Raw genomic sequence first — 56,521 nt, 5'->3', positions numbered from 1 at the left:
GTCAAGTGTAAGTTCATACTGATGAATTTACACTTGATTGTCTAGGTGGCAACAGAGAGAGGGAAACGCCTGGCCCCATTCCGAACCCAGAAGCTAAGCCTCTCATCGCTGATAATACTTGTCCTTTCAGGATTGGGAATGTAGGTCGCCGCCTAGTTGATCAGTTTCTTTTTTTACAATCTAATCTTAACTTTTTACTTAATCAATTTTTTTATTGAAGCTTCTTTATTTATCAAATATTTGTGATAAAATATCTTTTATAGAAGGATAATTATGTCAATAGTAAACCCAAAAATACCACAAAGCTGGATAAATGTACTACATAATGAATTTGATAAAGAATATTTTTATAATTTAAAGCTTTTTTTAAAAGATGAACAATCAAAATACACTATATATCCTAAAAATTCAAATATCTTCAATGCTTACAATTCTACAGAGTTTTCAGAAGTTAAAGTAGTAATACTAGGTCAAGATCCATACCATGGTCCCAAACAAGCTCATGGTTTATCGTTCTCAGTTCAAGATGGAGTAGCTTTACCACCATCACTTAAAAATATTTTTTCGGAACTTGTAGATGATCTAGGATGTTCATATCCAACAAGCGGAAATCTTCAATCTTGGGCGAATCAAGGTGTAGTACTATTAAATGCAGTTTTATCTGTTAGAGCAAGCCAAGCTAATTCTCATCAAGGAATGGGTTGGGAGTATTTTACTGATGCCACTATAAAAGCTATTAATGATAATTTAGAAAATGTTGTATTTATATTATGGGGTAGACCGGCACAGATGAAAGAAAAGCTAATAGATGCTAATAAGCATCTAATTTTAAAAGCACCACACCCATCTCCACTCTCATCATATCGTGGTTTTTTTGGATCAAAGCCTTTCTCTCAGTCTAATAACTATCTATTAGCTCATAATAAATCACCAATAGAGTGGTGTCTTAATTAAGAACAAATGTAGCTACAACAGGTAAGTGATCAGAATATCCTTTTCCTTTATGTTTAGGAACTCTTGCTGTTGATATTTTCCATCTATATGGGTATTTCCCCTTATATATCATATAATCTTTTGATATGTTTTGTATAGTTCCTATTTTATAGTCCATATCTTTATTGTCTAATAGTGATTGAGACACTATTATATTATCAAGAGCTTCTTTTTTTCCTCTAAATACGTAACTATACCTTTTCTCTGTTTCTGTATCATACCAAAGGTTATAAAAAGAATTTTCAACGTATTTATTCTTATTAGCTTTTTCTTTTTGATATATTGTTCTAAGTATATCGTTTATACCAGTTTTTCCATTTGTATCATTATGATTTCTATTTCTTAAAAATATTATATTCTCTTCATAATGTGAATTAAAATCACCGACTAGAATGATGTTTTTTTCATATCCTATCTCTTTTAGTCTATCTCTTAGTTTTTTAGCAGAAAACATGCGCATACTTTCAGGTCCGCTCTTTGATTTCCAGTGGTTATTAAAAATATAGAATTCTTTATTATTGATTTTAAATTTTACTTCTTGAATGTTTCTGTATTTAAATGAATTTCCGACTACTACCTCTTTAGAATATATAAATGGTACTTTGCTTAAGAGCGCAACTTTTATAGTTGAATCTTTTTTATCTGCTATTCTATAGTATTTGTAGTATAAACCGATTTGTTTAAGTTTTAGTCTTAAGTCTTTAAGTGCATGAATGGAATGTATTTCTTGCAGAGCTATGATATCTGCATCGATATCTTTTATCACTTTAGATATATTTGTAAGTTTTATATTGTAGTTTTTTTTATTCCAAAGAGACTTTCCATAAGGTTTATACTCTTTATATTTATAACCTTGTTTTTCTAAGTCAAATAACGATTCAACATTGTATGTAGCTATTCTCAATTCAGTTTCTCCAAATAAAGTGGACAACAGAAAAAATAATAAAGATATGATCTTCATTATTTTATTCCATTAAGCCTTAATAAACTATCTGTATCTGCATCTCTTCCCATAAGTTCATTAAAGTATTCACTCAGACTTTTAGCACCACCGCCATCTAATACAATGTCAAGATAATTTTTAGCAGTTGAAGAGTCAAATATTCCTTCATCAACAACTCTAAAGAATGCATCTGCACTTAATACTTCAGCCCACTTATAACTGTAATATCCAGCTGCATATCCTCCTGCGAATATATGTGAAAACCCATTTTGAAATTTATTATATGATGGAGTTTTAATAAGGGTCGTCTCTTTTCTAATACTATCTAGTAACTCTTGAACTTCCTCACCTTTATATACCTTAGTATGCAATTTAAAATCAAATATAGAAAATTCTAATTGTCTAAGCATCCCCGAAGCTGACATGAAATTTTTAGAATCTACCAATTTTTGAATCATTTCATCCGGTATAACTTCTCCATTTTTATAATGTTTAGCAAACATTTTTAAAACTTTAGGCTCATATGCAAAGTTTTCTAAAAACTGTGATGGGAACTCAACTGCATCCCATTCAACACCGTTTACACCACTAACTTCACTTTCATTAACGTTTGATAAAACATGATGAATCGCATGTCCCATCTCATGAAATAGCGTAACTACATCGTCATGTCTAAGAAGTGATGGAGATTCATTTGAAGAAGCTGGAAAGTTACATACTACAAAAGCTGATGCCAGTTTTCTCTCACCATTTTCATCAGTAGAATGAGTTTGATAATTATGCATCCAAGCACCGCCACGTTTTGATTTTCTAGCTTCTAAGTCAAAATATAGACGTGAGCGAAGTTTATCATTAAGATAAATGTCGTATGCAGTAGCTTTATCGTCCCATAGTTTTTCATCTACTTTTTGAAACTGTATACCAAATAGTATGTACAAGAAATCAAACATTCCGTTCAAAACACTGTTTTGCTCAAAATATGGACGAAATTCATCTTCATCAATATCGTATTTTTCTTTTTTCAGTATTTCACTATAAAATGCACTGTCAAAACTCTCTAGTTTTTTTTCACTTAATGCTTGTACTTCTTTTAGTTCTTTTTCTGCTTGAGCTTTTGAGTTTTTTTGTAGTTTATATAAGAAGTTTAAAACACTATCTGTTGAGTCGGCCATTTTAGATGCTAAAGAATATTCAGAGTAGTTATTAAAACCAAGTAGATTACTCATTTCATGACGAAGTTCTAAAAGTTCATCTATTATTTTTGCATTTTCAGGTGCACGAGATACATAAGCCTTATAAATCTCTTCTCTAATCTCTCTGTTAGGACCATAAGTCATATATGCTATGTATGATGGCATTTGAAGTGTAAAACGGTATTTAGTAACACCGTCTTCTTCAAATTTTGCACTCTCTAAATCGCTAGCAGGTATACCACTTACATCTTTTTCGTCAGTTATTATTTTCTCATATGCATTAGTTGCATTTAGGAGGTTCTGTGAAAAATCATTTTGAAGTTCACTCTTTCTAAGGTTGATCTCTGCAAGTCTTTTTTTTGTTTCATTATCTAAGTGAGCACCACTTAGTTCAAAGCCCTGAATATTAAGCTCTAATACTCTTTTTTGTTCGTGGTTTAGAGTTTCTTTTTCATTTTCGTAAATCTCTTTATATGAGTTATATATATCAATATTTTGAGAAATATTAGTAGAATATTCTGTTATTATTGGCAGTGAATCACTATATGTTTTTTGAGTCTCTTCAGAGTTGTTTACAGAATTTAGATGTGATAATGGTGTAAAGAAAAGTTCTAATTCCTCATCCATTATCTGCATAGGTTTTACGAATGATGCATAAGTTTTATTTGTTTGCTTTAAAAGTTCATCTATTTTTTTATTATTTAGATCTAGTAGTTTGTTTAAATCATCTATAAAAGTGTCTAAATTACATTGAAATTTTACAAAGTCTGACATGTGTTAATATCCTTTTAGAAAAGGATATTATATAAAAAGTTTCTAATTACAAGCTTTCTTCTTAGTAAAATAGATAAATGAACCAACAGCAACAATAAGTATAGATACACCGCCTATTAGATGAAATGCATGAATCATATGTTCATAGTTGTCTATTGCAATTTTAAATACAACCATAAGTGATTCAATAAGTAAGGCTATGATAATTGTTATTGAGAACTTTATTAAGACCCTATACTCTTCGTATGAACTTTTGGAATAACTTTTAAATACAACCTCTTGAGAAAAAACTGTTTTTGCCAAATCAAAAATCGCAAGTCCAAGAGTTAGAGCAATCACTGGTTTAAAGATAGCTTCAATAGATATATCTCCTTGGATCATAAGTGAATGTGCGAAAGAATAAATTGAGTATCCTATAGTAAACAAAGCTAAGATCATCATGATAGTTGCCGTCATAAAGTAAAAGCTTTTGTTTACAAAATTAAAACCGCTATGAATTTCTACCAGGCCTAGTCTTTGAAGAAGCATCACTATGTTAAAGTCTAAAAAATATATGTTTCCATTCTCTTTTTTTGCTACCGTTATACATGTGTCACCAGTAGCGCTGCTAATGTATGGTTTTGTAATTGCTAGTTCAGTTCCATTAAATTCTACGTTATTTAAAAGATATTCTCTTTTCCTTCCTATAGGAGCTTTTGTCGTTTTATGCCTATATACATTTTCAGATGTTTGAATCATTGTTTCTGCATTACATGTATATACTAGTTCTAGTGATGGAAATACTTTAAAAACTTTTTTAAAGTTTGTGCCTTCCCACTCTTTTAGATCACCAAGATTAAATATTGTTTCTCTTAAAAAGTTTTCAATATCTTTTACATTATCTTTATACGTTGTCATAATTTCCTGCATAATAAATCCTACTTTAGATTTTATATACATTATTATAAATCAAATCGGATAGATTTTATCTGATTTAATGATTAATTTATAATCAGCAGTATGTTTAGATTAGTCGTGAAGCATTCTAATAAAAGTATTTAAAATTGATTGATCAAAGTGTGAACTCATGTGTGTTTTCATAAGCATTAAAGCATCAAATGAATGCATTGCATTTTTATAAGAACGTCTAGTCGTTAAGGCATCAAATACATCACAAACACAAATTATTCTAGGAAATAATCCTAGGCTATTATTAGATAAATTCTCAGGATAACCTTGTCCATCTACCTTTTCGTGATGATGTTTTATTCCATCTAGTATATCTTTATCATTAATATTATATTTTAATGCTATTTCATAACCCATACCTGGATGACTCTTCATAGTTTCAAACTCTTCATCGGTCAGAAATCCTTGTTTATTAACAATGTTAGGATCAATTTCACTTTTTCCTATATCGTGTAATAAAGCTGATTTTCCAAGCGCTGTTAGCCTTTCTTTATCTAGTTTTAGTTCAGCTCCCAAACATAGAGAGTATACACTTACATTTAGTGAATGTGTGTGGGTATAGTAATCATATTCTATTATTTTCATATATGATGAAATAGTATCTTCATTGTATAAAATAGTTTCCAAAATCGGTCTTACAATATTTTCGGTCAGGTGTGAGTTTTTTAGTGCATCAGGGTTAGAATATAATTCTTTTGTTAAGTCTGTCGTCGCTTCATAAATTATGTCTGTTTTTTCATCTAAAGTAAGAGTGTCATCTCTTACAATGTCTTGTATGTGCGACTCTAAAAAGTTATTATATTTATCTTTCTCCGATTCTAATGTATACACTTGTTCAACATGTTGGAGTTTCTGCTTTTTGTCTTCATCTATTACAGAATGAGCTTGCAGAAAGAGTGACATATGGGTTTTTTCGTGTATTGAAAAAAGTTTAAAATCTAGTTTAAGACCTATATTTAGTATTCTTTTGTCAACAGGGACAAGTTTCATGGCATCATTATCTATAAGAATATAAGCATGTTCCTTCTCCTTTCTAGGAGCTTTTGATAGAGTATTGATACCAGATTGTCTTACTGTTTTATGTTCCAAAACTAACCCTAGTTGTTTTAAATTTAGTATATCATAAGCTATTTCAGCTTAAAAAAAAGATAATACCAAAGCAATATTAAAGTCATTTTTATATATAATTCGCGAAATTAATAAAGGTTTTTCATGGCTCATAAACGTGTTTTAGTTAAGTTTTCAGGTGAAGCTCTTGCTGGTGAAGCAGGTCATGGTATAGATACTAAGATATTAAATTATATTTCTGGTGAAATAAAGTCTCTTGTAGATGCAGGAATAGAAGTTGGTATCGTAATTGGTGGTGGTAATATTATTCGTGGTGTTACTGCAGCTCAAGATGGAATAATCAAAAGAACTAGTGGTGATTACATGGGTATGCTGGCTACTGTTATCAATGGTGTAGCTATGCAAGAAGCATGTGAACATGCAGGTCTTGAGGTTAGAATGCAAACGGCTATAAAAATGGAGCAGATCGCTGAACCTTATATAAACCGTAAAGCTACTAGACACCTTGAAAAAGGTCGTGTAGTTATTTTTGCAGCCGGAACAGGAAACCCTTTCTTTACAACAGATACTGCTGCTACACTTCGTGCAGTTGAAATTGGTGCTGAAGTTATTGTAAAAGCTACGAAAGTTGACGGTGTATACGATAAAGATCCTGAAAAGTTTGAAGATGCTGTTAAACTTGAGGAGATCACGTATGATCAAGCTTTAAGCGATCATATTAAAGTTATGGATGATACTTCTATAGCACTTGCAAAAGATAATAAACTTCCTATTATCGTGTGCGATATGTTCAAAAAAGGAAATCTTTTAGAGATTTTAAAAAATGACGGTAAAAACTGTTCAATAGTGAAATAGTTATCAATATTAGATAAAATATTATTATAAAACAAAGGACTTATAAATGAAAGTAGAAGAATTAACTGCGAAAGTTTTAGAAAACAACCCTAGCATGGATCGTTACCAATTAGCACTTGCTGTTTCAAAAAGAAGTGATGAACTTTTAAACGGAGCTACTAGCAAACTAAACATTAACCCAAAAAGTGTAAAAGCTGCAGATTTAGCACTTATGGAAATTGCTGAAGGCCTTGTAACTGTAAAAGGCTTTGTTGATTCAGAGGCATAAGTTTGGCATTGAATCAAGTAGATATTGAGAAGGTTAAACACCTTCATACAATTGATTCAGCCGCACAATATTTATACTCACATTTTGAAGAGACCTCAAAATTAGAAAATGTCCTTGTGTATGCAATCCAAGCACATGAAGGGCAGTTTAGAAAAAGTGGTGAACCATATATAATTCACCCAATTTTAGTAGCAGCAATCGTAGCTTCGATTACAAATGATATTTCAATGGCGATGGCTGCTCTTTTACACGATGTTGTTGAAGATACAGATATTACTATTGAAGAGATAGAAAGTAAATTTGGCAGTGATGTAGCTCATCTTGTAGGTGGACTTACAAAAATCGACGCAATACGTGACGATGAACTTATACCCTCATATTCAGATGAAAAACTCATAGTATCAGCACTATCTTTTAGAAAAATGTTACTTGCATCGATCACAGATGTAAGGATATTAGTTGTCAAGTTATGTGACAGATTACACAACATTTTAACATTAGATGCTCTGCCTACACATAAGCAAGAACGTATAGCTGAAGAAACATTAGTCGTTTATGCCCCTATCGCACACCGCTTGGGTATCAGTTTTTTAAAAAATATACTTGAAGATGTCAGCTTTTCTTATCTTTTTAAAGAGGAAAAACATCATATTGATAACTATCTAGATACAAATTTCCATGAAATTGAAATGAAACTGGACGAGTTTAAAAATACAGTATCTAAACTTCTAATTAAGCATGGTTTTTGTGAAGATGACTTTGAAATATTATCACGTGTAAAGCACCGCTACTCAATATACTTAAAGATGCAGAGAAAAGGTATTGGTATTGATGAAGTGTTAGATCTTTTAGCACTTAGAATTTTAACAAAAGATGAAGTGAAGTGTTATACGATCTTAGGTTTAATTCATCTACACTTTCAGCCTCTGTCTTCAAGGTTTAAAGACTATATAGCAGTTCCAAAAGATAACGGTTACCAGACTATTCATACATCTGTTTTTTATGAAGCTGCAATTTTTGAGATTCAGATTCGTACATACGAGATGCACCAAACAGCTGAGCTTGGAGTGGCAGCACATTGGAAATATAAAAGTGGAGCAGATACTATAAAACTAGATTGGTTAAACAATTTAGGTTATCAAAATGAATCAGTAGAGGATTTTTACGAGCTTATCAAAAACGATCTTTACTCTGAAGATATATCAGTTTTCTCACCAACAGGTGAAGCTTTTACACTGCCTCGAGGTGCCGTGGCACTCGACTTTGCATATGCTGTGCATACAGAGATCGGTAACAAGGCACAAAATGCACTGGTAAATAAAGAAAGAGCATCTCTTTTACATGAGCTTCAAAACGGAGATATTGTAAAAATTGAACTCTCTGATGAGATCATAACAAGATGTTCATGGTATGATGCGGTAAAAACTTCTAAAGCACGAACTAATATTAAGCATAACTGTAACTCAAGGTTAAAAGATATTGATACAAAATCTGCTGTTAATATCATTGCAACCATTATGAATCTAAATTATTCGCGCGTTGAGGATTGGTTTGAAAATGTAAATTGTGATAAAAAATGCTCAATTGCACTTGACCTGGATCATTTAAAAGAGGTTATACAAAAATATATTTTGTATATAAGCTCAAATAACAGGTTTAAAAGATTTCTCTCACGTCACAGATTTAAATTGAGACAATACTCTCATAGGGGAGTTTCTGTATACTCAAATAATAATATTAATGATGTAGTATTTGATTATTGTTGTCACCCAAAAACAGGTGATGGAATAATGGCTTTTTTAGAAAAAGGTAAAGCCCATGTCCATCATAAGATGTGTCAAAATGCAAACTCCAAATTGCTTGATGGTGAAAATATGGTTTTTGTAAAATGGGATAAGGAAAATATCTTTAATTACAACATGATCATATCTTTACATAGTGGTAAAGGTACACTTGCCGAGTTTTTAAACTATTTGGCAAAACTAGGTATTGATATTAATACTTTGGAACTTGGAAAAAATAATGGTGAATCAACTCGTTATTGTGAGATAGGATTTGAGACAAAAGATGGAGATATTAATAAACTTCGTGTTAAAATTGAGCAAAAAGTTAAGGTCGTTCATTTAGTTAGAACTGATGATGCATATCAATAAATTTATATAGGAAAAAAATGTTAGAAAAAGCGTTAAAAGAGATACATAGAGGCACAGCTGAAATAATAGATGATGAAAGAATTGAAAAACTATTAAAAGCTTATTTTGAAGAGGGAAAAACTTATACCGTAAAAGCCGGTTTTGATCCGACTGCACCTGATCTGCACTTAGGGCATACTGTATTACTTCAAAAACTGGCAACTTTTCAAAAGTATGGTGCTCGTGTACAGTTCTTAATAGGTGATTTTACAGCTACAATTGGTGATCCGACAGGTAAAAGTGCGACAAGAAAAGTGCTTAGCAGAAATGAGATAAGACAAAACATCACAAGTTACACTACACAAGCTTTTAAAATACTTGATGAAAGTATGACAGATATTTACTATAATAATGATTGGCTTGAAAAATTAGGAGCTAGCGGTATATTGGAACTTTCATCTACATTAACTGTAGCACGTATGTTAGAGCGTGATGATTTTTCAAAAAGATTTGCTTCAAACACACCGATAGCTGTTAGTGAGTTTATGTATCCATTACTTCAAGGTTATGATTCTGTACATCTAAAGAGCGATATAGAGATAGGTGGTACTGATCAGAAATTCAACCTTTTAATGGGTAGACAGCTTCAAAAAGTGTATGCTGTAAAAAAACAACAAGCTGTACTTATGATGCCTATTTTAGAAGGACTTGACGGCGTACAGAAGATGAGTAAGTCATTAAATAACTACATCGGTGTTACGGATGAACCAAATGATATGTTCGGTAAAGTGTTGAGTATATCTGATGAGTTAATGTGGAGATATTATGAATTTTTAAGTACAAAGAGCTTAGACGAGATCGCGTCACTTAAAAAAGGTGTAGAGGATGGTTCACTTCACCCTAAAAAAGTTAAAGAGGAACTAGCTTTAGAGATTACTGCTAGATATCATTCTGATGATGAAGCACAAAATGCTAAGCACGAGTTTGAAAAAGTTCACGCAAAAAGCCAAATTCCAACAGATATTCCTGAGTTTTCATGCGATGGTGAAGTTTGGATTGCAAAAGCATTGGTAGATTGTAACATTGAGCCATCAACTTCACAAGCTAGAAGAGATATTAAGCAAGGTGCTGTTAAAATAGATCAAGAAAAAATATCTGATGAACAACTGCAACTAGGCGTAGGAGAATATATTCTTCAAGTCGGGAAAAGAAAATTCGCTAAACTAAAGGTAAATTAATGAGTTTTAAACCACTAAAAATTGGAAAATACGAGATAGAAAAACCTATAGTTCAAGGTGGAATGGGCGTTGGTATTAGTTGGGATCAACTAGCAGGAAATGTATCAAAAGAGGGTGGATTAGGTGTAATATCAGCCGTTGGTACAGGTTATTATGAAAATAAAAAATATGCTAAAAAACTAGTAGCTGATAGACCGTTAAGCGAAGAAAGTTTTTATTCTAAAGAGGGTTTTGAGGCTATTATTAAAAATGCTAGAAAAATCTGTGGAGACAAACCTCTTGCAGCAAATATTTTATATGCTATAAATGACTATGGTCGTGTAGTTCGTGACGCATGTGAAGCTGGTATTGATATTATCATCACTGGTGCAGGTCTACCTACAAATATGCCTGAGTTTACAGAGGGCTACCCTGATGTGGCACTGGTACCTATCGTATCTTCACCAAAAGCTCTTAAGATCATTTGTAAAAGATGGCAAAAACGTTATAACCGCCTTCCTGATGCAGTTGTAGTTGAAGGGCCAAAAAGCGGTGGTCATCAAGGTTTTACATATGAACAATGTAAATTAGAAGAGAATCAACTGGAAAATATTGTTGGACCTGTTGTTGAAGAAGCTGCAACTTGGGGTGATATCCCAGTAATTGCCGCAGGTGGTATCTGGGATAAAAACGACATTGAAGAAATGTTTTCATTAGGTGCACGCGGTGTGCAAATGGGTACACGCTTTATAGGTACACATGAGTGTGATGCACATGATAATCTTAAACAAGTATTGATAAATGCAAAAAAAGAAGATATTGAACTTATGAAATCACCTGTTGGTTATCCTGCTCAAGGTGTTAGAACAAACTTAACAAATATAGTTGAAAAAAGAGAAGGTCCTGCCATTAAATGTATATCTAACTGTGTAGCTCCTTGTAACCGTGGTGAAGAAGCTAAAGCAGTAGGCTTTTGTATAGCAGACAGATTAAGTGATGCATATTTAGGTGATTTAGAGAATGGTTTATTTTTCTCTGGAACAAATGGTTATAAACTAGATAAATTAATATCTGTAAAAGAACTAATGGACAAACTAACACAAGGCGAATAATTAAAATATGATTCGTTTTTTAGTTTTAATAGTTTTTCTATCTATATCACTATATGCAAAAAGTGATATAGAGATTTTAAAAAGAGCCGACAGTTACATGAAAACTGGTTCTAAATCAGACCAGTTCCGTGCATATAACGACTACAAAAACCTCTACCTTAGAGCTCTAATGGATTCAGATGATGATCTAAGATACAGTTCACTTGTCGGTATTGTAAGAAGCGGAAAAAAACTTCATATAGATATATCTAAATATGAAGATGAACTCGATGGTTTAAAAAAGACAAAAAAAAGATCCTCTAAAACTACTGTAAAGAAACGAGTTAAAAAATCTAAAGAGATTAAGATACAATCAACTCATAAACTAAAAAATATTTCATGGAAAGACTCAAGTCGTTTAGTTTTACGTTTTGATAAGAACTTACGTCAAAATCAGATTAATTATTTTACTTTGTATGATTCTAAAAATAAAAGATACCGTTACGTATTTGACATACATGCCTCTATGCTTACAAAAAGCCAAACTCTCAGAAAAGATGGAATAAATAGGATTAAAATAGCGCAATACGATCCAAATACACTCCGTTTAGTGATCGAAAACAATACAAAAGTAAAAGTAAATTTTTCAAGAGTATCGTCTGAACTAACTATAAAAATGGTACCAACAGATAAGGGTGCTAAAAAGTATATACCAAATATTTCAAATAAGCCATATACTCCAAAAAGGGCAGATAGAGATAAGGTGATCGTAATAGATCCTGGTCATGGCGGTAAAGATCCTGGAGCAGTAGGTTATAAACGTTATAGAGAAAAGATCGTAGTTTATAAAATAGCTAAACATTTAAAAAACATTTTGAAAAAACGCGGTTACAAAGTACATATGACACGTGATAAAGACAAGTTTATAAAACTTAGTCGCCGTACAGCATATGCAAATAAAAAAGATGCCGATCTTTTTATAAGTATACATGCAAATGCCGTAAGTAAAAAATACGCAAATCAGACAAAAGGGATAGAGTGTTATTTCCTTTCACCGTCTCGTTCAAGCAGAGCTGAGAGAATAGCTGCAAAAGAAAATAGTGCAGATATATCTGATATGGATAGATATGCAAAACAGAGTTTTTTAAAGTTTTTAAATCATGCAAAAACCATAGCAAGCCATAAACTTGCAATAGATCTTCAACGTGGTATGCTAGGTTCACTTAACAAGCACTATAAAGGTGTAAAAGACGGTGGTGTAAGAGAAGGACCGTTTTGGGTACTTGTTGGAGCTCAGATGCCGGCAGTACTTGTGGAAGTAGGTTTTATTACACATCCTACAGAAGCAAAACGTTTAGTAAATGATACTTATAGAAAAAGAATGGCTACAGGTTTAGCTGATGGAATAGAGAGATATTTCGCGAATAACTAGACATTATCTTTTCTAATTTATTTGAATAATTTACAATTTATGTTGATTTATAATATATTTTTATTATATATATAATGTAAAATAAAGAAACTATAAAGTATTTTTTAGTAATATTTGTTTAAATACATAAACTAAAGGGGATGGAAAATATGAAAAAAATTATTTTTATATTTACGGGGTTGTTTATTTTTGGAAATTGCATATTTGCTAGTGAAGATATCAATTCATCTAAAAATGATAAAATGTTGAAATTATACGCATCATTAGGTATAACTAATTTGGACAGACGCAATAACAATCCAAATTTTGATTATAAAGTTGAAACTCTGTATGAAGTAGAGGCTAGTGTGTCGTTCTTACCAGATAGTTATAACCTTACGGTCGGATATAAAACTTCAATAAATAATGATTCTACAAAAGGTATAGCGACAAATACAGACTCTAAAGCAAAAACAATTTTTGTTGGTGTTGAGCTATTAGAAAGTACAAAGTATGGTTACTTAGACTTTGAGTATAATCATATTACACTTGATGCTGCTATAAAAAATACAAGTACATCAAGAATGTATGTAACTGATGTTCTTGATACAAATAACATAGCGCCGGGTCAACCATATAATAATATGGCTTATATCCCACCAAACGAAGTAGCAGCTACAAAAGAGATGACAAACTCTTATATGTTTACTTATAGATTAGCTTCTTTTCCAAATTTTGGTGTAACTTTTGGAAGTTTTTATAGACATATTCCAGTAGCAATTCAAGATACAACTTTTACAAATGTTTTATTATCTAGAGATACAGATGCTGAGGGATATATTTATGGACTAGGATACTTTGATGACTTTAAAAATGCACCAAAAAATAAACTAGTAATTAAAAGAGTTGCTTATACTATGGGAACTTTAGATACTGAAACATTAAATGTTAATAATCGAATGATAGTTACAGGTGAAGCAAGTACAGATACTTTATTTATTGATCTTGGATATAAGTTTTATAACTTCGAATTGTTGGTTAATGGAAGATATATGAAGTCAAACACAGATAACTTCAGTGTTTATACTGTATCAGGAATCAAGCAAGAAGAAATTGCTACCACTGTTTCACTCGCTATGAGATACTAAGGTTAATGGAAAAAATTATTTAATTAATTTTTTCCTTCTTGTTTATACTCTAACTTTCCTGCTACAGACTCTTTTTCATCAATAATTCTTTGAAGTTGAGGTTTTACTTTATCGTATCTATACTGCTCTTTAAATCCTATGATTCTTCCGCCTGATGCATTAGGGTGTCCACCGCCATCAGCCCACTCTTTAGCTATTTGAGACACATCTACTTTATTGTTTGCACGTAAACTCATAGTACCACGGTAACTTACATCTACAATAAAGTCATATTCAGGGTACTTTAGTAAAAAACCGTTACCTATGATCGATGTATTACCAAGTCCGTAACTTAAAAAACCTTTGTAGCCTTTGTAGTATATAGTATGAGTATTTTTTAGCTCACCTAGAAGTTTTACAATATATTTAGTAGCTAGATTATCAAGTGTACCATCAGCATCTATTTTGAAGAAACCTTTTTTAAGTTTATGAATCTCTTCATCTAAAATAATTGGTGCATTTTCATGATCAATGAACTTTGCAGCATCATGAAGTAAAGAGATTTTATAGTTGTTGTCATGATCTGCAAACATTACACGGTTTAACTCTCTCGTCTCAGTTACAAGACGCATACAAACTTTACCCATCTCAAAGTTTTCTTCCTCTTCCATTATCCACAGATCAACGGCATTTACAACATCTACGTATTTTTTCATCCAAGACGGTTCATCTATTTCGTAATTTTCTCTTGCAAAATCGTAAGTTATTTTCGTAGCACATCTTTTAGTATCTAAGTAGTACCAGTCATATTTTTGTGAGCTTGCTTCACCAGTTCCATGATGATCTAAAAGTTGAAGAGTTACACCCTTATTTTCTTCATTGAGCTTACTTACTTGATTATCCAACCATTTTGACTCATCTACAGTTAGGTTAAGGTCAGTTATAAGAATATAAGCTTCTGAATTACTCTCTTTTATAGCTTCAAGTATCATCTCCAGTTTTTGCTTAACTTCTGCACCATAATTTGCATTGTAGTTTTTAATTTCATACGGAGTGTACTTCATAATCAGCTGACAAGAGTAGCCATCCAAATCTATATGCGATAAATGATAAAATATTTTTTTATTCAAATCTTTCCTTATTGTTCAGGTTGTTGTATTATTGAAATAGAACCAAGTACTTCAAATGTAGCATTTGAATCAATTTCAGCATGTGATAGTGTAATGATATCTAAAGAAAATCTCTCAAAAATCTCAGATATACCTTTTCTTAATGCAGGATCAACTATGATGATCACAGGAGATATGCCGTTTTGTAAAAGCTCAGTAGCTTTTGCACTGGTAGCTTGAATAAGTGCATTTATCTCACCAACATTTAACATTAGGTTTCTAACACCGTCTTGTTCATGAGATTTTTCAAGCATCATCTGCTCACTTGATGTGTCAAATGTGAGTAGTCTTATAACTCCATCATCTCCAGAATACATTTGTGTAATAGTACGAGATAGACGTGAGCGAACTTGTTCAGTTATAAACTCTACATTTTTAGTATATTCCGATACATCGGCAATAGTTTCTAAAATACCAAGCATATCTTTAAGCGGTATTTTCTCATGTAATAATGATTTTAGAATACGTTGAATTAAACCAATTGGTGCAACTTTTAGAACATCATCAACAATAACAGGGAAGTCATTTTTGATCTTGTCAATAAGTGTTTGAACCTCTTGACGAGTAAGAAGATCTTCTGCATTTTTCTTAACAAGTTCACTCATATGAGTAGATATTACTGTTGATGGATCAACAACAGTATAACCGTTTATAATTGCATCTTCTTTATCTTTAGGATCAATCCATAAAGCATCTAGACCAAAAGCAGGCTCTTTTGTAGGATCACCTTGAATTTCACCTGTAGCCATACCACTATCCATAGCTAAGAATTTATCTGGTTGAATAGTTCCATCACCTATTGAAACCCCTTTTAGCAGTATTTGGTACTCTTGAGGTTGAAGGTGCAAGTTATCACGTATACGAACTTGCGGCATTAAAAAGCCAAAGTCAGATGCAATTTTTCGTCTCATTGAACGGATACGTTCTAGAAGATCGCCACCTTGATTAGAATCTGCAAGACGAATAAGCTGATAGCCAAGGGTGAGTTCGAGCATCTCAACTTTTAAGATGTCTTCAAGAGCATTTTCTTCCTCTTTTGCAATCTCTTCGGCAGTTTTCTTAGGTTTAAGAGCGTCTTGCTCTTTTTGCTGCATCTCTTTTGAACCTTTACCAATAGACTTCTCAACGTCAAGTATACTAAGTTCACCTCTTTCATATTTGTAAATTGCCCAGCCTAAAAGTGCAAATAGTATACCTACAAGTCCCATAGATGCAGTTGGAAGTCCAGGTACAAGTGCAAATAAAATCATGATCAGACCAACGATCATAAGTATTTTTGCATTTCCGATCATTTGGTTGATCGTCCCCTCTGCAAAATTATCGCCATCACTAGAACTTCTTGTGATCATAATACCTGTAGCAGTTGAAACTATAAGTGCCGGGATCTGACCAACTAAACCATCACCGATAGTTAAAAGTGTAAAAGTAGATGCAGAATCACTAACAGTCATGTCATGTTGGAAAACACCTATTAGGAATCCACCGATAATATTGATAAGAGTAATGATAATACCAGCAACCGCGTCACCTTTTACGAATTTACTAGACCCATCCATAGCCCCGTAAAAGTTAGCATCTTGAAGAATTTCGGCACGACGTTTTTTTGCTTCTGCATCATCGATTAGTCCGGCATTTAAGTCGGCATCAACCGCCATTTGTTTACCCGGCATTGAATCAAGTACGAATCTTGCAGCAACCTCTGCAACCCTTGTTGAACCTTTTGTAATAACCATAAAGTTAATAAGCACTAGGATTGAGAAAACTATAATACCGATAACGAAATTTCCACCGACAACAAAGTTACCAAAACTTGTAATGATACTACTCACCTGTTCAGGACCTTCGTGACCATGACTTAAAATCATCCTTGTTGTTGCAATATTTAGTGCGAGTCTAAAGAGTGTAACTATAAGTATTAGTGTCGGAAACGTGGTTAGATCTGTAGGTTTGTCTATATATAAAGAGATAAGTATGATCAAAACAGCTATAGACATTGATACTGTCAGGAAAAAATCGAGTGCCGCAGATGGAAGCGGAACAATAATAATAGCTAAAATAGCCATTACAAAAAGTACGACACTTAAATCTTTTTGACCAAGTAAAAAGTTTAAAGTAGTACCGATCTGTTGTCTGGTAGTTAGTTTCTTTGCCAAATGCTTACTCTAAAATATCTTCTAATGTCAGTTCAGATAAAAAACTATCTATCTTACCTTGAAGCTTATTTAAAAAAGGCCATATAGAACACACATTGGCTTTATCAGAAGGGCAGCTACTTTGTGAAGGCGCACAGTCAAATACTGCAGGAGATTTACTCTCTACTGCATTCATAATACTTAACATATCTATTTCACTTGTTTTTTTAGCTAGTGCAAAACCACCGTTTGCACCACGGTATGAAACCAAAATGCCTTCTTTTGCTAAAGATTGAAGAATCTTTGCTAAAAAACTTTTAGGGATACTAAGCTCACGAGAGAGAGTTTCACTATCTTGAGGTGTATCTTGTTTTGACAGTACTATAAGTGATAGAATTGCGTATTCACTAGCTTTTGTAATTAACATCTTATATCTTTTTAAAGTATATTTTTGTAAATTATATCTAAAGAAGTTGAAATTACTATCAATATACAAAAATTTTAGCTATAATTTCGCTTCAACTTTTGTATATATGCAAATAGTTAAAAATTTATTACCATTCAGGAGGCTATTATGGCTTTAGATTCGGCGAAAAAACAAGAGATTATCGCAAAGTATGGTCGTTCAGAGAACGATACAGGTTCAAGTGAAGTTCAAATTGCACTTTTAACAACAAGAATTGCAGAATTAACTGAACACTTAAAAACATTCAAAAAAGATCACTCATCAAGACTTGGTTTACTAAAATTAGTTGGTCAACGTCGTCGTTTAATGAAATATTTCAAGAAAACGGATAAAGAAGCTTATACTAAATTAGTTGAGAGCTTAAAAATTAGAGATAATATATAATTTATTTTCTAAAAATAAAAGCCTGATTTTCAGGCTTTTTATCCTCGTAGACCCCTCGATAAACTAAAATCATGAATCAGCATTTCTCTATTGACAACTTTGAAAAAATTAAAGAGTTTATTTATAGAAAAACAGGTATCTCTATAGATTATAAAACATCTTATAAAAAATTAAATGATCATATTAAAGATTTTAAAGATTATTTTTTTAAACTCCGTTTTGATGATGAAAATGGAATTGAGTTTCAAAAACTAATCAATTTAATTACAAATAATGATACATACTTTTACCGTGAAAAAGAGCAGTTTGAAATTTTAGTTAAATATATATTGCCAGAACTAGATAAGATAGTTCCAAAATCAAAACCTATTCGAATACTCTCAGCACCATGTTCAAGTGGTGAAGAGGTTTATTCAATACTTATATATATACTTGAAAAATCTGATATTCTAAAAGATAGAAAAATTGAAATTATCGGTGCTGATATAAATTCAGATATAATCCAAAAAGCTTATAACGGAGTGTATAACGATAAGTCTATGGAACTTTTGCCTGCAGATGTGCGTACGAGTTATTTTACAAAAATTACAGATGGGTATAAAGTAGATGAAAATCTAAAAAAATATGTAGATTTTAAAACACTTAATCTGTTTGATAAAGATGAGATAGTTGAACTTGGAAAATTTGACCTTATTCTCTCAAGGAATATGTTAGTACATTTTGATGAGATCTCTAGAAAAGCTATGGCTATGAACTTTTATGAAATCCTCAATGATAATGGATTTATTTTATTAGGGGATGCTGAGCATATGAGTAGAATTGTACCTATTTTTAATACCACTAAAATAGACGGTGTATTTGTACATAAAAAATAGAGATATTATAAAAATATCTCTATTGCACGTTCAAGGTCCTCTTCAGTATCAATTCCAAATCCTGTAGAAGCAACTTTTACCATAGATATTTTTTTACCGTGGTAAATAGCACGAAGCTGCTCAAGTTTTTCTATATCTTCTATAGGTGCATCGCTTAGATTACAAAAGTCGTGTAAACTTTTTTTACTAAAACCGTATATACCGATATGTCCAAAATATGTAGCTCCGCCACCGCGGTTATATGGTATAAGTGAACGTGAAAAATAGATAGCATTATCAGCATCGTCAAGTACAACTTTTACAAGGTTTGGATCTTCTGCAGCTTCAGCATTTATGGCATTGTAACAACTTCCCATTACAAAATCTTCTTTGTTTTTTTGAAGAGATTTTAGCCTTGTAATTAAAGATTCTACAACTTCAGGTTCTATAAAAGGTTCATCTGCTTGAACATTAATGATGAGTTCATCGTCTGCTACACCTGCTATATTTGCACACTCATTTATACGATCAGTACCGCTTTTATGAGTAGTTGATGTTAGTTTTGCTTCAATCCCGTATTCTTTACAAACAGCGATTATTTTCTCATCATCAGCTGCTACTACGACACGGTCTAAATGCTCGACTCTTTTTGCTGTACGAACCACCATTGGAAGTCCTCCGATATCTGCTAAAACCTTTTGTGGAAATCTTGTAGATGCAAGACGTGCAGGAATAATTATCATTTTTAATAGCCTTTGGATATAATTGCACAATTATATCAAAGAGGAGATTAAATGGTTCTATATCAGCCTGAATCAGGATACTGTTTTAACAGCGATTCTGTATTTTTGTATGATTTTATAGATTCGTTTAACCCCAAGGGTGATATGCTTGATGTAGGTGCTGGTAGCGGGATAGTTGGATTGTTATGTGCAAAAGATAATAATAAGATAAAATTAGAAGCTATAGAGAAACAAGAAGAGTTCTTAAAGTATGCAAAAAAAAATGCACTGGAGAACAATATAGACTATAAACTTTACCATGGTGATTTTGTTGAGTACAAATTTGAGAAAAAATATGATTATATAATTTCCAATCCACCATTTTATCATCATAAAAGTACAAAGAGTGATAACGAAATGTTATTTAATGCTCGCTATAATATCAATCTACCTTTAGATAAGTTTTTTAAAAAGGTATCACAAGTTCTAAAACCAAAGTCACATTTCATATTTTGTTATGATGCTTTGCATTTTGGTGAGATATGTGCAGAGCTTGCAAAAGTTAAAATGAGAGTAGTAGACGTACAGTTTGTACACCCAAAAATAGACAGGGCTGCATCTATTGTTCTAGTGCATGCAAGAAATGGCTCAAACGCTCTCATGAAGGTTCATGAACCTTTTATAAGTTTTGAGGGTGACGAGTTTTCAGACAAAGCAAAAGAGATATATAAAAAAGCGGGTACAGAAAGTTTAAAATGTCAGTTATAAAAAAAGAGGGATTCAATTTTACTTTTAACCCAAACGCTTGCAGTGAGTGTAAAGCTAGATGCTGTAGAGGCGAGAGCGGTTATATTTATGTAACTAAAACAGAAGCTACTGCAATATGTGAGTATTTAGATATTGATATGAGAGAACTTGTAGAGACATATCTTTTTAAAAAAGGTTATAAATACTCTATAAAAGAGAGAGTTGTAGGTGAAGAGCATGAGTGTATTTTTTATGATTCTGAGATAAACGGCTGCGGTATTTACGAAGCAAGACCTACACAGTGCAGAACTTTTCCGTTTTGGGATTATTTTAAAAACAGAGTTGATGAATTAAAAGATGAATGTCCGGGTATATCAGATGTATAAAGTTTTATTCTCTTTAGTAATGTTAATTTTCTTTAGTGGATGTTTTGGTGTATCTCCACAGGTCATAAATCCGAGTGAAAAGGTTTTTGAAGAGGAAGATATACTTATAATGATGGCACTTAGGGCTGAGCAGGTAAAAAGCTATGAAGCAGCATCCAGTGCTTTTAACGAGCTTTATGAACATTCATCAAAAAAAGAGTACCTTTACAGATCGCTTCAAAACGATCTACATCAGAAAAAATTTGAAAGAGTTATTAAAAGAGTTGATGAGGAACTTGATGAAAGTTTTGATGATTTTTATTTAGTCCGTATAAAAATTCTGGCTTTAATAAATATGTCTAAATTGGAAGAGGCTAAAGAGATAGCCCTTATACTGGTAGATAAGTCACAAAATATAAACGACTATATACTTGTAAGCGATATATATGTAAAACTATCAAAATACGATACTGCACTGAAATATTTAGAAGGTGCATACGCTAAAGATTATAATGAGAAAATTTTAGATAAAATTGCGATTATTCTTTATGTAAATCTAGAGCGAAAAAAAGATGCTATTGCGCATCTTGAAACTCATGCCAAAGTTCACGGTTGTTCTAAAATTATTTGTACTAGACTTATTAGCATTTATAGTAATGAAAACGATATAGATGCTTTGCTAAGAGTATATTTGAAGCTGTATGAGATAGATAAAAGTGAACAGGTCGCACAAAAAATAGTTCAGATATATGGTTATACAAAAGATTACATAAATTTAATAGCTTTTTTAGAAGAGAATCAAAATGATGATAGACTTCTTTTGCAGATGTATACGCAGGTTAAAAACTATGCTAAAGCCGCACCTTTAGCACAAAAGCTTTACGATAAAACTGCGGAAATTTCTTATCTTGGTCAAAGTGCCATATTTGAGTATGAGGCATCTAAAGATAAAGAAGACAAAAATATGCACAAAAGTGTAATAGAGAAGCTGAAACAAGTTGTGCAAATTGAACCAAAAGCACTCTATTTTAACTATTTGGGATATCTTTTGATAGATCATTCAATAGATGTTAAAGCAGGACTAGGCTATATTGAAAAAGCCTTGCAGGAACAACCGGATTCAGTTTTTTATCTTGATTCCAAAGCATGGGGTTTTTATAAACTCGGTGAATGTAAAAAAGCTTTTAAAATTATGAAAAGAATTGTAAAAATGGATGGCGGGGACGAAAAAGAGGTTCAAGACCATTATAAAACTATAAAGAGATGTTTAAAAACTAAGAAAGGTAAAAATTGATTTTAGACGATATTATTAAAAAGACAAAAGAGGATTTAGAAAAAAGAGAAAAAGAGTTCTCTCTTGATTGGTTAGGTCGATCTTTAGCATTTAACGCAAGACAACCTCGTGATGTAATCCCTTATTTAAAAGCAACAGAAGAAGATCCATATAGAATCATTTCAGAAGTAAAAAAAGCTTCCCCTTCAAAAGGTGTTATTCGTGAAGATTTTGATCCTTTAGCTATAGCACAAAATTATGAAAAAGGTGGAGCAAGCGCAATATCCGTTTTAACTGAACCACACTTTTTTCAAGGTGATCTGGAATATTTAGCAGGGATTAGAAGATATGTAAGTATCCCTCTTTTAAGAAAAGACTTTATAGTATCAAAATATCAGATTTTAGAAGCTTTAGTTTACGGTGCTGATTTTATTTTATTAATAGCTGCAGCACTTAGCAAGGGAGAGTTAAAAGAGCTTTTAAACTATGCAAGACACTTGGGTATGGAGGCTTTAGTTGAGGTTCATGATAAAACAGACTTGGTCAAAGCTATATATGCAGGAAGTGATATTATAGGAATAAACCATAGAAATCTTCAAACTTTTGAGATGAATATGAATTTAAGCTATGAACTAATTCCACTTATTCCTAATGGTAAAATTATTGTAGCTGAGAGTGGTATTTATGAACATGGTCAGCTTGAAGATTTATCAAAAGCAGGAGTTGATGCTTTCTTGGTTGGTGAGTCTTTAATGCGTCAAGAAAATGAAGAGGAAGCTTTAAGAAAGTTAAAGTTTGGTTAGCCTAAGCTAACAAACTTTTAACGCACTCGTTAATACGTTTACCATCAGCCTTTCCGGCTAATTCTTTTGAAGCAGTTCCCATCACTTTACCCATATCTTTCATACTTTGGGCTCCGACATTTGCAATGATAGTTTTTAATGCACCCTCTAACTCTTCATCACTAAGTTGTTTTGGAAGATAAATTTCATATACATCTATTTCACTTTGCTCTTTATCTACCAGATCTTGGCGATCAGCTTTTTGATATTGTTCTATAGAGTCATTTCTGCTTTTTACCTGTTTTTGTATAATTTTTATTACATCATCATCAGTTAATTCTTTTCTTTCATCTACTTCTATTTGTTTAAATGCTGATGTTAGAAGACGTAGAGCATCTCTTTTTTTTACATCTTTTGCTTTCATGGCCTCTTTTAAATCTTGGTTGATTTTTTCTCTTAAACTCATTGAAATCCTTTGGAACTAAAGTTGCTAGGAATTATATCTAAATAATAAGACAGGTAAAGAAAAAATATGATCAGACAATTTTTAACGATTTTGATACCAATTTATGCTATACTTTTTTTGAACGGATGTACAGCTGATTTAATGAAACCAGAGATAGATTTTGAACCACCAAAATACGTAGAACAAATGCCTCCAAAAGAGGACAAACAGGACTTTATATCTACAGGCAGTATTTTTGGTCAAGGTGATAACCCTTTGTTTTCAGATCATAAGGCTATGCATGTGAACGATATAGTAACAGTGGAAATATCTGAAGCAGCTGCGGCTTCTAGCAGTGGTTCTAAAGATTTAAGTAAAAATGACAGTACAGGCTTAGGTGGTGGTCTTTTTGCAACAAACACCAGTACAAGCGGAAAAGTTAATAAATACATAGGAAAAATGAACAACTTGGCCGATGTCGGTTTTACATCTACATCTGAGAATGCTTTTCAAGGTAGCGGTAGTGCTACAAAAGATGCGTCTTTTAACACTACAATATCTGCGAGAATAGTAAAAGTTATGAAAAACGGAAACTATTTTATATCTGGAAAAAGAGAGATACTTGTAGATGATCAGAAGCAGATTATTCAAATCAGCGGAGTTATTCGTCCATATGATATTGACCAATATAACAACATTAATTCTTCACAGATTAGTGATGCAAAAATATTATATAAAACAGAGGGGGATATAGATCGTGCAACAGAACAAGGATGGGGTACACAAATTATTCAAGCAGTTTGGCCTTTTTAGTTTAACACTAGCACTAAGTTCATCACTTTTAAGTGCTGGTTCATTTGAGGACTTTAAACGTTCTCAAGCTGAAAGTTTTAAAAAATATAAAGATGAAAGAGACGTAGCTTTTAACAAGTTTTTAAAAGCACAATGGAAAGCATATAACGCTCATAAAGGTGTAAAGGTTTATGAAGAACCAAAGCCTGAAAAAATTCCCGCTGCAAAACCAAAAGAGATTGAAAAAGTCGGTCCTCTTGTTCATATTAAAGTTCCTAAGGTTGTAAAAAAAGTTCAACCAATGCCTATGCCAAAAGTTGAACCAAAACCTGTAATTCAACCAAAACCTAAGGTTGTTGAAAAAACTATTGAGCAGCCAAAAGAAAAAATCATTGAAAAGGTTATTGTAATTCCGACTCCTGAAGTTGAAAAGCCTGTAGAAGTTGTAAAAAAAGATATTAACTTTGATTTTTTTGGTACATCTGTAGGTTTTAATATTTCACAAGGTTTAAAAGATGCGAACTTTTATCCTACAAATCAAACAGGTATTGCAAACTATTTTGATAAAGTAGCTTCTAGTGAGTACAAAGGCTTAATTGAAGATGTACAAGAACTTCAAAAAGAGTTGAGTTTAAATGACTGGGGGGTATATCTATTAGTAAATGAGTTATCAAAAAAAGTTTATTCAGATAACGATAATTCAAAGCTACTTGCATGGTTTATATTTAATAAATTAGGTTATGCAGTTAAGGTAGGTTTAGCTAATAAACATGTTGTTCTTCTGCATTTTGCAGACAAAATAATATACTCGACTCCAAACTATAGTTTTGGTAAAAACAAATTCTATGTAGTATCAAACTATGCTAAAGGGAGTGTAGGTAGATTATATTCTTATGAACAAAATTATCCTGGAAGTGATAAACCTCTAGACTTATCACTAGACAAACTTCCAAGTTTGGCAGAAAATTTAAAGTCAAAAGAGTTAGGCTTTAAAGGTTTAGGAGATGAATTTAAAGTCTCAATAAACTACAATAAAAATTTGATTGATTTTATGGGTACTTATCCTCAAGCTGATTATGAAACTTTTTTCAATGCACCTTTAGAAGATGCTACGTTTGCTCAGTTAGCTGAAGCTATCAAAAAACATGTTGATGGAAAGAAGATGAGTGAAGCTTTAAATTTTGTGCTTCATTTTGTGCAAAAATCGTTTAAGTACGAAATGGATAATCAACAATTTGGACGTGAAAAAGTTATGTTCGCACAGGAAACACTTTATTATGATAAGTCTGACTGTGAAGATAGAGCGGTGCTTTTCTCAAAACTTGTTAAAAAACTTTTTGGAGTAAACGTAGTTGGTGTAAAATATAAAGACCATATGGCAACTGCACTTTATATCCCAATGGATGGTGATTATGTAAAAGCAGGTTCTAAAAAATTTGTATTAGCTGATCCAACTTATATAAACTCTAGTATAGGTCAGAGCATGCCAAAATATAAACCTAAAAAGCCGGAATCATTTATCGTGGTTAAAAAATAGTCACTTTTTGTGATATTTTTATCACAATTTTAGGCATAATATTATCTTATAAAGATTCGATTAAGATGTTAGAAGGTACTATTGATGAATTTAATTTCAAATGGTACTTCAGACTAATGGATTAATAAGGGGATAAGATATGGCAGAATATGTACTTAAAAGTGACGATTTTTTAGTATCTCAAACAGATGCTAGAGGAAAGATAATATTTGCAAATGATGATTTTTGCAAAATAGCAGACTACACTATAAGTGAATTGATAGGAAAACCTCATAGTATTGTAAGACACCCCGATATGCCAAAAGATGCATTTAAAAGTCTTTGGGATGTGGTTAATCAGGGCAAAGTGTGGACAGGTTACGTAAAAAACAAAACTAAAAGTGGTGATTTTTACTGGGTGTTTGCAACCGTATATCCTATGAAAGATCCGCATACAGGTGAAACAACTTATATGTCATGCAGAAGGAAGCCTTCAAAAGAAGAGATTGAAGATGCAGAATCACTGTATAAGACAATGAGTTAGAAAGCCGATGAGTAACTTTCAAAAAAATATAATAATCACTTTATTATTTACCATTACTCTTGTTTCCATGTTTTTAATGGAATCAAACATAGTACCTGCAGTTTTACTTATTATGACTTTTATATTAGTTGTAGTTTTATATAACCAAAGTGGAAGTGATTCATTGGCTTATATTGATCAAAAAAGAATCGAGTTAATCGAATTAATGGAGTTTAAGAGAAATAAAATTTCGTTAAATAAAGAAACGACAAATGAATCTGAAAAAAACTTCAATAAAATAGTGATGACTTATCAAGAAGCAGTTTTATCAGATACTCGTGTTGCAGGTGAAATGACTCTTCTTGCAGATAAGGTTTCAAAAGGTCATATGAGTTGTAGAGTTGTTGCAGACAGTAAGACTCCTTATGTACATGCTCTAAGAAATTCCATGAATAACTTAATGGACTCTGCAGAGGGAAATTTAGATAATGCAATAGCTACACTAAAAAGGTTTGCTGAAGGTGATTTTGGCGCTAGAAGTGAAGTGAAAGTTGAAGCTAAAATGGCTGAACTTTTAAGTAATATTAACTCATTAGGTGAAGCTCTGCAAAATATGGAACAGCAAAATGAACAAAGTAAAAATCATATACTTGAGACTTCAAATGAGTTAAATGCAACTATTGATGAGATTACAAATACTACTATTATAGAGTTAAAAGATATGGTTAATCATACGGTTGATAGGGTATATGGTGTGTCTGATAGTGAAAATGAACTGGTTGATAATCTTCAAACATTAGTTAGTAATGCAAATGAAACTAAAGAGATATTAGCTACTATAGGTGATATAGCAGACCAAACAAACTTACTTGCATTAAATGCTGCTATTGAAGCTGCACGTGCCGGTGAACACGGTCGTGGATTTGCGGTAGTTGCCGATGAAGTTAGAAAGCTTGCTGAACGTACACAAAAATCTCTTGCTGAGACTTCAGCTACAACAAACGTATTGATTCAGTCTATCTCCGATAGTTCTATGGCATTAAATGCTAATGCAAAAGAGATTAATGATGTTTCTGATGAGATAAATAATGTTAGTGATAAAATGGATGAGATTATTGCTACGTTAAATGGTTTAGCAAATAAATAAAAAATATCTTTCTTTTTGGTAGCCGAATGGCTACCTTTTTTCTAAAATTATCTTAATAGTTATAAGCAACTTTGTAAGTTGGATCGTCTACTTCGTATGAACAGTGTGGGCCCGCTTGTTTTAAAATAGCTTTACAGTCTTTACTTAGATGACGAAGTAGTAGGTTTTTACCTGCATCTTGGTATTTTTTGGTTAGAGCATCAATCGCTTCTACACCTGAACTATCCATAACCCTTGCATTTTTGAAGTTGATAACAACTTTTGGAGGGTCATTTGGTACATCAAAGTTGTCTCCAAACGTTGTAGCACTACCAAAGAACAGTGGACCATCAAGCTCGTACACTTTTGTTCCATCAGCTTCTACATTACTTTTTGCATAGATCCTAGCGTGCTTCCATGCAAATACAAGTGCAGAGATAATTACACCAGCAATTACGGCTACTGCAAGATCTTCTACTACAGTAATAACTGTAACAATTACCATTACAAAAGCATCGCTCCTTGGCATATGTTTTATATGAGAGAAGCTTGACCATTCAAATGTTCCAATACTAACCATAAACATAATTCCAACTAAAACCGCAACAGGAATAATGTTTAATATGTCTGTCAGAGATACTACAAGTATTAATAGCCCCACAGCTGCCGTAAATGATGAGAGACGTCCAAGACCGCCTGAAGTATAGTTGATAATACTCTGACCAATCATTGCACATCCAGCCATACCGCCAAACATACCACACGTAACATTACCTGTACCTTGAGCTATACACTCTTTATTTGCACTACCTCTAGTTTCACTCATCTCATCTAAAACACTAAGTGTAAGAAGTGACTCAATAAGACCTACTAGTGCTACTATAACTGCATAAGGTAAAACCATAAAAATAGCATCTATATTAAATATATGTTCTGGAAAGATGAAAGATGGCAGTTGTCCAGCAAATTTGCTTAAGTCCGTTAGTTGACCTACTAAAAGAGTATTTGTACCTGTAAAATAAACAGCTAGAGTAATAAGAACAATTGCTACAAGACCAGATGGTACCGCTTTTGTGAACTTAGGTAAGAAGTACATAATAAGCATCGTTACAAAAACAAGTACATACATCATGCTCCCTTGACCTTCAAAGAACTTAAACTGAGCAGATGCTATAACAATAGCTAAACCGTTTACAAAACCATACATTGCAGGTTGCGGAACAAGACGGATGAACTTACCTAGTTTAAGTGCACCGATTGTTATTTGTATAAGCCCTGCTAAAATAGTAGCTAAAAGTATATAATGAAGCACTCCCATTGCTAATGCTTCACCTTCGAGCCCTGTAGCTTTTAGCATTGTATTTGCCTCAAGACTAAGCCCGACTAAAACTACAGCTACAGCTCCTGTAGCACCTGAGATCATACCAGGTTTACCACCGATAAGTGCAGTAATCAGACCTAGTATAAAAGCAGTATAAAGTCCAACTATAGGGCTAACTTCAGCAATAAAGCTAAACGCTATAGCTTCAGGAACTAGTGCTACTGCAACAACAAGACCTGATAATATGTCGTTTTTTACATTTGATGTGTCATATTTTCTTATATCAAACAAGTTTTTACCTTTTAAAGCAGGGTATTTAAAAATTTTGGAATTATATCTAATTAGTTATGAAGATTAGCTTGTCTATGATAAAATGGTTATATTAGTAAAATCAATACAAAGGTTGAAAAATGCAAGAGAGTGCAACACAAAAAGATCTGGCAAACCGTGTAGATGAGATTAGGGGAGAGCTGGAGCTATTATTTAAGTCAAACCTAAAAATAACGGACTGGAATGTCCCTGAAGCAGATGATCAAAATGCTGCAGAGATATTAGTAGCTATTCTAGAAGAGAAGCTGGCTGAAATAAAAGAAGACGTTAAAAATAGAAAATACGAGAACTATTAACAGTATCTTTATACAATCTTTTCCCTTTCTAATTGAGCAACAATAGCTTTTATCTGTCTTCTATGGATAAAGGTGTGCATAAACATAAAAACACTCCATTGGAAATTATTAAATTCAATAAACCAAGGATGTTTCTTTGTAGCAATTGATTGTTCTTTAGAAAGATTGTTTATGAAATTTTCATACTTATGTGAAAATGCAAGAAGATCTTTTAGAGAGTTTTGTTTATTTTCAAATGGCTTAACCCCTTCAACAGTTATCTCTTTTTCAAATTCCTTCTCTTTTGATAGTGTATCTATAACACTCATAATCCCATAACCTGTAATTGTAAGATGCTCTAAAACCATATTTACAGAAAATTGCCTGCTGTGATCTTCAATAGCAAATGTCCTATCTATAATGGTCTTTTGTTGCAGAGCTTTATCTTCTAAAGAGATGATCAGTTTTGTAATCTTTTGTATTTCCTTTTTATACATATATAGTGCACTATTCCAAGTGAATATATTACTTGTAAGTGGTACAAGTATATTTTTAATAAAAAGACGTTCAATATTTGGTAATCCGCTGCCTGCTTTTTGAAGTTCCATAAGTATCCTTACTTAAAATATATAAACATATTAAGTTAAAAAATATAAAAAAATACTTAAAAATAGAGTAATTACTCTAAAAAATAGAATATTTGTAGAATTAATACTCTAGATACGATATAATTTTATATGCAAAATAAAAAACGCTCACTTACAAAAGAGAAAATAAAAAATGCCGCTATAGAGCTTTTCAATACAAAAGAAACAATCTCGATCACCACAAATCATATTGCAAAAGAAGCCGGTATATCAAGCGGTAATCTTTATTACCACTATAAAAATAAAGAGGAGATCATAAGAGATATATATTCCGATATGTCGGCACGTTTTGAATCTTTTAATAGTTTTGAGCAAATACTGATAAGTGAGAACCCATTAAAAGAGCTCTCAGAGATGTTTGACAAATATGGTGATATGTTTTGGGATTATAGGTTTTTAATGAGAGATTCAGCTTTACTTATGGCACTGGATCCAGAATTAAAGTCCATGTTTGCAAAAAATCAGGAAAAAAGAATTTTGCAGATTGAAGGTCTTTTAAAATATCTGATCTCTCAAGAAATTTTAGAGGGTATATCTGCTGAGCAGTTAAATATGAGAGCGAAAATGCATTGGTTCATATCTGCATACTGGCAAATTTTTGCTTCGACAAGAGGTGAAGTAACGAAGGACTCAATAAAAGAAGCCAAAGAGATGATCTTTGAGCTTCATATATTCCCATTCCTTTCACAAAAGGGAAAAGGTTTAATGAAAGAGGCTAAATCTCATTAAGCTTGAAGAGAGTTTAGTTGTTCCTCTACTTTTGCTTTTTTAGCTTCTGCATCAGCTAATTGTTCACGATTCTTAGCTAGTACATCTTCTGGAGCATTGGCTACGAATTTTTCATTATTTAGCATACCGCTAAGTTTTCCAATCTCTTTATCTAACTTCTCGTTTTGTTTAGTCAGTTTGTTGATGATCGGTGTTAAGTCGATAGAATCAGTCGGTATAAAAGTCTCACATTTATCTGCAATGTCACTTACCGCATCTTCAATTTTGCTATCTGTGAAGATTAGTTCTTTTTCAACTTTAGCAAGTTTCATTATAAACGGCTTCATAGTCTCTTTATCTTCATCGCTCATGCCATCAACTTTTACATAAGCTTTGTCTATTTTCTGGTTAGCCATATCTACTAAAACTTTTGCACGACGGATCGATACGATCGCATCCATAATGATCTCGAACTTATCTTCCTCTTTACGTCTTTTAGTTTTGTAAGGGTACTCTTTGATCATTATAGATTCGTCACTATCTAAGTTTGTTCCGCTTAACTCGTGGTAAAGGTACTCTGTAACAAACGGCATAAATGGGTGAAGAAGTTTCATAGACTCTTTAAATACAGCACCAAGTTCTACAATGGCACCTTTATCAGCTTTAGAAAGCTCAATTCCCCAGTCACAGAATTCATTCCAGATAAATCTATAGATAACTGTAGCTGCATCGTTAAATTTGTACTCATCTAATGCTTCACGAACCTCTTTTGTAGCTTGGTTAAGACGAGATGCCATATACTTACCAAGGTCTGTTTTTAAACATAGTCCTGCTAAATCAGGGAAAGTGTCAACATTCATCTGAAGGTATTTACTTGCATTGTAAAGCTTGTTTGTAAAGTTACGATTTAGTTGAAGCTTTTCTTCACTCATACGGATATCACGACCCTGAGCTGCTGAAATTGCAAGTGTAAAACGTAAGATATCAGCCGAGTATTTATTAACCATATCAAGAGGATCAATTACGTTACCCTTAGATTTAGACATCTTCTGACCATTCTCATCACGTACTAGTGCGTGTAGATAGATGTGGTTAAATGGGAGTTCACCCATAAAAGATTCACCCATCATCATCATTCTGGCAACCCAGAAGAAAAGGATGTCAAAACCTGTAATTAAAAGAGCATTTGGATAAAACTCTTTTAGATCTTCTGATTTAAACAGTTTGTCCATCTCAGTATCGCCGTTACCCCATCCAAGAGTTGAGAAAGGCCATAGAGCTGATGAGAACCAAGTATCAAGCACGTCAGGATCTTGGCGTACATTTTTAGATGCACATTTTGGACATACATCTTCTGAGTCTTCTAGAGAAGCCCACTCATGATCACAATCATCACAGTAAAATACCGGAATTTGGTGTCCCCACCAAAGCTGACGAGATATACACCAGTCACGAAGATCACCCATCCAAGAGTTGTATGAGTTGATCCAGTGTGGTGGGAAGAATTTTGCTTCACCGTTGTTTGTCTTTTTGATAGAACTGTCAGCTACTTCATTTCTTACAAACCATTGTTTAGAGATGTAAGGCTCAACTACGTTTTTACATCTGTAACAGTGTCCTACTTGGTGTTTATGATCTTCTATTTTAACCATAAAACCTTCTTCTTCAAGGCGTTTTACAATTACATCACGTGCTTCAAGACGTTCTAAACCTTTAAACTCACCTGCATAGTCGTTTAGAATACCTTTTTCATCAAATACAGTTATAAACTCTAAGTCGTGACGCTTTCCAACTTCGTAGTCGTTTTGGTCATGCGCAGGTGTAACCTTAACAACACCAGTTCCAAATTCCATATCAACATGTTCATCAGCGATTATGCTTACTTCACGATCAAGTAACGGCAGTTTGATTTTTTTACCGATTAGAGCTTTATAGCGCTCATCTTCAGGGTGAACCATAACAGCAGTATCACCAAAATATGTCTCAGGTCTTGTTGTAGCTACTTCAACATGACCGCTTCCATCGGCAAACGGATAGATGATGTGGTAAAACTTACCGTCAGTATCTTCGTGTTCAACTTCGATATCACTTAATGCACCATCGTGTGTACACCAGTTAACCATATAGTTCCCACGAACAATAAGACCTTTGTTATATAGGTGAACAAATGCTTCTTTAACTGATTTTTGAAGACCCTCATCCATAGTAAAACGCTCGCGCTCCCAAGCAGGTGATACACCCATTTTACGAAGCTGATCAGTCATAATTCCAGCAGATTCTTCTTTCCAAGCCCATGCACGCTCTAAAAATGCTTCACGACCAATCTCTTCTTTTGTAGTGCCTTCAGCTAAAAGTTGTTTTTCAACAACGTTTTGAGTAGCGATACCTGCATGGTCAGTTCCAGGCTGCCATAGAGTTTTATACCCGTCCATACGTTTATAACGAGTGATGATGTCCTGTAGTGTAAATGTTAGTGCATGACCGATGTGCAGACGGCCTGTTACATTAGGTGGTGGCATCATGATTGCGAAATTTTTGTTCTCTTTTTGAATCTCTTTATTTCCATCAATCTCGAAGTATTTTCTATCTTCCCAAATTTTGTAATATCTATTTTCTATCTCTTGTGGGTTGTAGCCGTTTGACATATTCTTTTAGCCTTAATTATGTTATTAAAATTTCGCGATTATATCTAAAAGTAGGTGAGCTCTAGCTTAGATACTCGCTTTGAGTTAAGTTATGAAATATTATGATAAAATATATCCTATGAAGAAATATAATCTAACAAACCTTTTATTGGCAAATATAGATGTTAAAACCTACGAGCCTATTTATAGAAAAATGGTTCTTCTTTATATCATTTTACTGGCTACTATAGTTGGTTTTGGATTATTTTCTGTTTTAAACATGTTTGTTTTAAACAACTACTTTGTGTCTATTTTAAATTTTATATCATTTTTAATTGTAGCGTATGCATTTTATCACCTAAGAAAGACAGGTACTATAGAACTTGTTTCAAATATAGTTACTGCAAATATTTTTATTTTTTTACTATTGTTGGTGTATTTTCAAGAGGGTAAGGACTTTACTTTTATATGGACAATATTTCTTCCAATAACGGCTATACTTTTAAACGGAAGTAAAAAAGGTACATTATACAGTGCAGTGTTTTATCTTATATTCTTTAGTATGGCTTATAGCGGCATAAATGTTTGGCAGGATGGACATTGGACAAGTGTCAGTTTTATCCGTTTAATATTTGCAAGTTTGATACTTGTTTATGTTCTTTATCTAATTGAACAAAGTTTTGAAAAATCATATATAGCGCTAGAGGAAACAAGAAGTAAAGAAAAAGAGTATCTTGAACAGTTACATCAAATTTCAATTACTGATCATTTAACAGGTCTTTACAACAGAAGAGAGTTAAACAGCATATTTCAATCAACTTTTGAAATGGCAAAAAGCAGTGAAAAATATTTCGCTTTTTTTATTTTAGATTTGGATTATTTTAAAGAGTATAACGACAACTACGGTCATCATAAGGGTGATCAGGTCTTGATTGAAATTGGAGCTGTTTTAAAGAAAAATCTGCGCAGAGGGATCGACAATGTTTTTAGATTAGGCGGAGAAGAGTTCTCTGGTTTTTTAGTTTCAGATTCTGAGGAGAATATATTCAACTATATTGAAAAAATTCGTAAAGATATTGAAGAGTTGAAAATAGTCCATGCTAAAAACCCTCATAAGTTTGTTACTGCATCTTTTGGTGTATCTGTAATTAAAAAGTATAACATCATAGATTTTGACTTTATTTATAAAGTAGCAGATGAGTTTTTATATGAGGCTAAAGATGCCGGCAGAAATACAATAAAAGGCTCTATTGTAGACTTTTCATGTGAAATATAATTAGACATTAATAATTAAGTCTTTTCATCTCCTCTTTGTTTTCATACATTTTTTTATCTGCATCTTCTAAAATATTTGAAAAAACATCATCTATTTTAAATTGAGATATACCGATTGAAAAACTAACTTTAAACTCACCGTCTTTTGCTTTTAATCTTTTGTTTGTTACAAAGTCATTGATTTTGGTTATTCTTGAAAAAACATCTTTGAGTTCTGTTTGTTCATCAAAAAATATTAAAAATTCATCTCCTCCGTATCTTATAACGTCACCTTTTGTTTTTTTAAGGTTGTTTGCAATAAATATAAGTACTTTGTCACCTACGGCATGTCCATGAGTGTCATTAATATCTTTAAATGCATTTATATCTATAATTACTATCGTACCGCCTGAAGTAAAGTTATCATCATCTTGGTGAAGGTAATGATCTCTTAACCATTTTCTGTTGTAAGCACCTGTTAGCTCATCTTTATAAGCGATCTCTCTCAGACTTTCTATTTCACGTTTAAGTTGCTCTGTTTCTTCTAAAACCTTACCCAAACTTTTTTCGTCTTTTTGTTTAATTGCATCGATAGCTTTTGATGTAGAGGCACTTAGTTTGATGGCATTTTTACTGTTGTTTTCTCTCATCTCGATTAGATTTCTACATTCTATATCTAAAATTTCCTGAGAGATTTTTACTTCTTCTGAGATATCTAAATGATGAGACTTTGCTTTTTCGTTAAAAACGCTTGTATATACAGAAGGTGTAACTATTGACATAGAGTCTACAGCTTCTAGTGTTTCTTTTGAAATAATTCTTAAAAGTTGTTCATCAGTATTCATTGTATTTTCTTATTATATAGCTATTTACAAGAATTATAGTAGATTAAATTGAATTCAAATTTAAAACTGTATAATTCCGCCATGCCTTTATCACGCCTAAATCAAGAACAATACAATGCTGCAACTTCGAGAGACAATGAGAACCTGATCATAGCCTCAGCCGGTACAGGAAAAACATCTACAATCGTAGGAAGAATTGCATACCTTTTAAACTCTGGCATAAAACCAAATGAGATACTGCTTTTAACTTTTACAAATAAAGCAGCAGCCGAGATGGTGTCGCGTGTTGCTGAGTATTTCGGTAAAGATGTAGCAGGTAAAATAGATGCTGGAACTTTTCATGCGGTAAGCTACAGATGGCTTAAAAAATTTGATAAAAAAGTTGTTCTAAAACAACAGCGTGAGTTAAAAACACTATTTAGAAGTGTGTTTGAGAAACGTTCATTTATGAACATAGATGCAGAAGTTCAGCCATATGGTGGAAACTATCTGTATGATCTTTACTCTTTCTACCAAAATACGGAACTTACTAATGATTTTGAATCTTGGATCATAGAAAACTACCCTGAACATGAGCTGTTTGCCTTAATATACGCAGATGTAGTTGATGAGTTTGAAAAACTAAAACAAGAGTATGGTTTTGTAAACTTTAACGATCTTCTTTTAAATTTTAGGGATATGTGTAAAACTAAAGACCTTGGCTACAAAGAAGTTCTTGTAGATGAGTACCAAGATACAAACGCGCTTCAAGGAACGATCATAGATGCTATGAATCCTCCGTCACTCTTTTGTGTCGGTGATTATGATCAGAGTATATATGCATTTAACGGAGCAGATATAACGATCATCGGATCGTTTAATACAAAGTTTCCTCAGGCTAAGGTTCATACTTTAACTAAGAACTACCGTTCATCTCCGCTTATTCTATCTCTTGCATCTAAGGTGATCGAACATAATGAGCGCATCTATCCAAAGCAGCTTGAAGTAACAAGACAAGGTAACTTTGAGTCTCCTAAACTTTTAGCATATGATGAGCTTTTTGATCAGTACCATGCTATAGCCACAAAAATACGTGACACTCAGACACCTCATGAAGATATTGCCGTGATCTTTAGAAACAATTCAACGGCTGATGGGATCGAAGTTGGTTTAAGAGAACTTGGAATAGGGTGTAAAAGAAAGGGCGGTACAAGCTTTTTTGATGCACGTGAAGTTAAAGCAGTACTTGATCTCTATACTCTTTTAGTAAATGAATCTGATATGATGGCTTTTATACATGTATTTGAGTTTGTTAGAGGTATAGGTTCAGCCATGGCCAAAGAGATGTATTTGGCTTTAAAAAATGTTGGTAACGGTAGCATGATTTACGGTCTTTATGCACCAGATGAATCTATAAAAAATCCTTTTGAAAAGCGTAAGTTAAACCATCAGTTAGGATTGTTTGATGACTTTTTAGAACTGGGTGCCGTTGGTAAATTTGCAAAGCTCGGGTTTGAAGCAAAGTTTATGAAAAACCCTGTGTTAAAACACCCAAAACTTACAAAAGATTCGGCTACTTTTTTACATAACTTTTATCTGCTATTTCGTAGTTTAAAAGGGATCAAACAGCCAAGAACGATCGTAAAGAAAATATACGAATCCGATCTGTTTGCATATATATCTGACGTGCTTAGTACGAAAAGAGCTACACTTAAAGACGGCACGATTGACGAGAAACAAAAAGCAGACTCAAACACAAAGATAAAGCGAAAAATGCTTCTGCTTGAAGACCTTTCACGCCCGTATGATAACCATGAAAGATTTTTAAATGCAATGATCCTTGGATCATCCGATCTAACGCAAGGGGAGGGTGTAAACCTTCTTAGCGTTCACGCTTCTAAAGGGCTTGAGTACAAAGAAGTTTACGTGATTGATCTTATGGATGGGCGTTTTCCAAACCGCAAGCTGATGCAAAGAGGCGGAAGTCTTGATGAAGAGAGACGACTTTTTTATGTAGCCGTTACTAGGGCTAAAGATATACTCTACCTAAGCTATGCAAAGTATGACAAGATCAAAAAGACAAACTTTGTAGCGAGTCAGTTTTTATATGAAGCGGGGCTTGTACCTAAAGATGAGAATTACCGTGCACTTATCCAAAAAGAGATGGACAAGATGGATGAAGAAGCTTAAATATATTTAGTCGTAAGTTTTACCTCTATGTTTTAACCAACCGTGAACGTGCCTGTTTTTAGGATCTTTATGTGTCCAATGAATAACGCCGCCTTTATGGTTCCATTCATATTCTCCATAAAACTCCACTGTATCACCAATCTTTAGATTTGAAATACGATTTGATAAATCTATATTATGGGATATAAGCAATGTTTGATTACTCTTTAGTTTTACAATGAACTTTTGATGTCTAGAACCTTTATTATCATCAGGTAATATACGGATAACTGTCCCACTACCTTGAATTTGAAGGTCACTATATTTGTTTTGATAAGCTTGATGAAGCTTTGCATCATTTGCTAATACATTTATAGATATAGCATATAATAAGAATGTGAAAATTAGTATTTTATTTATATATATCATTTCTTTTTATACTCTTCATACGTTTTTGTATTAAGATTTTTTAAACATTCATCAACTGCACTGGCTGGTTTACGATGACAGTCTTGTTTTGCACTGCTTTGCCCACCTTGATACCAAGCTTTATATGTACATCCTGTAAACAAAGCCATAAAAAGAATTATTGGTATAAATATTATAAGTTTTTTTGTATTCATTTTAAGTATTTCCTTATTTCATTTTGTCCAAATAGCATTGTATACTATTTGACTTGATATTATCTAAATTAGTTTTTAAAAAGAAAGCTGCCATTTAAGGTAGTAAGTTTCATCATCCTGAGCCATGACCCCAATTATAAACGAGTTATAGTCGTTTAGTGTATAAGTTAGTGTTGCAGAACTAAACGGATCATAAGAGTCAAAACTATCTATGTAGAGTATTGAGCCGTCTAAAAATATATTAAACGTGTAAGAAAGACTAGCCCCTGCATAAAACTTCGAGTTTGTCATGTTTTGGATGATCTCTGAGTTTAGGTTTGAAAGTATCTGCACGTCATTAAACTCTTTTGAGCTGTAAAGTGATTCAACTGTAAGGTTTACACCGTTTACAAAACCATAGTCAGCTCCGAAAACAGCCTGATAAAACTCCGTATCTTTAGGGACAAAGTTGAGTTTTGAAGATATATATGCACCCTCACTTCTAACTTCAACTCCCGTGTCAAAAAGGTTAGCTTCAAGCTCATATCCTACCATCTTTGTCTGATCACTAACAAGCAGGTTTATTCCAACTTCAACTTGTTCTAAAAAGCTTTTAAATCTTGCTGCATATTTAAAACTTTTATCATCTCTAATAGAGCCGATAAGACTGAGGTCGCTTGCATCACTCATATGTCTTGTATAACTCATGGCAGTAACGCCAAACGTTTCATCAGGCTCTATTGCATATATGTTTTTAGGATTAAAAAGATTTGTCGGGTTCCAAAACCTTCCAACACCCATAGTAATGTTTTGAAGACCTATGCTTAGGCGGTTTTTGTTATCTTCATAACCACCGTACAGTCTGTATAGTTTTGCATAGGTTTCACCTTTGCCGTAATCCTTGAAGTTTGTTTGGGTAGATACAGGTGTGTCGGATTTTATAGTTTTAAACAAAGCAAACTCAGTTGAATCTATATAGCTTTTTCCATAGTAGTTTACACCATCAGCAATCATGGTTGTAAAGTATTGATCCTCTGCATAGTTTAGGTTTAGTCTTAATCGGTTGTAGTTGTATGAGTAGGCTTCGTTGACCTGTATATTTGAGTTTTCAATTTTGTAGTCCACATCGGCAAATAAAATAGATCCAAATAAAAGTATGCTTAGTAAACTCTTCATATTATGAATACACTATTTGGTTTCGCCCATTTTCTTTAGCTTTATATAGTCTTGAATCTGCAAGATCAAATATCCTTACCTCTTCATCCAAGATATTGGGTATCATAGTGCTTAAACCTATGCTTACAGTTAGGTAATCAGATACTTCTGAACATGCGTGTTCTATCTGTTTAGAAAGTACATTTAAAGATATTCTTTGTGCTATGTTTAAAGCCTCCAGCTCATCTGTGTCGCGTAAGATAACTACAAATTCCTCTCCACCGTATCTTGAAGCTAAATCGATGTCTGAGCGGATGTTCTTTTTAAGAATTTTAGCAATTTCCAAAATACATCTGTCACCCTCAGAATGACCGTAGGTATCGTTATACTGTTTAAAAAAGTCTATATCTATCATAAGCAAAGAGAGCGGTTTTTTCTCTTCATGGTGCCAGTTCCACTCTTGTAGTAAAAACTTGTTCATTGATCTTCTGTTATGTATTTGAGAAAGCTCATCTATATCTGCTAGATGAGATAGTTTATTGTTAGCAAGTTTCAAGTCTGTTGCAAGTTCTTCGTTTTGAAATCGAAGTTCGAGTAGATTTACCAAATGGTTGTGAAATTTTAGTGATGTCATGTACATTAATATCATATATATTATGATCAAAAATACAAGTTCGTAAGGTAGACCGCTACTTTGTTTTATAGTTGAATATAAAAGCATAAGTATTGGAGGTATGTAAAAAGCCAGGTATGATACAAATACGGAAGAGTTAGTGTTAAAAGCTCCTGCTGTGATTCCGACATACAAAATAAACAGAGCCAGTTGATGAGAAGCACTCCAGGAACTATCTAAAAACAGAGCAAGTGTACCCCAAGAGACACCTGAAATGAATGTTGATACTATGTAGATGTTTTTCCACTTGTTTATATCGAAATTTGTTTTGTAGATTTTAGAGAACTTCTTTACATAAAACAACCTTACAAGATAAATAGATACATTTACACAAAGCCATATAAACAACATGCTATGCTCTATGGCATTCCATAAAATTGCCAAAATAATAAAAGATGATACTACCCCTAAAATCTGGATAATACTACCTTGAGCATAAAGAAGTCTGACTTGCTCTCTTTGAACCCTTTTATCTGAGCTTATAGGTAAAAGTTCCATTTTCTTAGAGTACCTTTCCATCTTTAAGGTGAATGACTTTTTTTGCTAATTCTACAACATAATCATCATGTGAAGCAAATAAAATCGTTATTTTTTCTTTTTCGTTAAGCTCTTTCATCATCTTCATAAGTGCCTCTGAGTTTTTATGATCCAGATTTGCCGTTGGTTCATCTGCAAGTATGATCTTTGGTTTTGTTGCAACTGCACGGGCAACTGCAACGCGCTGCTGCTGTCCTCCGCTAAGTAAGGATGGAAGAGAATCCAGCTTGCTTTTGATCTCTAAAAGCTCTGCAAGTTCATCTACTCTTTTATCTATCTGTTTACTGTCATAACCTTGAAGGCGCATAATAAACGCTATGTTTTCTTTTACACTCAAAACGGGGATGAGGTTGTACGCTTGAAATACAAAGCCCATTTTCTCTAAGCGTATTTTTGTTTTTTCTTCATCACTTAGATGTGCCAGTTCATTGCCATCGAGATATATCTCACCACTTGTTATATTGTCAAGTAAACCTACAGCATTTAAAAGTGTAGTCTTCCCGCACCCACTTGTACCAGTAAGTACTGAGAATTCACCGTCTTCAATCTTTAAGTTGACATCATTTAGAGCATGAACTTCACGTTCTTCACCTTTGTAAAAGTATTTTTCTACATTTTTGAGCTCTATCATAATCCATACCTTTAAGCAATTGTAAACTGCATAACCTTATCTGTAATATTTTAAAATATTTTATAATAACATACAGTTCTATAATTTTATCTGTAATATATTTTGATTTTTGTTTTTTTTTAAATAAATTCATAAAATGAATTAAGTTCATTTTATGAATTACTGCACTAAAATGACTATAAGAGTTCAAAGGAAAAGTGCATGAGTTTAAAAAAAAAAGTAAAAGAACTAAAAAGAGACTTAATACTTGAAGAAGCGTCAAAACTCTTTCAAAAAGAGGGTTATGAGAATATGAAAGTAGCTGAATTAGCTTCTAATGTAGGAGTGTCGGTTGGCTCTATTTATACGCTTTTTGGTTCAAAAGAAAATCTATATAACAACTATATACTGAATCAAATTGATTATTATCTGGAGATGTTAGAAAAAAATATTAAAGATGTAAATGACCCGTATGAAAAACTTAAAATTCTAACAAATATTAAGTTTCAAGCTTTTATCTCTCATAAAAATGTACTGCATTTAGGTGTAAATCATCCTTTGTTCTATGTAAATACTTACAACTTTGCCGATGAAGACGATGTAATGATGGAAGTATATAGATTTATCAGCGAAAATATTATGGAGCCTTTGAGAAAACACATAACTACCTCAAAGAGTTCATTGGAAATGACATTATTATATGATAGTATTAGTACTGCCATGGTTAAACACTGGGTCATTGTAAATGATGACTTAATGCAAAAAAACGATGAACTTTTAGAAAGTTTTTTATTACTTATTAAAAACAGATAGGAGGGAGTGTTATAATGAAGATTAAACTATTTTTATTTATAGCTTTAACAACTATAAGCTTATGGTCTGCACCACTTTATTCGGATGTAAATATTGCAATTGTAATGGATGCACAAACTTCTCAGTATAAAAAGATAAAAGATGAAATCTCAACAGAGTTGGAAGTTATGACACAGGGTGAATTTAAAGTTAGTTTTATGAAACCTATTATCATTGACTGGTCAGTTTCTAAAGCGCAAGATACTTTACAAAACATACAAAATGATCCAAATATTGATATGACCATAACGATTGGTCTTGTGTCTGCTAATACTGCTTTTAAAGCAAAAGACCTAAATAAACCTACTTTAGCACCCTACTTATTACTATTTGAAGAGCAATTACAAGTTACTAAAAAAAATATGAACTATCTTGCTTTTAGTACACCTTTTGATACTGCAATTAAAAACTTTTTGGACGTTGCAACTTTTAAGAAAATGACATTGATTGTAGATGAAAAACTCTCATCTTCGCTTCCTATCGCAATGAATGGTTTGAAAAAATCTACTATAAATAAAGGTATAGAACTTAATGTAATTATAAGCGGCTCTAAAAATCCACTTGAACAATTGCCTAAAGACACTCAGGCCGTTATGCTTACACCGCTTCCATCTTTAAGTAGTACATCTAAACAAAATTTAATAGACGCTTTAGTGATAAAGCAACTTCCTAGTTACTCTTTTGGAGATGAGCTAAGTGTTTATGATGGGATAATGATGTCATCAGTATCGACTGAGAATATATCTAGAAGAGTTAGACAATTAGCACTAAATATTCAATCTGTATTACGAGGTAAAAGTCCTGAAAACCTGCCTACTAAATTTGAAGATAAACATCAACTAATAATTAATTTAAAAACTACAAACAAGATTGGTGTTTATCCTTCTTTTAACCTTCTAAGCAAAGCAAAAATAATAGAAGACGATGAAGCTGATATTGAAGATTCATTTAGTTTAAGCGATGTTGCAAAACTTGCAATAAAAAGCAATCTTAATATTATTGCAGGAAAGTTGGGAATAAAACTAGAAGATGAAAATATCAAAGAAGTTCGCTCAGTATTACTTCCTCAAATTAGAGCTGATCTTTCATATACACAGCAAAATAGTGATAATATTTATGTAAAAAACGGTTTTTATGCAGAGAAAAGCTCTACTGGTGCTATTAAACTTCATCAGATACTTTTTTCAGAAAAAGCTTTGGCTGCTTTAGAGATACAAAAAAAAGTGAAAGCTGCCACAGTGGCGCAACAACGTACTTTGGAGATGGATATTGTGGAACAGGCAAGTACAATGTTTTTAAATATACTTATAGCCCAAACGCAATTAAAAGTTGAAAAAGAAAATTTAAAACTTACCAAGTCTAATTTAGAGATGGCACAAGCTCGTGTTGAAGCGGGAACTTCCGACCTATCAGATATGTATCATTGGGAGAGCAGAATTGCTACTTCAAAACAACGTGTACATCAGGCAAAAGTAGCTGTCCAACAAGCACAAGATGGACTTAACTATATATTACATCGTCCTATAACAAAGAGAATAAAAACTGTGCCTGCAACGTTAAACGATCCTTATTTGCTTGTTAGTAACAAAGAACTACTATCTTTAATTACAAATGAAAATGATATTAAGTTAATTAATGATTATTTTGTTGAAGAGGGCTTAAAAAGTGCATCTGAATTACAGATGTATAACGGTTATATAGCTGCACAAAAGCGCAAGCTTACGTCGGACCGAAGAGCTTACTTCTCACCTAATATTGAATTTGTTGGCGAGATGTCCAGAGTTTTTGATGAAAAACGAGATCCATCATCAACTATTAATTTAGAAGATCAAACTAATTGGAGCGCAAGTGTTGTTCTTTCCCTCCCTTTATATGAAGGAAGTGCTAGAAGTGCACGTTCCTCATATTCGCAACTTAAATTACAGCAGTTAGAATTATCAAAGGAGCTAGAAAAAAACTCAATAGAACGACAAATCCGATATGACCTTCATACTGTCCGCTCTAGTTTTCCTTCCATAAAACTTACACAACAGGCAGCAAAGTCGGCAAAGAAAAGTTTTGAACTTGTACAAAATAATTATGCAAAAGGGACTCGTTCCATGACAGATCTACTTGTAGCTCAAAATGAGACTATTTTAGCTGATCAAAAATCTGCAAGTGCTATTTATCAGTTTTTAAAAGATCTTATGAATTTGCAAAGAGATATAGGACGATTCGATTTTTTTATGGATGAGTCTGAACGTAATACATATACAAAGGAGTTTTCATCAATTATTAAAAACTCACATATAAATCAAACATCAAAGGCAAAAGAATGAATAAAAGTATTTTAAAAAAGCTTCTGTTTGGAGTTTTGGTTGTCGGCGGTTTCATTACATATTACATGTTAGAAAATTTAAATTCAAATCAGCTTAGTGATGCGTTTTCATCAGGAAACGGACGGCTTGAAATGACGGAAGTAGATATAGCTACTAAATATCCAGGTCGTGTTCAAAAGGTGTTTGTTCAAGAAGGGCAAATGGTTAGTAAAGGTCAGTTGATGGCTAAGTTAGATACTAAAGAACTTGAAGCAAGACTAAAACAAACAAAAGCTATGGTTGAGCAAGCTGTACAACAAAAAGAGTATTCAAAGGCAATAGTAGTACAGCGTAAAAGTGAACTTTCTCTCGCCAAGAAGAATCTGGAACGTTCAAAATCACTCTATGTAAACAAAAATATTTCTTTAGTACAACTACAACAAGATGAGACAAAATTAAAAAGTGCTAAAGCAGCTTTGAGTGCTGCGAAAGCTCAAGTTGTTAGTGCCGAAGCTTCTATAGAAGCTGCAAAAGCGCAAGTTGAAACTATCAAAGTAAATATTGAAGAGACTAGTTTGTATGCACCGATTGAAGGAAGAGTATTATATAAGCTTGTAGAATCTGGAGAAATTGTAGGCAGCGGTACAAAACTATATACTCTTTTAAATCTGACTGACACATTTATGACTATTTTTCTTCCTACAGCCGATGCAGGTCGTGTTGAAGTTGGTAGTGAAGCACGTATAGTTGTAGATGCATTGCCAGATAAACCAATACCTGCTTTTGTGACTTTTGTATCACCGGAAGCACAGTTTACTCCAAAAGAGATCGAAACTGATAAGGAGCGTGCTAAACTGATGTTTCGTATAAAAGTAAAAGTTGATCCTAAAATAATCAAAGATGGTTTTAGAAATGCAAAAAGCGGTCTTCCAGGTGTTTCTTATGTAAGATTAGATGATTCTACGCCATGGCCTGAATATCTTAGTGTTGAAGAGGATATTAAGAGAGTCAAATGAAACATGTAGTCCGTATAACCAATCTTTCTCATCATTATTCTAATACTGTTGCGGTGGATAATATAAATTTAGACATACCATCAGGATGTATGGTTGGTTTTATTGGACCCGACGGTGTAGGAAAATCAAGTGTACTTGCATTACTATCAGGTGTACGGAAACTTCAAGATGGTACTATTGAAGTACTTGATCATGATATTAATCTGCAAAGTGAAAGAAATGCTATAGGACCACGTATAGCATATATGCCTCAAGGTTTAGGAAAAAATTTATATATGTCACTCTCAGTTGAGGAAAATATTGATTTTTTCGGTCGCTTATTTGGTCAAAGTAAGCGAGAGAGAAATGCAAGAATAACAGAGTTATTAGCGAGTACAGGACTTACAAATTTTAGGGATCGTCCTGCAGGAAAGCTTTCAGGCGGAATGAAACAAAAACTTGGACTTTGTTGTGCACTTATCCACGATCCTGAACTATTGATATTGGATGAACCGACTACCGGTGTGGACCCTCTATCTAGACGTCAATTTTGGGAATTGGTTGAGAGAATTCGTCAAAGACGTAAAGGTATGAGCGTTATCATTGCAACTGCTTATATGGAAGAGGCTGAACGCTTTGATTGGCTTGTTGCTATGGATGATGGGAGAATCCTATCTACCGGAACACCGGAGGAACTTCTATTAGAAACAAAAACTACTAATCTTGATGAAGCATTTATTACTTTGCTACCTAAATCAAAACGTCAAGGGCATGAAGTTTTACATATTCCTTCTCGCAAAACTCAAGAAGATGATACAAAAGCTATTGTTGCCAAAGGTTTGACTATGCGTTTTGGTGATTTTACCGCCGTTGATAATGTAAGCTTTTCTATTGAACGTGGAGAAATTTTTGGCTTTTTAGGTTCAAACGGTTGTGGAAAAACAACGACTATGAAGATGCTGACTGGACTTTTAACCCCTTCTAGCGGAGAGTCATGGTTATTTGAACAACCGACAAATGCTCAAGATATGACTACAAGAAATCAAGTCGGTTATATGACACAATCTTTTTCTCTTTATAGTGAATTAACGGTACTACAAAACCTTATGCTGCATGCAAGGTTGTTTCACATCCCAAAAGAGAAGATAAAAGCGCGTGTAGATGAGATGATAGAGCGTTTTGATTTAGAGCATTACAAAGATTCTTTAACTGCTGATCTGCCTCTTGGAATCCGTCAGCGCCTCTCTTTGGCAGTAGCTGTTGTACACCATCCTAAAATGCTTATTCTTGATGAGCCGACCTCGGGAGTTGATCCGATATCTCGTGATCGTTTTTGGGAGCTGTTGATAGACCTATCTAGAAATGACGGTGTAACTATATTTGTTTCAACTCACTTTATGAATGAGGGTGAGCGCTGTGACAGAATATCTCTGATGCATGAGGGGCGTGTACTCGCGAGTGATACACCTGAAACACTAACAAAAGAGCGGAATAAAGAAACTCTTGAGGAAGCATTTATTGAGTATTTGGAAGAAGCTGGCGGAGCTAAGAGAGACAAAGATAGTGAATCTAAAGTAGTAGAGTTTGAACAATCCAAACAACCAAACCGTTTCTTTAGTCCACTTCGTCTATTTGGTTATAGTTATCGTGAATCACTGGAGCTTATGCGCGATCCTATAAGGCTAATGTTTGCACTTATGGGTACAATTTTACTTATGCTTACTTTGGGTTATGGGATCACTATGGATGTAGAGGACCTGCGTTTTGCAGTGCTTGATCAAGATCGCACACCTCAAAGTAGAGACTATATTCAAAATTTATCGGGTTCGAGATATTTTCTTGAACAAGACCCTCTTAGTTCCCAAGATGAACTAGATCAGCGTATGAAAAGCGGAAAAATATCAGTTGCACTTGAGATACCCCCAGGTTTTGGGCGTAGTCTTAAACAGGGACGTGAAGTTGAGATTGGTGTATGGATAGATGGAGCTATGCCTTTTAGGGCAGAGACTATTAAAGGCTATATAAGTGGGATGCATTACGACTATATACTCTCATTAGCTCGTCAAACACTAGGATATACACCAAGCTTGTCTGCTGCCAATATTGAGATGCGTTACCGTTATAATCAGGATTTCAAAAGTATTTACGCTATGGTACCGGCGGTTATCCCAATGCTGCTTGTATTTATCCCCTCTATATTGATGGCACTTAGTATTGTACGTGAAAAAGAGCTCGGCTCCATTACCAATTTTTATGCGACACCGGTAACTCGTTTTGAATTTTTATTAGGTAAGCAGCTTCCCTATATTGTGATCAGTATGATAGGGTTTTTAGGTCTTTTACTTTTTGCAGTATTTCTTTTTGGGGTGCCATTAAAAGGGAGCTTGACAAGTCTTATTATAGGAGCACTCCTATTTGTTACCACTACAACGGGTATGGGACTTTTAATGTCGGCTTTTGCAAAAACACAGATTGCTGCAATTGCCGGGACGGCTATTGCTACACTCCTTCCTACAATCAGCTTTTCAGGATTAAAAGATCCAGTTAGTTCGTTAGAAGGTGTAGGTGCTTTTATAGGTCATATATTTCCTGCAACTTTTTTTATTAATATAAGCCGCGGTGTTTTTAGTAAAGCATTGGAATTTAAGGATTTAGTTCATGATTTTATAGGTTTGATTATAGCAGTTATTGTAATTACCTTGCTTAGTGCAATGGCACTAAAAAAACAGGAAAAGTAATGAAAAAAAGAGTATTAAACATTTTATATCTTGGATTCAAAGAATTGCAAAGTCTATGGCAGGATAAAGTTATGCTGTTTTTAATTATCTACTCATTTTCTTTGGGTGTTTATATAGGTGCTACATCTACAAGTTCAGAACTTAACAAAGTACCAATAGCATTTGTAGATGAAGATCACTCACCGCTTTCGGCTCGTTTTATGAAAGCTTTTCACGAACCTAGATTTCTTTCTCCGGATATAATTGGTGCAGATGAGATTGACAAAAATATGGATGCTGGAGTCTATACTTTTGTGATAACTATACCCCCTTCTTTTGAAAAAGAGATATTGCAGGGAAAACATCCTACTATTCAAGTCAATATAGATGCTACTCAGATGTCTCAAGCAGGAATAGGAGCTAGATATATTCAACAGATGATCAATGATGAACTGAATATCTTTCTAAATGGTTATAAAACAAGTGCATCTTTGCCAATCAATTTGGTGACCAGAATAAAGTTTAACCCGACACTGGACAGTTTATGGTTTGGTGGAATTATGAAACTAATTGAACAGATCTCAATGCTCTCAATCATACTCTCTGGTGCAGCACTAATTCGTGAACGTGAGCATGGAACACTTGAACATCTTTTAGTAATGCCACTAAGTGCTACAGAGATAATGCTTTCTAAAATATGGTCTATGGGGTTAGTTGTTGTAGTATCGGCGTCACTCTCTTTGTTTTTACTTATTAAATGGGCATTGGCAGTCCCTATAATAGGTTCGGAAGCATTATTCTTATTTGGTGCAGTCTTAATGCTTTTTGCTACCACATCTATGGGGATATTTATGGGAACTGTGGCGCGTACCATGCCGCAACTTGGACTAATTGTTATTCTGACAATCTTGCCACTACAAGTACTCTCTGGAAGTGTAACCCCTTTTGACAGTATGCCTGAGGGTATTCAAAGTGTTATGTACCTAATGCCTACAAGTCACTTTGTAAGTATGGCCCAAGCTGTTTTATATAGAGGTGCAGGTATCGATGTAGTTTGGCCTGAGTTATTGGCAATTGTATTTATAGGTATGTTGTTTTTCCTTATATCTTTGGCAATTTTTCGCAAAAGTTTGGCAAGCTCTTAATGAAGAGAAATATATTATTATTTTGGATGTTAGCACTTCCTTTATATGCAGATAGCATTTATATATTACATGACAATGATTTAGTTTTTGATTCGGATGACCATTATAGTGCAGGTCTGCAAATTGGCTGGATAAGTAATGAATATGATAATAACACCACTGAAGGGTTTAGTCAATCTTACGTTAAACTATTAAGTGATACGGTAGAACTTACAGGTGTAACATTTAAAAATCGAAAACTTGCAGGTACTATAAGCGTTCAAGAGATGATCATAACGCCCAGTGAACTTAAAAGTAGCGAACCTATATATAATGACATTCCGTATATGGGACTTCTAAGTAGTAGTTTTTCACTTTTGTCATGGAATGAAAAAAAATTTGATGAATATCGTTTCACTATAGGGATTATAGGACCTGATTCAGGAGCAGAGCAGTTACAAAAAACTGTTCACACCATTGTCGATACGACCGATCCAAAAGGATGGGATAACCAGCTTGACACTAAAATAGTAGCTCAAATAGGTTATACCCATGGTATAAAACAATATATTGGCAGTTACAGTAACTCTATGCGTTTTGAATGGTTTAATAGTTATTATGCAGATGTAGGTAACTTTTATTGTGGGGCAGGGGTAGGCAGCTCTATACGATATGGACAGAATATGCCTTTTAATTTTGAGAGTGCTAGTGGTTTATTTAACAGTTCCAAAGGTGACATGATCGAACTAGATAAAAAAAGTTCATCTATGGGTTGGGATATACATGGTGGAGTTTATTTAAATGCAATAGCATACCTTTACCTTTATGATGAGAGCAAACGGCTTGGCTACAGTTACGATCGTTCTTACTTTCTTCCTATAGTGAACTTCGGAGTAAGCTGGTATATGGAAAATTTTAATATTTCATTAGATCTTTTTCCTTCACAGTCTACGGTTACAAATCCTGATTCGGCAAGTTTTGCCCGTATAAATTTATCTTTTCAATTCAAATAGCTCATTTTTTAAAACTATAGGCTGTTCCTTATAACATCTGTAGGTGTAAGTTTTTTGATCTTTCTCAGCGGTAAAAACACACTTAGAACAGATGCGATCATAATTGCAAAAAAAGTTGAGTAAAAGTAACTGAATTTAATCTCGGCGTATAAAATACTACTCATTCCAAAAGATGCAAAACCGTCTGAAAATTCACTCATATCAAGTCCGTAAACTCTTAAGTAGTAAAGAAAAATCACACTTAAAATAGAACCAAATATAAATCCTATTAGTCCAAGAGTAAGTGCTTCAAGCATAACCTGAGTTCTTATATATCTGTATCCATAACCAACAGAGAGCATAATTCCAAACTCTCTGATTCTATCGAGTATAGACACGTACATAACACCAAGTATACCTATAAATACGACACCCATAACAATTCCGAAAGTTATCGAGTTAAATATAACCATACTATCTTGCATCTGAGTCAATAGAGGGTTGTATTGCCAAAAACTCATTACATCAAGATTTGTATATTTTGTTTTAATAGTCTCAACTAGTTTAGGGTTATCTGTCCTTATAGCAATTTGTGTAGCACTGTTTGGATCTAAACCTAAATGTTTGTAAACACTTTTCTTTGGAGCTAGTATAGCTTTGTTGTCTATGTTTATATTTGTAGACTGAACAATCGCTTTTATACGAAATAGTTTTGAAACTATGTTGTTATTAGCATCGCGTGATGTGAAGATCACTTTTGAATTTAGACGCAGTTTCAGGTTCTTTGCAAGCTTTTTGCCGATAACACAACCGTTCTTACCGAGTTTTAAATTTCCCTCTTTTATAAATTCGCTAAACTCTCCGAACTTTTCTTCATCTTTAAAATCAACTGCTATAAGATCAGATGGATAAGATGCTTTTGCACTCCCTGCAAGACCACTTACTTTTAACCTTGTAACTACACTTTTAACATCGTCTAGTTTTTCAATTTCCTCTTTTATACTTGTAGCATTTTTTATAGAGTACTTTACATCTTGTTTTAGTCTATAGTTTTTCTCAAATATAGTGATCTCACCGCTGTCGCTTCTGAGAGACTTATCAATCATACTTGCAGTCATACCGTCATATAAACCTTCAATGCTTAGCATTACGCTCATACTAACAGCTATCATAAGTACAAGAAGACTTGCACGAATTTTTCTTAAAAAAGCGTTTTTTAGAGCAAGTGATAGTATTGTGTTAAACATGACGCATCGCCTCAATAGGATTGAATCTTCTTAAGTATATGATCGGGTATATAACACTTAAAAGATTCAGTACCAAGATAAGCCCTACATTCCAGCTGATCGTAAAGACACTAAAGTGTGTAGGGATCTCGTCTGATATGATTCCGTAATCTTTATACAGCTCACTCATTCCCTCTATGATTATCGGGTTTATCTCAAAAAAATGTGCAGTATATCCACCACTTATGGTAGCAAAAAGAAGAGCAGATAAACTAAGAATAAGCATCTCATATATCAGAAGTTTATCTATTTGAGAGTTGTTAAGACCTATACTTTTTAATACTCCAAACTCTTTGATACGTGAACTTACATTGATAAAGCCATAGATTAAAATTACAAAAAATATTACTATGAAAAACAGACTCATAGAAATGTATCCGAATATTGAGTCAACCTCCATAGCTTCAACCATTGCACTCATAAGTTCCTGCCATGTATATAAACGGTATTTAGAATCTAGTTTGTTTCTGATTAATTGTGCAACAAGATCGTTATTATTTAGATCATCTACATTTAAAACTATATATGATGATGTGTTTTTAGAGAAAAATAACTGGTCAAAATATTCCCTGTTTAAAAATGCAGAGGAACTGTCAAACTCATACATTCCAGTTTTAAAAGTACCGCATACTTTGAAGTTGTCTGCCGCAAAAGAATAATCAATCGCGCTACCTACAAAGCTTACATTATCTTCTATATTTACATCCAGCCTTTTTGCTAGATCTGAACCCATATAAAGACAGTTTCCTTGAGAATTATACACACCATCTACAAGAGCATTTTTTAACTCGCTTATATTTGCTTCACGCTCAAAATCGACACCTGTGAGCATCATAGCTGAGGATTCATCCTTTGTAGAAGCAATTCCAAAAGTTTCTATTCTTGATGTATAAGATTTTATGCCATCTGTTTTGTCTAAAATATCAGTGATTTTTTTATTGTCATAGATCAGATAATCATATCCGCCTTCATCACGGTAATCTTTTTGATATATCTGAATTGAGCCTGTATATACTTTGAGTGAATTATGCAGCATAGATATATGTGAACCGTCCATAAAAGCCACATAAACAATAAAAAGTGTAGCTGAAAAATATGTAAGTATAAAGGTTGTAATTGAGCGACCTTTATAAAAAAGTATATTTTTAACAGCTAGCCAAAACATTTTTTACCTTTATCTACTAAAGCGCTTAAGTGCTGATTTTTTAAAGTACTGATCAGAGATCTCTTGATCATATTTAACATCTTCAACTATCATAGTTGTTAAGTTGTTTTTTTTATCTACTGGTTGGATCTTCCATATTGTTGGCAAATAGTATTTTCCAAATTTTTTAACGTTTTCATATTTGAAAAATCTAATTTCTTCACCGTATTCATCATAAAAAACATCTTTTAGACTGACATAGTATCTTGTATCTATTTTAGAAATTATTTTACCCCAAACAACCGGTGCATCCTCTTTTGCACTAAGTTCTATCGTAACAATATGACCGTCTTTTTCTAAAATTTTTGCATTATAGTCATCAATTATAGAGCTTTGTTTTACCATATCATCGTTAGATATGTCACTTCCCATCCAGTTTTGAAGCATCATACTAGGAGGAATTTTTATAATACGTTCAATTTTGGGTACATAGTTCCACATCTCGTTTTCTAAACTTAAAAATGTGATTCCTCTATCGCGTGGAGGGTATGTTATTTTTACAAAGCTTTTGTTTTTTCCTTTTGCCCATGTCTCCATTTTGATTGTTCTTTCATGACGAAGTGATTTTATATTCATTGAGATCTTCATATAGATACTATCACCGCGAAAGTTTTTATCCAGTTTTTTGATGATCTCGTCTGCTTCGGAAGCAAAAACAGAGCTTAATAGTAGACTAATTAGAAGAAGGTATCGCATCTTTAACCCTTAGTTTTCTGGTTTCTAAAAAGTAAGTATGACCTAAATATATTACAAAAAATACTGTTGTAAAAAATATTACAAAAGGTACAAGACTTATAAGATAAAGCAGAAGAGTTTTAATTCTAAGCATAGTTTTGTTCTTATATCTGATCTCCAGCGCTTCATCTTTTGTAGTCATATTGGTGCTTATGTCGTAGTTTAGCATCTTATGAAAGAAGTAGTACAGAGGAAAATTAAAGGCTATGATGTTTATAAAAGGTATAAAGTAAAATGGGATTAGAAGTATAAAAAGTAAAAGCATAATTCCTATCCATTTTAGAGTAGAAAGCAGGGCAGTAAAAATATTTGAATAACCTATAAGCTCTACATCTTGATAATGCCTTTTTTGAAGCTCTTTTAACACATAAGGAGTTACAAAACCTATAACTATAATTGCAATGAAAATAGATGCATAAAGTGCTAAAAAAGCACCAAGTGCATAGATTAAAAATGTAGCTATCCAAGCTGTAGCTGCATAACTCATAAGAAACTGGATTAGTGCAGTGTCCTCAAGGTAAGTATCTATGCTTTGCGTATGAGTTACACCGTTTTGTATTGTACTTTGTTGGGCCTGAATATGCATTTGAGATATATGATCTGCCCCGATGCCTGCAAGAATAAAAAACATAACATACATAATAATAAGCGTTACAACAATTGGTGCTAAAGAGTATTTGATCATCTTTGGAGTTAAAAAGTCTTTTATACTTTGTATAATCAAGTTTTGTTCATTCATACTTTGCTCCAGATTCTTTCGTTTAGTTTTAACTCCTCTATAATTCCGGTAGCTAAGTGAAGCGTATCTACATACTCCATAGCTGTTTTGTACTCTAAAAGTGAGCTGAAAATAGATGGTTCAAACATATCTTTGTTATAGTAAACTGCAAGATGTATGTGGTTTCTTACAAAAGAGATATAAAGCGGGTGTCCAAACCTTTTCTCAAATGTAGTAAGTTTTTTCATAATTGAGTTTGAGAGAATATAGCGTGCTTCTATCTGATCGTCTGAATATACTACAAATCTTTTTTCAAACTCCGGATCATCCATCTTTACAAGCTCGTCTCTGCCTAAGTTTTTAGATTGTAACCAATTCCCGATTAGATCTCCAAAAGTTTTTTGGGCAGTGTCTGGGAGAACTACGGTCTCGCCGATGAAGTTTTTGTTAAACTCTGCAACTACAAACAGACCACGAAAGATCGTACTCCAGCTATCTCGTCCTTTGGAGTTTCTGTGTCTTTTTTCAGCGTGAAAGTCTGAAAAACGGATTTTTGTATTTTTAATTTCACCCTTAACCAAGTCATTACCACTAGTTCTATCAGGTGATGAGAAAAGTTTTGAGCGTACAAAAAGATGTTCAGATATATGTAGATCTTTATGATATGTAAGTTTCTCCTCAAGTGAATCTATAAGCGGAGATATGATCTTTTCTTTAAATTCACTCGTATAATCTTTGATCATAAACTTATATATGAAACCGCCTATAGCTACGTATAAAAATATACCCCATGTCAATACGTCTTCATCTTTAATTGAACCATACACTGTGTATATTAGAAGTGCAAAAACTATAGTGTATATTGTTCCTACAGATATTATTCGTGAACGCAGAATTTTCCTGTCTTTTTCAAGGTCTTGAAGAATAGGGTATAGTGCTTTATAGTAAAAGTCTGTCAGTTCGCTTTTAGATTTCATTTTTAGTTAAAAAGCTCTTTTACGTTTACGTTTTTACGCTCAGCTTCTACAATCTCAAATACCTGTTTTCTTGTGTAGTTCATTGCACTAGCCATGAAGTTTGTAGGTATCATCTCTATAGCGTTGTTATAATCAGTTACAGCCTGGTTATATGCACGGCGAGCTGCAGAGATCTGCTCTTCTACTTCATTAAGAGTGCGTTGAAGATGCATAACATTTTCGTTTGCTTTTAGATCAGGGTAATTCTCAACGGCGATCATCAGTGAACCAAGAGCCGAACTTATTTGTGCATCGAGTTTTATTTTTTTCTCATCCGATAAATTCGGTTTGTTAGCATCTGCACGAAGTTTTGTAACCTCTTCTAAAAGAGATTTTTCATGTTCCATATATTTGCTTACGGATGCAACAAGGTTTGGAATTAGGTCGTAGCGTTTTTTTAGTTGTGTATCGATCGTTGCAAAAATATTTTCAACTTGGTTTTTCTTATTTACAAGTGAGTTGTACATTAAAACCAGGATTAATGCAACAACTATAAGTACGATTAGAGGTGTGGACATGAAATTACCTTTTAATTTAATTTCATATAGTTTAGCGAAATAAAATTTATTATAAACTTTTTTGCATCTCTATAAATAAAAAGTGACTCTTTGTTGTTGCATTTACAGATAGTTTAGTCTCATCGGTTACCTCCATAGCATCACCGTAGTCTAGCTCAACTCCGTTAATATTTGCAGACCCTTCTATTTGTACATAATATATCTGTTTGTTGTTTTGTATATCATAATCTATGCTTTTGCCTGCATCAAGTTCAGATACATAAAAATTTACATCTTGATATAGTTTTATTTTTGAATCTCCATCTTGGCCAGAGACAATATTTAGCAGTTTGTTTTTACGCTCATCTGCTTTATATCTGTATGAGCCATAAAGAGTATCCAAACCTTTTTTTGGAGGCATTATCCAGATCTGTAAAAGTCTTAAGTTAACATCACCTAGATTATACTCAGCATGGACTACACCATCTCCAGCACTCATATATTGGACTTCACCACGACCTAGAGTCTCTTCGTTTCTCATTGAATCCTTATGGCTGATCTCACCATCAACTACATAAGAGATGATCTCCATATTTTCGTGCGGATGCATGTCAAATCCGCTACGGGGTAAAATTATGTCATCGTTTAGAACCCTCAGTACTCCAAAGTTTATATTGTTTGGATTCCTATACTCTGCAAATGAGAAATGAAATCTGCTTTGCAACCATCCTAAATTTGATTTACCCATGCTATGTTTTGCTATTTTTCTTAACATGATATATCCTTTTATTTGACAAGCCAGTTTCTCATACTCATAGTGCCAAGCTCAATGCCTTCATATGTAAATGAACTTTCATCTTCATCATTCATCGCACCTGCTATGTAAAGCAGTGGGATATAATGCTCTATTGTCGGATGAGCTAAGTTGAAATAAGGACTTGTGACATCTATTAAAGATTCAAAGTCTTTATTGACTATAGCATCAGCTATATACCTATCAAAATCAACTGCCCAAGATTCAGCTTTTGCACCTGAAGCCCAGT

Annotated in this window: 54 protein-coding genes and 1 rRNA gene (1 of these 55 running past the window's edge); 29 read left to right on the top strand and 26 right to left on the bottom strand. The window is 33.3% G+C overall.

The annotated features are described in order from the left end of the window. Positions 1–41: 41 nt before the first annotated feature. Positions 42–157 (top strand): 5S ribosomal RNA (rrf, locus tag ABZA65_RS09300). A 116-nt stretch (positions 158–273) separates the two neighbouring features. Next, positions 274–954 carry a uracil-DNA glycosylase gene (locus ABZA65_RS09295; RefSeq protein ID WP_373072947.1) on the top strand — a complete coding sequence of 227 codons (681 nt, stop codon included), beginning with the start codon at positions 274–276 and terminating at the stop codon, positions 952–954. Here the strand turns inward: ABZA65_RS09295 and ABZA65_RS09290 are convergent. The 4 genes from ABZA65_RS09290 to ABZA65_RS09275 all read right to left on the bottom strand — a co-directional run bounded on the left by ABZA65_RS09290 (position 947) and on the right by ABZA65_RS09275 (position 5,940). Continuing rightward, positions 947–1,897, bottom strand: coding sequence for an endonuclease/exonuclease/phosphatase family protein (locus tag ABZA65_RS09290; protein ID WP_373072945.1), 951 nt, complete (start codon positions 1,895–1,897; stop codon positions 947–949). The genes ABZA65_RS09295 and ABZA65_RS09290 overlap by 8 nt on opposite strands. Positions 1,898–1,953: 56 nt before the next feature. Next, positions 1,954–3,903, bottom strand: a complete 1,950-nt coding sequence (locus ABZA65_RS09285) for a M3 family metallopeptidase (RefSeq protein WP_373072944.1) — start codon at positions 3,901–3,903, stop codon at positions 1,954–1,956. Between the two features lie 42 nt (positions 3,904–3,945). Beyond that, positions 3,946–4,812: a hypothetical protein gene (locus ABZA65_RS09280; protein WP_373072942.1), complete on the bottom strand. Its 867-nt coding sequence runs from the start codon at positions 4,810–4,812 to the stop codon at positions 3,946–3,948. Positions 4,813–4,911: 99 nt separating this feature from the next. Then, positions 4,912–5,940 (bottom strand): HD-GYP domain-containing protein, encoded by a 1,029-nt coding sequence (locus ABZA65_RS09275; protein ID WP_373072940.1) that lies wholly within the window; start codon positions 5,938–5,940, stop codon positions 4,912–4,914. A 123-nt stretch (positions 5,941–6,063) separates the two neighbouring features. Between ABZA65_RS09275 and pyrH the strand changes: the two genes are divergently transcribed. From pyrH to ABZA65_RS09240, 7 genes are all read left to right on the top strand, one after another. Beyond that, positions 6,064–6,774 carry a UMP kinase gene (pyrH, locus tag ABZA65_RS09270; protein ID WP_373072938.1) on the top strand — a complete coding sequence of 237 codons (711 nt, stop codon included), beginning with the start codon at positions 6,064–6,066 and terminating at the stop codon, positions 6,772–6,774. Positions 6,775–6,820: 46 nt separating this feature from the next. Beyond that, entirely contained in the window at positions 6,821–7,042 is a 222-nt protein-coding gene (locus ABZA65_RS09265; RefSeq protein ID WP_373072936.1) for a DNA-directed RNA polymerase subunit omega, read from the top strand. 2 nt (positions 7,043–7,044) lie between these two features. Further along, complete coding sequence (locus tag ABZA65_RS09260; RefSeq protein ID WP_373072934.1) at positions 7,045–9,195, top strand: bifunctional (p)ppGpp synthetase/guanosine-3',5'-bis(diphosphate) 3'-pyrophosphohydrolase; 2,151 nt, start codon at positions 7,045–7,047, stop codon at positions 9,193–9,195. Positions 9,196–9,212: 17 nt separating this feature from the next. Beyond that, complete coding sequence (tyrS, locus tag ABZA65_RS09255; protein ID WP_373072932.1) at positions 9,213–10,412, top strand: tyrosine--tRNA ligase; 1,200 nt, start codon at positions 9,213–9,215, stop codon at positions 10,410–10,412. After that, positions 10,412–11,503 carry a nitronate monooxygenase gene (locus ABZA65_RS09250; RefSeq protein WP_373072930.1) on the top strand — a complete coding sequence of 364 codons (1,092 nt, stop codon included), beginning with the start codon at positions 10,412–10,414 and terminating at the stop codon, positions 11,501–11,503. The genes tyrS and ABZA65_RS09250 overlap by 1 nt, the downstream gene beginning before the upstream one ends. 7 nt (positions 11,504–11,510) lie before the next feature. Continuing rightward, positions 11,511–12,914: an N-acetylmuramoyl-L-alanine amidase gene (locus tag ABZA65_RS09245; protein ID WP_373072928.1), complete on the top strand. Its 1,404-nt coding sequence runs from the start codon at positions 11,511–11,513 to the stop codon at positions 12,912–12,914. A gap of 149 nt (positions 12,915–13,063) precedes the next feature. After that, on the top strand, positions 13,064–14,041 hold the full coding sequence (locus ABZA65_RS09240) for a hypothetical protein (RefSeq protein WP_373072926.1): 978 nt from the start codon (positions 13,064–13,066) through the stop codon (positions 14,039–14,041). A 23-nt stretch (positions 14,042–14,064) separates the two neighbouring features. Here ABZA65_RS09240 and ABZA65_RS09235 read toward each other — a convergent pair whose 3' ends face one another. The 3 genes from ABZA65_RS09235 to ABZA65_RS09225 are packed head-to-tail and all read right to left on the bottom strand — an operon-like array spanning position 14,065 to position 17,748. Next, positions 14,065–15,150, bottom strand: coding sequence for a DHH family phosphoesterase (locus tag ABZA65_RS09235; protein WP_373072924.1), 1,086 nt, complete (start codon positions 15,148–15,150; stop codon positions 14,065–14,067). Positions 15,151–15,158: 8 nt separating this feature from the next. Next, positions 15,159–17,342 (bottom strand): flagellar biosynthesis protein FlhA, encoded by a 2,184-nt coding sequence (flhA, locus tag ABZA65_RS09230; protein WP_373072922.1) that lies wholly within the window; start codon positions 17,340–17,342, stop codon positions 15,159–15,161. Positions 17,343–17,346: 4 nt separating this feature from the next. Beyond that, positions 17,347–17,748, bottom strand: coding sequence for an Rrf2 family transcriptional regulator (locus tag ABZA65_RS09225; protein WP_373072920.1), 402 nt, complete (start codon positions 17,746–17,748; stop codon positions 17,347–17,349). A gap of 147 nt (positions 17,749–17,895) precedes the next feature. Here ABZA65_RS09225 and rpsO point away from each other — a divergent pair, with 147 nt between their 5' ends. Together rpsO and ABZA65_RS09215 are read left to right on the top strand one after the other, a co-directional pair. Further along, complete coding sequence (gene rpsO / locus ABZA65_RS09220) at positions 17,896–18,171, top strand: 30S ribosomal protein S15 (protein ID WP_373072918.1); 276 nt, start codon at positions 17,896–17,898, stop codon at positions 18,169–18,171. A gap of 71 nt (positions 18,172–18,242) precedes the next feature. Beyond that, a complete protein-coding gene (locus ABZA65_RS09215; protein WP_373072916.1) occupies positions 18,243–19,046 on the top strand; it encodes a protein-glutamate O-methyltransferase CheR in 804 nt (267 codons plus the stop codon). Positions 19,047–19,051: 5 nt separating this feature from the next. Here the strand turns inward: ABZA65_RS09215 and kdsB are convergent, their stop codons facing one another. Next, positions 19,052–19,768, bottom strand: a complete 717-nt coding sequence (kdsB, locus tag ABZA65_RS09210) for a 3-deoxy-manno-octulosonate cytidylyltransferase (protein WP_373072914.1) — start codon at positions 19,766–19,768, stop codon at positions 19,052–19,054. 51 nt (positions 19,769–19,819) lie between these two features. Between kdsB and ABZA65_RS09205 the strand changes: the two genes are divergently transcribed. From ABZA65_RS09205 to trpC, 4 genes are read left to right on the top strand one after another with little or no spacing between them, the layout of a single operon-like run. Continuing rightward, a complete protein-coding gene (locus ABZA65_RS09205) occupies positions 19,820–20,515 on the top strand; it encodes a tRNA1(Val) (adenine(37)-N6)-methyltransferase (RefSeq protein WP_373072912.1) in 696 nt (231 codons plus the stop codon). Then, positions 20,503–20,880: a YkgJ family cysteine cluster protein gene (locus tag ABZA65_RS09200; RefSeq protein WP_373072910.1), complete on the top strand. Its 378-nt coding sequence runs from the start codon at positions 20,503–20,505 to the stop codon at positions 20,878–20,880. Before ABZA65_RS09205 ends, ABZA65_RS09200 begins: the two co-directional genes overlap by 13 nt. Beyond that, positions 20,873–22,153: a tetratricopeptide repeat protein gene (locus tag ABZA65_RS09195; protein WP_373072909.1), complete on the top strand. Its 1,281-nt coding sequence runs from the start codon at positions 20,873–20,875 to the stop codon at positions 22,151–22,153. Before ABZA65_RS09200 ends, ABZA65_RS09195 begins: the two co-directional genes overlap by 8 nt. Beyond that, complete coding sequence (trpC, locus tag ABZA65_RS09190; protein WP_373072907.1) at positions 22,150–22,935, top strand: indole-3-glycerol phosphate synthase TrpC; 786 nt, start codon at positions 22,150–22,152, stop codon at positions 22,933–22,935. The genes ABZA65_RS09195 and trpC overlap by 4 nt, the downstream gene beginning before the upstream one ends. 1 nt (position 22,936) lies before the next feature. On the opposite strand, the gene ABZA65_RS09185 is transcribed toward trpC, so the two are convergent. After that, positions 22,937–23,380, bottom strand: a complete 444-nt coding sequence (locus tag ABZA65_RS09185) for a GatB/YqeY domain-containing protein (RefSeq protein WP_373072905.1) — start codon at positions 23,378–23,380, stop codon at positions 22,937–22,939. A 66-nt stretch (positions 23,381–23,446) separates the two neighbouring features. On the opposite strand from ABZA65_RS09185, the gene flgH reads away from it, so the two are divergent. The 4 genes from flgH to ABZA65_RS09165 all read left to right on the top strand — a co-directional run bounded on the left by flgH (position 23,447) and on the right by ABZA65_RS09165 (position 27,337). Then, positions 23,447–24,172 (top strand): flagellar basal body L-ring protein FlgH, encoded by a 726-nt coding sequence (flgH, locus tag ABZA65_RS09180; protein WP_373072903.1) that lies wholly within the window; start codon positions 23,447–23,449, stop codon positions 24,170–24,172. Further along, complete coding sequence (locus tag ABZA65_RS09175) at positions 24,117–25,688, top strand: hypothetical protein (protein ID WP_373072901.1); 1,572 nt, start codon at positions 24,117–24,119, stop codon at positions 25,686–25,688. Before flgH ends, ABZA65_RS09175 begins: the two co-directional genes overlap by 56 nt. Before the next feature lie 139 nt (positions 25,689–25,827). Beyond that, positions 25,828–26,211, top strand: a complete 384-nt coding sequence (locus tag ABZA65_RS09170) for a PAS domain-containing protein (RefSeq protein ID WP_373072898.1) — start codon at positions 25,828–25,830, stop codon at positions 26,209–26,211. A gap of 7 nt (positions 26,212–26,218) precedes the next feature. Continuing rightward, on the top strand, positions 26,219–27,337 hold the full coding sequence (locus tag ABZA65_RS09165) for a methyl-accepting chemotaxis protein (protein WP_373072896.1): 1,119 nt from the start codon (positions 26,219–26,221) through the stop codon (positions 27,335–27,337). Between the two features lie 52 nt (positions 27,338–27,389). Here ABZA65_RS09165 and ABZA65_RS09160 read toward each other — a convergent pair whose 3' ends face one another. Then, positions 27,390–28,928: a SulP family inorganic anion transporter gene (locus ABZA65_RS09160; protein ID WP_373072894.1), complete on the bottom strand. Its 1,539-nt coding sequence runs from the start codon at positions 28,926–28,928 to the stop codon at positions 27,390–27,392. Between the two features lie 119 nt (positions 28,929–29,047). Here ABZA65_RS09160 and ABZA65_RS09155 point away from each other — a divergent pair, with 119 nt between their 5' ends. Beyond that, positions 29,048–29,263: a hypothetical protein gene (locus ABZA65_RS09155; protein ID WP_373072892.1), complete on the top strand. Its 216-nt coding sequence runs from the start codon at positions 29,048–29,050 to the stop codon at positions 29,261–29,263. An 8-nt stretch (positions 29,264–29,271) separates the two neighbouring features. Here ABZA65_RS09155 and ABZA65_RS09150 read toward each other — a convergent pair whose 3' ends face one another. Beyond that, positions 29,272–29,850, bottom strand: coding sequence for a hypothetical protein (locus ABZA65_RS09150; protein WP_373072890.1), 579 nt, complete (start codon positions 29,848–29,850; stop codon positions 29,272–29,274). A gap of 129 nt (positions 29,851–29,979) precedes the next feature. On the opposite strand from ABZA65_RS09150, the gene ABZA65_RS09145 reads away from it, so the two are divergent. Then, positions 29,980–30,618, top strand: coding sequence for a TetR/AcrR family transcriptional regulator (locus ABZA65_RS09145; RefSeq protein WP_373072888.1), 639 nt, complete (start codon positions 29,980–29,982; stop codon positions 30,616–30,618). Here the strand turns inward: ABZA65_RS09145 and ABZA65_RS09140 are convergent. Next, a complete protein-coding gene (locus ABZA65_RS09140; protein WP_373072886.1) occupies positions 30,615–33,242 on the bottom strand; it encodes a valine--tRNA ligase in 2,628 nt (875 codons plus the stop codon). The two genes, ABZA65_RS09145 and ABZA65_RS09140, sit on opposite strands and share 4 nt — an antisense overlap. Positions 33,243–33,360: 118 nt before the next feature. Between ABZA65_RS09140 and ABZA65_RS09135 the strand changes: the two genes are divergently transcribed. Continuing rightward, positions 33,361–34,497: a GGDEF domain-containing protein gene (locus tag ABZA65_RS09135; RefSeq protein ID WP_373072884.1), complete on the top strand. Its 1,137-nt coding sequence runs from the start codon at positions 33,361–33,363 to the stop codon at positions 34,495–34,497. 7 nt (positions 34,498–34,504) lie between these two features. Here ABZA65_RS09135 and ABZA65_RS09130 read toward each other — a convergent pair whose 3' ends face one another. Further along, the gene (locus ABZA65_RS09130) at positions 34,505–35,320 is read right to left on the bottom strand and encodes a diguanylate cyclase (protein ID WP_373072882.1); all 816 of its coding nucleotides are present in this window, start codon (positions 35,318–35,320) and stop codon (positions 34,505–34,507) included. 81 nt (positions 35,321–35,401) lie between these two features. Between ABZA65_RS09130 and ABZA65_RS09125 the strand changes: the two genes are divergently transcribed. After that, on the top strand, positions 35,402–37,489 hold the full coding sequence (locus tag ABZA65_RS09125) for an ATP-dependent helicase (protein WP_373072881.1): 2,088 nt from the start codon (positions 35,402–35,404) through the stop codon (positions 37,487–37,489). A 6-nt stretch (positions 37,490–37,495) separates the two neighbouring features. Here the strand turns inward: ABZA65_RS09125 and ABZA65_RS09120 are convergent, their stop codons facing one another. The 5 genes from ABZA65_RS09120 to ABZA65_RS09100 all read right to left on the bottom strand — a co-directional run bounded on the left by ABZA65_RS09120 (position 37,496) and on the right by ABZA65_RS09100 (position 41,066). Then, the gene (locus ABZA65_RS09120) at positions 37,496–37,897 is read right to left on the bottom strand and encodes a DUF3465 domain-containing protein (RefSeq protein WP_373072879.1); all 402 of its coding nucleotides are present in this window, start codon (positions 37,895–37,897) and stop codon (positions 37,496–37,498) included. After that, positions 37,894–38,091, bottom strand: a complete 198-nt coding sequence (locus ABZA65_RS09115) for a hypothetical protein (protein WP_373072877.1) — start codon at positions 38,089–38,091, stop codon at positions 37,894–37,896. Before ABZA65_RS09115 ends, ABZA65_RS09120 begins: the two co-directional genes overlap by 4 nt. A 75-nt stretch (positions 38,092–38,166) precedes the next feature. Next, positions 38,167–39,246, bottom strand: a complete 1,080-nt coding sequence (locus ABZA65_RS09110) for a hypothetical protein (protein ID WP_373072875.1) — start codon at positions 39,244–39,246, stop codon at positions 38,167–38,169. Between the two features lies 1 nt (position 39,247). Further along, positions 39,248–40,396, bottom strand: a complete 1,149-nt coding sequence (locus ABZA65_RS09105; protein ID WP_373072873.1) for a GGDEF domain-containing protein — start codon at positions 40,394–40,396, stop codon at positions 39,248–39,250. A gap of 4 nt (positions 40,397–40,400) precedes the next feature. Continuing rightward, complete coding sequence (locus ABZA65_RS09100; protein ID WP_373072871.1) at positions 40,401–41,066, bottom strand: ABC transporter ATP-binding protein; 666 nt, start codon at positions 41,064–41,066, stop codon at positions 40,401–40,403. A gap of 201 nt (positions 41,067–41,267) precedes the next feature. Between ABZA65_RS09100 and ABZA65_RS09095 the strand changes: the two genes are divergently transcribed. The 6 genes from ABZA65_RS09095 to ABZA65_RS09070 are packed head-to-tail and all read left to right on the top strand — an operon-like array spanning position 41,268 to position 50,043. Further along, complete coding sequence (locus ABZA65_RS09095; RefSeq protein ID WP_373072869.1) at positions 41,268–41,858, top strand: TetR/AcrR family transcriptional regulator; 591 nt, start codon at positions 41,268–41,270, stop codon at positions 41,856–41,858. Between the two features lie 14 nt (positions 41,859–41,872). After that, positions 41,873–44,215, top strand: coding sequence for a TolC family protein (locus ABZA65_RS09090; RefSeq protein WP_373072867.1), 2,343 nt, complete (start codon positions 41,873–41,875; stop codon positions 44,213–44,215). Continuing rightward, complete coding sequence (locus tag ABZA65_RS09085; RefSeq protein ID WP_373072865.1) at positions 44,212–45,210, top strand: HlyD family secretion protein; 999 nt, start codon at positions 44,212–44,214, stop codon at positions 45,208–45,210. Before ABZA65_RS09090 ends, ABZA65_RS09085 begins: the two co-directional genes overlap by 4 nt. Next, on the top strand, positions 45,207–47,927 hold the full coding sequence (gene rbbA, locus ABZA65_RS09080; RefSeq protein WP_373072863.1) for a ribosome-associated ATPase/putative transporter RbbA: 2,721 nt from the start codon (positions 45,207–45,209) through the stop codon (positions 47,925–47,927). The genes ABZA65_RS09085 and rbbA overlap by 4 nt, the downstream gene beginning before the upstream one ends. Further along, entirely contained in the window at positions 47,927–49,051 is a 1,125-nt protein-coding gene (locus ABZA65_RS09075) for an ABC transporter permease (protein ID WP_373072861.1), read from the top strand. Before rbbA ends, ABZA65_RS09075 begins: the two co-directional genes overlap by 1 nt. Further along, positions 49,051–50,043: a lipid A deacylase LpxR family protein gene (locus ABZA65_RS09070; protein ID WP_373072859.1), complete on the top strand. Its 993-nt coding sequence runs from the start codon at positions 49,051–49,053 to the stop codon at positions 50,041–50,043. Before ABZA65_RS09075 ends, ABZA65_RS09070 begins: the two co-directional genes overlap by 1 nt. A 14-nt stretch (positions 50,044–50,057) precedes the next feature. Here the strand turns inward: ABZA65_RS09070 and ABZA65_RS09065 are convergent, their stop codons facing one another. The 8 genes in view from ABZA65_RS09065 to ygiD are tightly spaced (at most 49 nt apart) and all read right to left on the bottom strand, a layout consistent with a single transcriptional unit that may run on beyond the window. After that, complete coding sequence (locus ABZA65_RS09065) at positions 50,058–51,269, bottom strand: ABC transporter permease (RefSeq protein ID WP_373072857.1); 1,212 nt, start codon at positions 51,267–51,269, stop codon at positions 50,058–50,060. Then, a complete protein-coding gene (locus ABZA65_RS09060) occupies positions 51,262–52,473 on the bottom strand; it encodes an ABC transporter permease (protein ID WP_373072855.1) in 1,212 nt (403 codons plus the stop codon). Before ABZA65_RS09060 ends, ABZA65_RS09065 begins: the two co-directional genes overlap by 8 nt. Before the next feature lie 9 nt (positions 52,474–52,482). Beyond that, positions 52,483–53,208: an outer membrane lipoprotein-sorting protein gene (locus tag ABZA65_RS09055; RefSeq protein ID WP_373072853.1), complete on the bottom strand. Its 726-nt coding sequence runs from the start codon at positions 53,206–53,208 to the stop codon at positions 52,483–52,485. Beyond that, positions 53,186–53,986: an EI24 domain-containing protein gene (locus ABZA65_RS09050; protein ID WP_373072851.1), complete on the bottom strand. Its 801-nt coding sequence runs from the start codon at positions 53,984–53,986 to the stop codon at positions 53,186–53,188. The genes ABZA65_RS09055 and ABZA65_RS09050 overlap by 23 nt, the downstream gene beginning before the upstream one ends. Further along, entirely contained in the window at positions 53,983–54,942 is a 960-nt protein-coding gene (locus tag ABZA65_RS09045) for a DUF3137 domain-containing protein (protein WP_373072849.1), read from the bottom strand. The genes ABZA65_RS09050 and ABZA65_RS09045 overlap by 4 nt, the downstream gene beginning before the upstream one ends. Before the next feature lie 2 nt (positions 54,943–54,944). Next, entirely contained in the window at positions 54,945–55,499 is a 555-nt protein-coding gene (locus tag ABZA65_RS09040; protein ID WP_373072847.1) for a LemA family protein, read from the bottom strand. Between the two features lie 49 nt (positions 55,500–55,548). Continuing rightward, positions 55,549–56,253, bottom strand: coding sequence for a pirin family protein (locus tag ABZA65_RS09035; protein WP_373072845.1), 705 nt, complete (start codon positions 56,251–56,253; stop codon positions 55,549–55,551). A gap of 11 nt (positions 56,254–56,264) precedes the next feature. Further along, a protein-coding gene (gene ygiD, locus ABZA65_RS09030; RefSeq protein WP_373072843.1) for a 4,5-DOPA dioxygenase extradiol crosses the window boundary here: on the bottom strand, positions 56,265–56,521 show its 3' end. The gene runs 511 nt beyond the window's last position; 257 of the gene's 768 nt are visible here — the last part of the coding sequence; its start codon lies off the right edge, out of view; it ends in the stop codon at positions 56,265–56,267.

The organism is Sulfurimonas sp., from assembly GCF_041583195.1.
GTDB lineage: Bacteria > Campylobacterota > Campylobacteria > Campylobacterales > Sulfurimonadaceae > Sulfurimonas.
The sequence above is the reverse complement of the archived record's forward strand: the minus strand, read 5'-3'. Positions and strand labels throughout refer to the sequence as shown.

Coding starts and splice junctions, on each gene's coding strand:
- ABZA65_RS09295 (WP_373072947.1), top strand. CDS start 274: ATGTCAATAGTAAACCCAAAAATACCACAAAGCTGGATAAATGTACTA.
- ABZA65_RS09285 (WP_373072944.1), bottom strand. CDS start 3,903: ATGTCAGACTTTGTAAAATTTCAATGTAATTTAGACACTTTTATAGAT.
- ABZA65_RS09280 (WP_373072942.1), bottom strand. CDS start 4,812: ATGCAGGAAATTATGACAACGTATAAAGATAATGTAAAAGATATTGAA.
- pyrH (WP_373072938.1), top strand. CDS start 6,064: ATGGCTCATAAACGTGTTTTAGTTAAGTTTTCAGGTGAAGCTCTTGCT.
- ABZA65_RS09265 (WP_373072936.1), top strand. CDS start 6,821: ATGAAAGTAGAAGAATTAACTGCGAAAGTTTTAGAAAACAACCCTAGC.
- tyrS (WP_373072932.1), top strand. CDS start 9,213: ATGTTAGAAAAAGCGTTAAAAGAGATACATAGAGGCACAGCTGAAATA.
- ABZA65_RS09250 (WP_373072930.1), top strand. CDS start 10,412: ATGAGTTTTAAACCACTAAAAATTGGAAAATACGAGATAGAAAAACCT.
- ABZA65_RS09245 (WP_373072928.1), top strand. CDS start 11,511: ATGATTCGTTTTTTAGTTTTAATAGTTTTTCTATCTATATCACTATAT.
- ABZA65_RS09240 (WP_373072926.1), top strand. CDS start 13,064: ATGAAAAAAATTATTTTTATATTTACGGGGTTGTTTATTTTTGGAAAT.
- ABZA65_RS09225 (WP_373072920.1), bottom strand. CDS start 17,748: ATGTTAATTACAAAAGCTAGTGAATACGCAATTCTATCACTTATAGTA.
- rpsO (WP_373072918.1), top strand. CDS start 17,896: ATGGCTTTAGATTCGGCGAAAAAACAAGAGATTATCGCAAAGTATGGT.
- ABZA65_RS09215 (WP_373072916.1), top strand. CDS start 18,243: ATGAATCAGCATTTCTCTATTGACAACTTTGAAAAAATTAAAGAGTTT.
- kdsB (WP_373072914.1), bottom strand. CDS start 19,768: ATGATAATTATTCCTGCACGTCTTGCATCTACAAGATTTCCACAAAAG.
- ABZA65_RS09205 (WP_373072912.1), top strand. CDS start 19,820: ATGGTTCTATATCAGCCTGAATCAGGATACTGTTTTAACAGCGATTCT.
- ABZA65_RS09200 (WP_373072910.1), top strand. CDS start 20,503: ATGTCAGTTATAAAAAAAGAGGGATTCAATTTTACTTTTAACCCAAAC.
- ABZA65_RS09195 (WP_373072909.1), top strand. CDS start 20,873: ATGTATAAAGTTTTATTCTCTTTAGTAATGTTAATTTTCTTTAGTGGA.
- ABZA65_RS09185 (WP_373072905.1), bottom strand. CDS start 23,380: ATGAGTTTAAGAGAAAAAATCAACCAAGATTTAAAAGAGGCCATGAAA.
- flgH (WP_373072903.1), top strand. CDS start 23,447: ATGATCAGACAATTTTTAACGATTTTGATACCAATTTATGCTATACTT.
- ABZA65_RS09170 (WP_373072898.1), top strand. CDS start 25,828: ATGGCAGAATATGTACTTAAAAGTGACGATTTTTTAGTATCTCAAACA.
- ABZA65_RS09165 (WP_373072896.1), top strand. CDS start 26,219: ATGAGTAACTTTCAAAAAAATATAATAATCACTTTATTATTTACCATT.
- ABZA65_RS09155 (WP_373072892.1), top strand. CDS start 29,048: ATGCAAGAGAGTGCAACACAAAAAGATCTGGCAAACCGTGTAGATGAG.
- ABZA65_RS09150 (WP_373072890.1), bottom strand. CDS start 29,850: ATGGAACTTCAAAAAGCAGGCAGCGGATTACCAAATATTGAACGTCTT.
- ABZA65_RS09145 (WP_373072888.1), top strand. CDS start 29,980: ATGCAAAATAAAAAACGCTCACTTACAAAAGAGAAAATAAAAAATGCC.
- ABZA65_RS09140 (WP_373072886.1), bottom strand. CDS start 33,242: ATGTCAAACGGCTACAACCCACAAGAGATAGAAAATAGATATTACAAA.
- ABZA65_RS09135 (WP_373072884.1), top strand. CDS start 33,361: ATGAAGAAATATAATCTAACAAACCTTTTATTGGCAAATATAGATGTT.
- ABZA65_RS09130 (WP_373072882.1), bottom strand. CDS start 35,320: ATGAATACTGATGAACAACTTTTAAGAATTATTTCAAAAGAAACACTA.
- ABZA65_RS09125 (WP_373072881.1), top strand. CDS start 35,402: ATGCCTTTATCACGCCTAAATCAAGAACAATACAATGCTGCAACTTCG.
- ABZA65_RS09120 (WP_373072879.1), bottom strand. CDS start 37,897: ATGATATATATAAATAAAATACTAATTTTCACATTCTTATTATATGCT.
- ABZA65_RS09115 (WP_373072877.1), bottom strand. CDS start 38,091: ATGAATACAAAAAAACTTATAATATTTATACCAATAATTCTTTTTATG.
- ABZA65_RS09110 (WP_373072875.1), bottom strand. CDS start 39,246: ATGAAGAGTTTACTAAGCATACTTTTATTTGGATCTATTTTATTTGCC.
- ABZA65_RS09105 (WP_373072873.1), bottom strand. CDS start 40,396: ATGGAACTTTTACCTATAAGCTCAGATAAAAGGGTTCAAAGAGAGCAA.
- ABZA65_RS09100 (WP_373072871.1), bottom strand. CDS start 41,066: ATGATAGAGCTCAAAAATGTAGAAAAATACTTTTACAAAGGTGAAGAA.
- ABZA65_RS09095 (WP_373072869.1), top strand. CDS start 41,268: ATGAGTTTAAAAAAAAAAGTAAAAGAACTAAAAAGAGACTTAATACTT.
- ABZA65_RS09090 (WP_373072867.1), top strand. CDS start 41,873: ATGAAGATTAAACTATTTTTATTTATAGCTTTAACAACTATAAGCTTA.
- ABZA65_RS09085 (WP_373072865.1), top strand. CDS start 44,212: ATGAATAAAAGTATTTTAAAAAAGCTTCTGTTTGGAGTTTTGGTTGTC.
- rbbA (WP_373072863.1), top strand. CDS start 45,207: ATGAAACATGTAGTCCGTATAACCAATCTTTCTCATCATTATTCTAAT.
- ABZA65_RS09075 (WP_373072861.1), top strand. CDS start 47,927: ATGAAAAAAAGAGTATTAAACATTTTATATCTTGGATTCAAAGAATTG.
- ABZA65_RS09070 (WP_373072859.1), top strand. CDS start 49,051: ATGAAGAGAAATATATTATTATTTTGGATGTTAGCACTTCCTTTATAT.
- ABZA65_RS09065 (WP_373072857.1), bottom strand. CDS start 51,269: ATGTTTAACACAATACTATCACTTGCTCTAAAAAACGCTTTTTTAAGA.
- ABZA65_RS09060 (WP_373072855.1), bottom strand. CDS start 52,473: ATGTTTTGGCTAGCTGTTAAAAATATACTTTTTTATAAAGGTCGCTCA.
- ABZA65_RS09055 (WP_373072853.1), bottom strand. CDS start 53,208: ATGCGATACCTTCTTCTAATTAGTCTACTATTAAGCTCTGTTTTTGCT.
- ABZA65_RS09050 (WP_373072851.1), bottom strand. CDS start 53,986: ATGAATGAACAAAACTTGATTATACAAAGTATAAAAGACTTTTTAACT.
- ABZA65_RS09045 (WP_373072849.1), bottom strand. CDS start 54,942: ATGAAATCTAAAAGCGAACTGACAGACTTTTACTATAAAGCACTATAC.
- ABZA65_RS09040 (WP_373072847.1), bottom strand. CDS start 55,499: ATGTCCACACCTCTAATCGTACTTATAGTTGTTGCATTAATCCTGGTT.
- ABZA65_RS09035 (WP_373072845.1), bottom strand. CDS start 56,253: ATGTTAAGAAAAATAGCAAAACATAGCATGGGTAAATCAAATTTAGGA.